Genomic DNA, 57,671 nt, shown 5'->3' with positions numbered 1-57,671 from the left:
AAACCAGAAGGATTTGATACAGATACGCGTGTGTGGGCCTTTAGAGGCAGTTATCAGTTTTAAGTGTTGTAATCTAGTGCAGCTATACCGTTACATGGTGAATGGTATGTATTAGAAAAGGAGAGTAATATGAATATAAAAAAGCAGACGGCAATGGCTATCTTTGCTGCATTGTTAGCGACTAACTCTGCACCATGGATTCCTATGGCCCTTGCTAATCCTGTTGTACCTGATCAAGGTAAATTAGGACCAAAAATAGAAGAAGCTCGTAATGGCATGACTGTCGTTAATATTAATACACCTAATGATAAAGGGTTATCACATAACCAATATAATGCATTCAATGTAGATGAAAAGGGACTTATTTTAAACAATGCGAATCGCCCTGTGAATACAGAGCTCGCAGGATATATTATGGGAAATCCTAACTTAGTAGGCTCTACAGCCAATACTATTTTGAATGAAGTAACTGGCACAAGCTCTACATCCATGAATGGTGCTCTTGAAGTAGCTGGGGATAAGGCACATGTTATCGTTGCAAACCCTAATGGTATTTCTGTTAATAATGGCACATTTATTAATGCAAGTAGCGCTACACTCACAACGGGTAATCCAATTATTAATAATGGTAGTGTTACAGGCTATAATGTTCAGCAAGGCGTTATTATAGTAGGTGAAAAAGGTCTTAATACATCTAAAACAGCACGTACAGATATGCTAGCTGAGGCTGTAAAACTCAATGGTAAAGTTTGGGCCCAAGATGTTCAAGCTGTAACGGGTAAGAATGATATTTCCGTAGATGCTACTGGTAAAGTTACGAATACTCATAAAACTGGTGAATCGAGTCAAGTCGGCCTTGATGTAGCGGCTATTGGTGGTATGTATGCTAATAGTATGTACTTGGTGGGAACTAATGAAGGATTTGGTGTTAATAATCAAGGTGTATTATCTGCACAAAATAAATTAACCATAGATAGTACTGGCAAGTTGCAAAATACAGGTACGATAGCTGCTACAGATGCCAATATTACAACTAAAAGTCTAGAGCAGATGAATAAGGGTAAACTTTATGTAGATACAGCAAAGATTACTACTGATTCTGTAATACAAACTGGTAATGCTACGACTAAAGAAGCACCTGTTATGATTGCTCAAAAAGATTTGTCTATAGCGACAAAATCTATTGTTAATACAGATGGTAGTGTAATCAAAGCAGAAGGTAAATTACAGCTTGGTAAAACGATGGATGAGAAAGGTACAGTGTCCGGTAAAATGGATAGTGTAGTAAATACTGCATCAACAATTGAGTTTGGTCAAGGTGGAGCTTTGCTTGCGAAATCTGTAGATAATAAAAATGGTGGTATTACCCTTAAGCGTGTAGCTGTAGAGGGCAAAGAGCATGTCAAAAACGAAGTAGCTCCATCCGGTAGCATTAAGCGTTATCAATTGTCTGAAGAACGAATTTATGGACATGATGATAAAATTCCAAAAGATAAAGTAGTAGTACACTCTTCTGAGAATCTCCAACTTTCTATAAATGGTAAACATCATGATAGTTGGACTAAATATGAATATGATCGTACACGTGAGGAAGATGCAGTAGATACATCTAATCCTGGACGAATCATTTCTGGTGGCAATTTACATGTGGATGTAGATCATATGGTGAATGAAGCTAGTCAAATTAGCGCTGTTGGAGATATTACGGGTACCGTAGGTCATTACGAACAAAGTAACCCGAAAGGTAATGAATATATTACGGAAGAAGGCACTGCTACAAGTTATAGTCGTCATCATAAAAAAGGGTGGGATACTACCAATATTCGTGAGGCTAAGTATAAGAATACTAAGGTAAACCCTAAAGATGTACCTGTTGCCGTATATGGCGGTCATGTAGAAAACAGTAAGAGTGATGCTACAGTAGATGCATCTTTGTTAAATAGTATGAGTCAGTTATCGACGAATCCTAATACTTCCTATGTGATTGAAACCGATCCAAACTTTACAAATCGTCGTAACTTCTTATCTTCTGATTACGTATTATCTCGCCTCAAATTAGACCCTATGAATATACAAAAACGATTGGGTGATGGGTATTATGAGCAACAGCTCGTTATGCAAGAGATTATGCGTCAAACTGGTAAAAGTAGACTGCAATCAGGTCTTTCCGCAGAAGAACAATATCGCCAGTTAATGGATGCAGGTATTAGTGTCACAAAATCTCAATCTATTGCATTAGGGCGAGGATTAACAGAGGCTGAGCAAAAAAATCTTAAAGAAGATGTAGTGCTCCTAGTGAGTAAGTCTGTTGTATTACCAAATGGCAAAACTGAAACTGTGCTAGTACCTACTTTATATTTAGCACCAACTACAAAACGAGTAGAAGGTGGTGCTAATTTACAAGCCCAATCTATTAACCTATCTGTTGATACTATGCATAATAGCGGTAGCATTGTAGCGGATAAGGATGTGACTCTTACTGGTAATTCCATTCACAATGATAATGGTCTTATTAAAGGTAACACGGCTACGGTTACAGCAAATGACGAAGTTCGTAATACACAAGGCACTATTATGGGCAATGATACAGTCTCTGTGTATGCTAAGAAAGACATCATTAACGAAGGTGGCACCATTACACAAACTAATGCAGCTGGCTCCACAAAGGTTGCTGCGGGGCGTGATGTAATCAATAAAGGTGTACAGTATGAGGCCGGTAATAGCAAGATTCAGTGGAACAGTAGCAACAACCGCCGTGAGACGATTACGGGTGTAGATCAAGGCCGTATTGGTGGTGCTGGTCAAACAACAGTAGTAGCAGGCCGAGATGTATCTATGGAGGCAGGTGTTATCACGTCAGATGTGAATACAACTGTTACGGCAGGTCGCAATGTAACGATGAAAGCAATGAATACTACCCACGAGCTTGAAGAACATCGTTTTGATAAAGGTAAATCTGGTGGTGGACACTCTCAAACGACTCAGTCTCATGATCTTGTTAAAGCTCAATCATCTGTTGGTAGTAGCATTGAAGGTAAAAATGTTTCTATTGTAGCCTCTGATGCCGTACAACTTGAAGGCAGTCAAGTATTAGCGGCAGACACAGTACAAGTATCTGGTAATACCGTTGCATTAAATACAGCGAAGGCAGATAGTACAGTCAATCACGTATACCTAGATAAAAAGAAAAGTTTAGTAAAACGTGAAAGTACCAATACGGTGGACGATGTAACTACTACGTCTGTAACAGGTTCTACGGTAAGTGGTAAAACTGTAACGATTACTAGTGCTCAAGATGTAACTGGTCAATCTGCTCAAATTATGGGCGAGAATGCTGTATCTGTTACGGCTGGTGGTAAGGTAGAGTTGGGCGCTGACAAATCTACTACAGATGGCTCTAGTGTGTATCGTCATAAAAAATCTGGCTTACTAGGTGGTGCAGGTATAGGCTTCACTATTGGTAAAGAAAAACATAATGTTGATGAAGCAAACCATGAAGAATCTACAGAGAGAAATACAATTGCTAGTACTAAAGGTGCTGTTACTATTAAAGCAAATGATACAGTACACATTACAAGTGCAGATATTGTTGCTAAAGAAGGTGCTGTGTTAGATGGCTCTGCGGTTACATTAGATGGTAACGTGGATCATAACCATATGACACATGATGAACGCTACAAAAAAACTGGTCTCACCGTATCCTTAGGTGGTGCAATAGCAAATACACTTACAAATACTACACGTACAATAAAACAAGCTGGTGGACGTGATGACAAGCGGTTAGCCGCACTTGAACTCAATGAAGCGCGTAAACAATTGCAAGATGGCTATATGGCGGTAGATAAAGCGGTTAAGGGCGTTAAACTTCGTGATGATGATGGTAAAGTATTAAAAGACACAAAAAATCATTCCCGACGTGGTCAAAAAAATATTGATGATGCTGTAAATCTCTCTGTAAGTATTGGGAGTACTTCTAGAAAACAAGGGCAAGTAGTAGATACAAATACATATCAAGGTGGCACTCTTGTTAGTGATGGTAATGTACATATCAAAGCTCGTGATGCTCAGCAAAGTGGTATTGGTTTAACTGGTGAAACAGTAGAGGCTAAAAAACTAGTATTAGATAGCGCTAGTGATATTAATCTTGAGGCTGGTAAGAATACTGTAGATGTTAATAATACCTATAAAAGTTATGGCTGGAGCGTGGGTGCTGGTATTAGCTTAACTGGCGGTGGACTCCTGGACATTAATGCAAGCGGTCATATGGCTCGTCAAAATGGAGACACCCATCAAGAAAGTTATGTACCTACTAAGATTAAAGCAGTTGAATTAGCACAACTCAAAGCAAAACGTGACACAAATATTATTGGTTCTACTGTATCTGGTAAAAAGGTAGAAGTAGATACAGGCCGTGATTTACATATTCAAAGCTTACAAGATGTAGATAACTTTAAAGAACATAGTAAGTCCGCTGGATTCTCTGTATCCTCGAAACCTAATTTCAAAGATCCAACTGGCAGTATCAATGCTAGTGTAGGTCGAATTGATAGCAAATGGAAAAGCGTAACAGAACAAGCTGGCATTTATGCTGGAGAAGAGGGCTACAACATTAATGTAGGTAATAATACTACATTAGAGGGTGCTGTAATAAAAAGTGATGCTCCAAAAGCTAAGAATAAGTTAACTACTAAATCTCTAGAGATGAAAGATATCCAAAACGAAGCTGAGTATACATATAGCAACAATGGTATCGGCTATAACTACCATGGTAGTAAAAAGAAACTCGAAGAGATGAAGACCAATGATAAAAAAGGTTATGATAAGATTTATAACAGTATCGGCCTAGTTCCAAACTTAGGTGTAGGCTCTAAAGGTAAAGCAAGCTCCACTACTCAATCTGCTATCTCTGATGGTATACTTACTGTAGATGGTAAAGAAATTGATACTAAAACCATCAATACGAATACCGAAAATACGTTGCATCAATTAGATAAGATTTTTGATAAAAAGAAAATTGAAGAACGTCAGGAGCTAGCACGCTTATTTGCTAAAAATGCTTTTGAAGAAGTACATCGTTTAAGTGATAAATATCATTGGAAAGAAGGTGGACCAGAGAAAGTAGCCTTGCATGCTGCAATTGGTGAAATTGCTGCACAATTGGCAGGCAATCCAAATGGTTCTGGGGCCGTGGCATCTGGTATTAATCAATTAGCTATTAAGAAAATTATTGATAAGGTAGGAAGAGAGCATCCTGACCAAGTGCAAATGTTGAGTACTGTATTAGGGGGCACTCTTAATAGTATAATAGGAAAATCTTATAATGTTGGAGCGACAATGGCTTCGTATGGCTCGAAATGGAATGATTTAGGAGAGGCTCATGAGGGACGCCGACCAGTTGATGTAATAGTTGCAGTAGATTCTTCTGGAATAACAGGACATGTATCAATAATAATTAAGTATGAGAAAGGAGGGGCTGAAGAAGGAAATTATGGCCGTTATGAAGGTGATAAGTTAGTAGATAGTAGTGGCGTAAGTATTGCAGCACCTAATGGATTTGGAACTATATATATAGATCAAAATTATGAATTTAAAAACTCTTCAGCTATAAAATACTATTATTTAAATTTAAATGCCGAAGCTGTCCAAAGTGCATTTAATAGAAACTTTAAAAATGCAAATTATGTTTTAGAAAAAGAAGGTGCTAATTATCAGTTTTATAGAATTCCTGGTCATCCGGATGATTATCAATTGATGAGTCATAACTGTGTAACTGTTTCTGTCGCTGCATTAGTTGACGGGAGTGGAAGTCATCCTACTTTAGATCGATTAAGGGGAGCAATCCTTCCTGCTGCAGTCGGAAATTTATTGGACCAAGATTATGAAAATAATCAGGGTCTTGTTTATAAGGTGGAGTAAATGGGATATAGGCGAAAACATCTTATTTGGGTTTTTATTATAGTTTGTATATTGGCTTTGGCATATGTATTGAGATTTAAATTTATATCTTATTATGAAGTATGGAGTCCAGATAAAGGTGTAGTTGTAGTTCTCAATGGTTCTAATGCAAACTTTTATAATGCTCAAGATATAAGTAAAAAAATTAATCTTGATTTATCTATGTTAAATATTAATAATGGGATCATCACGGATATTTTTTTTGCTAAAGATAGTTTGTTTGTTATTCAGAAAGTACAGAATGATAAGAACGTTGATTGGTATTTAACTAATATTTTTGCCGATAGGATAGAAAAGACTCTTATTTATACAGGCGAGAAATATCATATTTTTCAGGTTTGGAATAGTAATGAGAGCCTCATTCTTAATACATCTGAAGGTTATTATCGATTGAATTTGAAAAGTGGAGCAGTTTTTAAATTAGATAATCGAAGTGATATAAGTTATGAGTCCCTTGTTTATAGTGAATGGCCAGAAGAGGAGTTATTTACTAATCAAAGTTTTGGCATAGATTATTCCAAAAGTGAAATATATAATTTACTATCTAGACGCTTAAAAATCAATGGTATTGTAGATAATATAGCTGTAGTTCAAATTTTACCTAATACATCAAATGATGAGTTTGTTAGTTTAAATGCTCTTTTAGAGAGCTTAAGATTTAATATTAATGCAGCTAATTTTTCAACTTTCTATTTAAACTTAAAAGAAATAAAATTTTTAAAATTTGATTTATGTTCTGACGATAATCATAAGTGGTATATGAATATTAAATATCTAAATACTGATTATAATGAAAAAATATTAACTAACTTTCAAACTATAATTAATCATCAAGATAATATACTTTTGAAGTAATATAATTAAAATTTGATATTTTAATATTTACTTATAGAGATATCTTTTAGAAGGGGCATATTGAGTGAATATTTATTTTAATTAAGTTTTATAGTAATAAAGTAACGGAAAAAAATGTTGAAATTACACTTAGATATTATTAATGCATGAGTATTGTAAATAAGGAGAAATAATACTTTTAAAATTTTGAATGCTACAAATTAATAATTAATGTGTAATTATAATGTTGTTTTTTTAATAACAGATAGTTGAGTTTTACCAAGCAACTATCTGTTATTTTTTTATTGTTGCTTATATCGAATAATTCCTATTAAAATTACCAGAATTTTACAATTTTATGAGTGTTTTATGATAAAATAAAAGGTATGAATACTTCAACAACTAGGTCTATTACCTATAATGGCGACAGAATTGAATATGAGTTAACCATCAAGCGTGTGAAGAACATGAACATGCGCATTACCCGGGATGGTGTGATCCATGTGTCGGCGAATGGGTATGTGCCGGATTATAGGGTGGACAAGTTTGTCATCGAGAATATGCCCTTCATTGAGCGGGCTCGTTACAAGATTGATGCATTGAATGCCAAGCGCGTCGATGCATTGCAGTATGTGAATGGTGAAAGTTTATCCATCCTCGGCATTCCCGTTACGTTGCGCCTAGTTGAGCAGGATGGAAAGCCTCATATCGGCTTTGATGGGAAGACGATTCTTACCATGGTTGTGCCTCGTGGTACGCCCTATGAAGCGAAGCATAAATTAATGCAAAGTTATTGGCGTAATTTAGGGGAGAAGGTCTTTGTCCATTGGGCGAAGGTCGTGTATCAACGCTTTCAAAATTACAATATCGATGTGCCTATGCCAACCATAAAACAGCAGCGTATGAAGAGCCGTTGGGGTTCTTGTACGCCAGCAAAGCAGCTCATCAAGATGAACACTCGCTTATTAGAGGGGCCACAGGCGTATATTGAGTACGTCATGGTTCATGAGTTTGCTCATTTTAAATATTTAGACCATTCCAAGAACTTTCACAATCTAGTGGCACAGTTTTTGCCAGATTGGAAGGCTCGTAAGAAGTCATTGAACGTGTATTTTGCTCATCGCCCTTAAAGGAGGTGTACCATGCAGCCATTTGTACATTTACATAGTCATACAGAGTTTAGTTTGCTGGACGGCATCAGTCGTTTGCCTGACATGGTACGTCGTGCGAAGGAGTTAAATCAGCCAGCTCTTGCCATTACGGATCACGGCAATATGTACGCAGCCATTTATTTCTACAAAGAATGTGTGGCCCAAGGTGTTAAACCTATCATCGGTTGTGAAGTATATGTAACGGAAAATAATCGATTCGATCGTCCCGAAGGTCGTAGCCGTGAACGATTAAAACACCTTATCTTGTTGGCGGAGACCATGGAAGGGTATCGTAATCTTGTAAAAATCGTGTCTAAAGCATCGACGGAAGGTATGCTATATCGTCCTCGTGCAGACCGCGATTTATTGCGTCAATACAGCAAGGGCATAATCGCCCTCAGTGCGTGCATTCAAGGTGAAATCCCTCAGTATATTTTGCAAGATAATATGGAAGGCGCGAAGCGTGCCATCGAATGGTATATTGAGACGTACGGGAAGGATAATTTCTTCTTAGAAATCCAAAATCATGGCCTGCCAGAGGAGGCAAAGGCTCAAGAGGAGCTCATTAAGCTCAGTAAGGAATACGGTCTTGGCATCGTAGCGTCTAATGACTTTCACTATGTTTTAAAAGAGGATGCAGACGCGCAAGATATTAAGGTGTGTATTTCTACAGGCCGTCGTCGTGCCGAGGTAGACCGTTTAAAATTCCCTAATGATGAGTTCTATTTAAAATCTGGGGATGAGATGGCGCAGTTATTTTCGCATATTCCTGGGGCCATCGAAAATACTTTAAAAATTGCAGAGCGATGTAACGTAGAATTCAATTTCGACGAACATCATTTGCCACAATTTGATGTGCCAGAAGGGGAAACGTCTAAGACTTATTTACGTAAGGTTTGTGAACGAGAAATCCCACGCCTTTATGGTGAAACGTCTGAAGAGTTGCAAAAGCGTCTCGACTACGAGTTAGACGTTATCGGTACGATGGGCTTTGAGGATTACTTCCTCATCGTATGGGACTATGTACGCTATGCTCGTGAACACGATATCTTAGTAGGCCCAGGCCGTGGTTCGGCAGCAGGTTCTGTAGTAGCCTATCTACTTGGCATTACAGGCCTTGATCCATTGAAGTATGACTTGCTCTTTGAACGGTTCTTAAATCCAGAGCGGGTAAGCATGCCCGATATTGATATTGACTTCTGCTATGAAAAGCGCGGTCAAGCTATCGAATATGTAACGCGAAAATACGGCCAAGAGCGTGTATCTCAGATTATTACGTTCGGTACTGAAGCAGCTCGTGCCGTTATCCGCGACGTAGGTCGCGTGCTCGACTTACCACTGGCGGAGGTAAACCGCATTGCGAAGATGATTCCCAACGAACTGGGGATTACCTTAGATAAGGCTCTACAAGGCAAAGAGTTAAAAGCTTTATACGAAGCCGATTCAAACGTTAAAGAGTTATTTGACTTTGGTAAAAAGCTAGAAGGTATAGCGCGCAATTCGTCCACTCATGCGGCGGGTGTCGTAATTTCTGCGGACCCTCTCGATGACCACGTACCGGTACAAAATGCCAACGAAGAAGGCTTTGTAACACAGTACGACAAGGATAACATCGAGGAATTAGGCCTTTTAAAGATGGACTTTTTGGGCCTCCGTACCTTAACGGTTATGGGGGATGCCTTAAAGCTCATCAAGGCGAACCGCGGTATCGACCTCGATTTAGATGCCATTCCACTCGATGATAAGGCAGCTTGTGATATCCTCACAAAAGGCGACACCTCTGGTGTATTCCAGCTCGAGTCAGAAGGTATCACCAAGCTCGTTATGGACCTTAAGCCTGAGCATTTTGAAGACTTAATTCCATTGGTAGCCTTGTACCGTCCAGGCCCACTGGGCTCTGGCATGGTGGCGGACTTTATCGACCGCCGTCACGGTAAAAAAGAGGTTACCTATTTACATCCCATATTAGAACCTATATTAAAAGATACTTTTGGGGTAATCTTGTACCAAGAACAGGTTATGCAAATTGCATCCGCCATGGGCGGGTTCTCCCTTGGTCAAGCGGACTTGATGCGCCGCGCCATGGGTAAGAAAAAGGAATCTGTTCTAAAGGCGCAGCGCGAGTCCTTTATTCAAGGTTCCATTAACAATGGTATAGAAGAGTCCATTGCAAACGAAGTATTCGACTTGCTCGTATACTTCGCAGGCTATGGCTTTAATAAATCACATAGTGCGGCTTATGCGTACATCGCATACCAAACGGCGTATTTGAAGGCCCATTATTTCCCAGAATTCATGGCTGCTACCATGACGAGCTTCATGCAAAATATGCAAAAGTTAACATATTACATTAACTCTTGCAAGAAGCATAATGTTAAGGTATTGGGCCCAGATATTAACTATTCTGAGCGCAGCTTTGCCGTACAAGGTGATGCCATTCGCTTTGGCCTTGGGGGCATCAAGAACGTTGGTGATAATGCTATTGATCGCTTGATTCGTGAGCGCAATGAGCACGGCCTCTATACGGATATCGTAGATTTCTGTAAACGAGTGGACAATAAGGTTGTTAATAAACGACTTCTTGAAAGTCTCATTCGCTGCGGAGCTATGGATGGGTTCAAGGAAAACCGCAACCAATTATTGCACATGTATGAAAGTGCTCAAGCTGTTGGTGCTAAAGAGCAAAAAGATGCCGCTATGGGCACCATGAGTCTTTTTGGGGACGTAGAAGAATCCGTAGATTTTATTCCTGTACCGAATGTGGAAGATTTATCGGAAGACGATAAATTAAAGGATGAAAAGGAATATACCGGCTTTTACATTACAGGCCATCCATTGCAAGGCTATGCGAAGGAGTTAGAGGGCCTCTTTGAACTGGGCGCTCTCGTAGAAAATCCAGAGCAATACGATAGTCAAACTATAACCTTTGGCGGTTTGATTGAAAATAAGACGGACCGCATGACGAGACGAAATGAGGTTATGTCTATTCTTCGCATCGAAGATTATTCTGGTGCGGCTAATGTAGTAGCGTTCCCGAAGGTCTTTAGTCAAAGTCAACAGTTCCTTGCTGTTGATATGATCGTTAAGGTAAAAGGCCGCGTTGATGCGGATGAAAAGGGTGTGCAAATTATTGCAGACCGAATTATGCCGTTAAAGGTAAACTATAGTCAGGCTAAGCATGTGGCTATTCATATTTATAGCCAATATGACACGCCAGAAAATAGTGAGGCCTTGAAACGGGTGTTAACTAGCACCGCAGGCTCTGTGCCAACATCACTATATTTGCACCGTCAACGGAAGCGCATTAACTTGCCACCGAATATGTGCTTTGATCCTAGTGATGAATCCATCAAGGCTATTGAAGCTATATTAGGTGATGGCTCTGTAGAGGTGCAATAATATATGCATAAGTAGATATTAAGGCACGAATAAATATATTTACTACTTAATAACTTATGTTGCGTGAAGCACAGCTAGCTTTCACCAATATTACTACAATAAGAAATGAAAGATTTAATATAGAAATTGCTTTCATAGGAGGAAAGATGAAACGTACAAAAATCGTATGTACTGTAGGACCGGGAACGGATAAATTTGGTATTTTAGAAGATATGATGCGAGCGGGTATGAACGTGGCTCGTTTTAATTTCTCTCACGGATCTCATGAAGAGCAAGCAGAGCGCATGCAAATGGTGCGTGATGCGGCGATGATCGTTAATAAACCAATCGCGTTATTGCTCGATACAAAAGGTCCTGAGGTTCGCCTTGGCCTATTTAAAGAGGGCAAAGTATTCCTCGAAGCAGGTCAACAATTTACATTGACCACCGATGAAGTGGAAGGCACAAAAGAGCTGAGCTCCGTGAACCACAAAGGTCTTGTAGGCGACGTGTCCGTAGGGGATAAAATCCTATTGGCTGATGGTCTTGTAACACTTAACATCGATGCCATCGAAGGGAATAACATCATTACTACTGTTCAAAACAGTGGTGAAATCGGTAACCGTAAACGGGTGGCTGTGCCAGGTGTAGCGCTTAGCTTGCCTCCTGTATCTGAACAGGACGAAGCGGATTTACGCTTTGGCTGCCAACAAGGGGTAGACTTTGTGGCGGCCTCCTTCATGCAACGCGGCAAGGACATCGTTGCCATTCGTCGCATTCTTGAGTCTGAGAAAAAAGATATCAAGATTATCGCAAAAATTGAAAATGCTGAAGGCGTTAAAAATATTGATGAAATCTTAGAAGTAGCAGATGGCCTCATGGTGGCTCGCGGTGACCTCGGTGTAGAAATCCCTGCCGAAGAGGTACCAGTACTTCAAAAAATGATGATTGAAAAATGTAATGACTTGGGTAAACCAGTTATTACGGCAACTCAAATGCTAGAGTCTATGATTCAAAATCCACGTCCTACACGGGCTGAAGCAAGTGACGTAGCCAATGCCATCTTAGATGGTACGGATGCGATCATGTTGTCTGGTGAAACTGCAAATGGCGCTTACCCAGTAGAGGCGGTTACGACTATGACTCGCATTGCTGAGGTAACAGAACAAGCTGCTATTTACGATAGTAAAAACCGTGCTCGTCAAGATGTGGATATGACGACTACCAGTGCGGTATGTTTAGCAAGCGTGCGCATCGCTCAAAACCTTGGGGCTGCTGCTATTTTGACATGTACTGAATCTGGTCATACTGCAATTAGCACTGCTCGGCATCGTCCGGCTTGCAAAATTATTGCTGTAACACCGCATGAAGAAACAATTCGCCGCATGCAATTATGCTGGGGCGTAGAGGCTATTAAAGGTCATGAAATCGTTAACTCTGATGAAATGGTTAAACAAGCGATTACAGGTGCTCTTGGCACAGGTGCCATTGAGTCTGGTGACTTAGTTGTGGTAACGGCTGGCGTACCATCTGGCGCTACAGGTACTACAAATATGATTCGCGTTCATATTGCAGGCCAAGTACTCTTATCTGGTAATGGTATTTTGCGTAAATCCGTTACAGGCACTGTATTCATTGCTGCTAATCATAAGGGCAATTATGAAAGCTTCAAAGATGGCGACATCCTTGTTGTGGGTACAATGGAACCTGAATTGATGGCTATTGCTAAACGTGCAGGCGGCATTATCGCTGTTGAAGATGGTTATACCTCTGACAGTGCTATTGCAGGCATTACCTATGGCATTCCTGTAATTTTAGGCGCGAAAAACGCTCATGACGTACTCCTTGAAGGTCAAGAAGTAACTATCGATGGCGAACGAGGCAAGGTATTTGCAGGTATTGCAAATGCTCGATAATCTTTATTGAATGATAATTAAATATAAGGAGGGATAGTATGAATCCATATAATGTAACAGGGCCTACTGCAACTGAGGTTGCACAGGTTGAAAGTATCGTATCCCAACGACTAAAAGGCTCCTTCTTGTGGATGGTTGTAGGTTTACTTACTACTATTGGTGTTGGAGTGGCCGCGTTGGCAAATCCTGATTGGTTACGCTTTGCGTACCAAAACTTTAATATTATCCTACTCGTTGAATTAGGCGTAGTATTCCTATTTAGTGCTCGTGCGTATGCTGCTAATGTTATGACTTTAAAAGGCATGTTCTTCCTCTATAGTGCATTGAATGGCCTTACATTGACACTTATATCCTTGAGATATAATGTATTTGAAGTAGTAATCCCAGCGTTAATCGGCACGTTAGCGTTCTTCATTGGCTTTGCTATCGTAGGGGCTACTACAAAACGTAACTTATCATCCCTTACACCGTATGTAATGGCCGCTTTGTTCGGTATGATCATCGTATCCTTGGTGATGATGGGTGCTCGCTACTTTAACTGGACTGTACTCAGTGGCTTTAGCGACACTGTTAGCTTAGTTCTAGGTTATGTAGGGGTTGTAGTATTCTCCATCTTTACAGCTATCGATGTGAACCGCATTAAAAATAATGTGACACAAGTAGCGCTCTTGGAGGATGAAACCATTTTAGACCGCATTGAAATCACAGGTGCTTTGAGCCTATATTTAGATTTCATTAACTTATTCTTATCCTTATTGCGCATCTTTGGCAATAAGCGATAAAAGGAGATATCATGGACGATAGAGAATGGCAAACCTTTGTAACCGTTGTGGATGAAGGTAATATTACAAGGGCGGCAGAAAAATTATTTTTATCGCAACCGGCGTTGAGTTATCGGTTGCGCCATATGGAAAAAGCCTTGGGCCATTCTCTGTTGTTGCGGACTGCTGAAGGGATAGCCCTCACAGCACAAGGCGAAATTTTCTATGATTACTGTAAAAGAATGATGCAAGATCAAGAGGCCTTAGAAAATGCCATGAACTCAGCGTCTGGTAAGATTCAAGGGACCTTGAAAATTGCGTCATCTATTAACTTTGCAGACTATGAATTACCGGCCTTATTGAAATCCTTTCGGGAACAATACCCCGATGTTCATATTCAAGTAAAGACTGCTTTCAGCCATCAAGTAGTAAAAATGTTTAACACTGGTGATTGTATGGTTGCCTTTGCTCGTGGTGGCTATGATGTGTCCGGTAAGTCTGAATTACTATTAGAGGAACCGTATTGCTTAGTTTATAAAGAATTAGTACCACCTGAATCACTTGAGAAGGTGCCGTTCATTAAATATCAAACTGATGCATCCGTAGCTAATATCATTGAAACCTGGTGTGCCGAACATTTTGAAGAACCACCGAGTGTTGCGATGGATGTAAACTCTATGAGTACATGTCGTCACTTTGTGCGCGCCGGTCTTGGTTGGTCTATCTTAACTTATATGGGACTTGGATCTTGTAAGGATAGAGATATCTATGTGAGTCCATTGCGCAGTAAAGATGGTAAGTACATTAGTCGCGATACGAACATGGTGTACACAAAGGATGCGGAAAATCTAGTAGTAGTAAAGACCTTTATCGAGTATGTCCGCAATTACTACAAAGAACACACTGTTGTAGATGATAGTATTTTTAGAGAATATAAAGCATAAGAATCCTTGAGATAAAGTAAATCTATGAGATTGTATAACTGTTTATCCATGCTATTTCAGTATTGGACTTTTTCGATATAATATCTCATAATGAAAGTGTCTCGAAAGAGCAAGGCAGTACCATGTAAGTGCATGTATACCCCCTTTGGGGACGTATACATGCACTTTTTTCATTTGGAACTGTAAATCTATGCTCAAAATGCATAAAAAGTATGATTGGTAGATATAAAAGTTTTTATAACCCCTATAAAGGTAATCTATTATTCATAATTCTTTTTAGCATATATAATGAGTGTAGACAAAGACTCCTAGAGTTCAATAGATGATAGTCGCGTATCTCGAATCTTTAGGGGAGTGTTAGGATGATATACATGCCTATGTTTTTAAGAAAGGAATAAATATGGAAAAATTCTTAAAACTAGCACTTATCGTGCTAATTCCAATTATCCTCTGGTTTACAACTCCACCAGAAGGGCTCTCTGCGGAAGCGTGGCGCCTCTTAGGCTTCTACATTGCAGGTATCGTAGGTTTGATTTTAAAACCATACCCAATTCAAATTATTTTATTAGCTGTATTATCTGCTTCTGCATTATTCTTAGACAATGCAAAAGATATCTTGGTAGGTTATGGCTCCACAGCATTGTGGATGATCATCGCTGCGTTCTCCTTGAGTGTTGCCTTTGGTAAAACTGGTCTTGGTCACCGCGTTGCATACCATTTGATTAATGCATTTGGTTCTACTGTATTACGTCTTGGCTATGTAACAGCACTTCTTGATTTAGTATTATCCCCAGCGACACCTTCTAACACAGCACGTGCGGCTGGTATTGTATATCCAATCAATTTATCCATCGCTGAATCCATCGGTTCTTATCCTGGTGATACTGCAAAACGCGGTGGTTCCTTCATCTTGATGAATGGCTATTTCGTAACAAAAATTACATCCTTCATGTTCTTAACAGCTATGGCTCCTAACGTGTTGGCCTTGGACTTTGTTACTAAAATCACTGGTCTAAACATGACTTGGGCTGAATGGGCTTTGGCTTTAGCTCTTCCTGGTCTTGTAATGTTGATCTTCGTTCCACTTGTAGGTTACTGGATCGACCGTCCTGAAGCAGTAAAAATTGACAATAAGAAATTGGCTGCTGACGGTCTTGCTAAATTAGGACCTATGAAAATGTCTGAAAAAGTCTTGGCTGTTGTATTTATTCTTGCTCTAATCGGTTGGGCATTGCCTTCCATCGGTTTTGATTTGAGCCCAACAGCAGTAGCATTAGTTGCTATGACTGTTGTGTTCTTTGCTGGTATCATCACTTGGGATGACATGGTTCAAACTAAAGCTGTTTGGAATACATTCATCTGGTTCGGTGCTATCCTTGGTTTATCCACTGCTTTAACAAAAGCTAAATTCTTCGCTTGGCTTGCAGCATATATGCAAGCAAACTTGGCCCTCGATGTGTCTCCACTCGTAGTTGTATTAATTCTTTCTGCTATTAGTGTTGTCATTCGTTACTTATTCGCTTCCAGTACTGCCTATATTGCATCTATGCTTCCAGTATTCTTGACTGTAGGTATGGCAGCTGGTGTTAACCCTGTTATGTTTGGTTTAGTATTGCTTGCAACAAATGCGTTTGGTGGTCTTGTAACTCACTACGGTGCATCTCCTGGTCCAATCATCTACTCTGCAGGTTACAATAACTTGAAAGATTGGTGGACTGCTGGTGCAATCTTAGCAGTATTGAGTTGGATTCTACTCTTTGTAGTAGGTATCCCTTGGTGGACTTTCATCGGTATGATTTAATCACCATATAATTTTATAATCAACATGGTTTTAACGGCACGGACCAGACATTCGCGACACGTCTGGTCTTTGCCATTTGATATATTTTTTAGTGAAAGGATGCAACATGGCACAATTAGTAAAAGCTGCACAAGCTGGCTTCGACGAAAAAAATGATGCACTAGTAACGGTTGAACCGATTGCTAGCGGTATCGAAATTGAATTAACATCCAAAGTTATCCGTCAATACGGCGACCAAATTAAATCCGTTGTTTTAAACACAGTTAAAGAAGCTGGTTTTGACGGCGTAAAAGTAATCGTACAAGATAAAAATGCTTGGGATTACACAATTAAAGCTCGCGTATTAGGCGCATTGGAAAGGGGGAGCAAAGCATAATGGCTAACGATAAAACATTCCCAGAAGTTAAAACAAATCCATTAACAGAGGCTGCTAAAAAACGTTTGTCTCGTTCCATGATGTTCGTACCTGGTAATACACCTAAAATGATTAACAGTGCTGATATTCACGGTTCTGACTCCATCATGATCGACATCGAAGACTCCGTTCCTGTAACAGAAAAAGATACAGCTCGTCTTTTAACTGCAGAAGCTTTGAAATCTCGTAAATTCCGTGCAGAAACAGTTGTTCGTATCAACCATCCTACACAAACTCCTTACGGCTATGACGACCTTGATGTAATCGTTCCAGCTAAACCTGATATGATTCGTTTACCTAAAACTGAAGATGTGTCTGAAGTTGAAATCGTAGCGAAGAAAATTGAAGAAGTAGAAAAAGCTAATGGCTGGCCAGAAGGTACTATCAATATTATCGTAGCTATCGAATCAGTTCGTGGCTTGTACAATGTTCGTGAAATTTGCCACGGTCCTCGCGTAGTAGCTATCGCTCTTGGCGCTGAAGACTACCGTGCTGACCTTCGTACAGGTAAACATAAACCAGCTGTTGAATTGTTATTCGCTCGTCAAACAATTCTTCATGCCGCACGTGAAGCAGGTATCCGCGTAATTGACACTGTATTCTCCGATGTGAAAGACCCTCAAGGTTTCCGCGAAGAAGTTGAATTCATTAAAGCTTTGGGCTTTGATGGTAAATCTTGTATCCACCCAAGCCAAATTAAAATTATCCACGAAGTATTCACTCCTGACGAAAAAGAAATCGCTCATTCCGTTAAGGTATTGAACAGCTATGCAGATGCATTACGCAACAATAAAGGCGTAATCTCTGTAGATGGCAAAATGATCGATGGTCCTATCGTAGTACGTGCACAACGCGTAGTTGATAAAGCACGTGCAGCAGGCATTAAAGTTGAATTAGAGGAAGGAGCAGAATACGATGTTAAATAAAGTAGGTCGCGATATCCCAACAAATATCCCAGCACTAGAAGGTCGCGAAGTATATCAAGGTGAATTCGCTATTGAACCTAAAGCTCATCGCGCAGGTAAACCTGTACACATGAGTCGTGTTGGTGCTAATAAAGTACTTGCTTCTATTGATGAAGCTATCGAAAAAGCTGGCGTAAAAGATGGTATGACATTGTCCTTCCATCATCACTTGCGCAATGGCGACTATGTAATGAAAATGGTTATGGAACGCGTTCAAGCGAAAGGCATTAAAGACATTACAATCGCGTCTTCTTCCTTGTCCCCATGCCATGAATTCTTAGTAGAAATGATTCAAGATGGTACTGTAACAGCTATTGAAACATCTGGCTTGCGCGATCGTCTTGGTAAATTCTTAACACAAAACCCAGGCGTATTGAAACGCCCTGTAGTGATTCGTTCTCACGGTGGCCGTGCACGTGCTATCGAATCTGGCGAAGTTCATATCGACGTAGCTTTCATGGGCGCTCCTACAGCTGACCCACGTGGTAATGCTACTGGTCGTATGGGTAAATCCGCATGTGGTGCACTTGGCTATGCTAAAGTTGACTCCCACTATGCAGATACAACAGTTATTATCACAGATAACTTAGTTGACTACGTACACAACTATGCAATCCCTCAAACTGACGTAGATTATGTTGTTGAGGTTGAAAGCATTGGTGATCCAGAAGGTATCGCTTCTGGTGCAGTAGGCTTCACTAAAAACCCTATCCAAATCAAAATTGCTGAATTAGCTGGTGAATTCCTTGACCAAGCTGGCATTATTAAAGATGGTTTCGTATTCCAATTGGGCGCTGGTGGTGCTCCATTGACTGTAGCGAAATTCATTGCTGAAAAACTTCGCAAACGCGGAGAAGTAGGTGGCTTCGCTATCGGTGGTGCTACTGGTATCTTGACTGGCATGCTTGAAGAAGGTTTGATTCGTGCAATTTACGATACTCAAACTTTCGATACAACTGCAGCAGCATCTTTAGATAAAAACCCTGCACACATTGAAATGTCTGCTTCCATGTACGCTAACCCATGGACTGACTGCACTACAAACTACCTAGACGTAGTATTCCTTGGTGCTACTGAAATCGACCTTGATTTCAACGTAAACGTAATGACTGACTCCAACGGTGTATTGATGGGCGCCTCTGGCGGTCACTCCGATACAGCAGCAGGTGCTAAATGCACAGTTATTACTTGCCCATTGATCCGTGGCCGCTTGCCAATGATCCGTGATAAAGTAGCAACTGTAATTACACCAGGCTCCTCTGTTGACGTACTCGTTACTGAATACGGTATCGCAATCAACCCAGCTCGTACTGATTTGATTGAACGCTTCAAAGATAGCAACTTGCCTATCTTCACAATTGAAGAATTACAACAATTAGCATTTGATTTAGTAGGTAAACCACAAGATATCCCTGTATCTGATAAAGACGAAGATATCATCGCAATCGTAGAATACCGCGATGGCTCCATCCTTGACGTGGTTCGTAAACCTCTATAATTAAGTAGTGCTGAGAGTTCGAGGGAAACCGTAACAGGTAGGCCATCGGCTCATCATCCTATGCTGATTAGATAATATAAAGACCCTCTCCATAGTTCTCGGACTTATGGAGAGGGTCTTTTTGTAGTTATAAATGATTTAGTGTTAATTTTAGATACAGGGTCAAAACTTAATGAGATAAAAATGGTACATAGATATAGTTATACTTTTACTATAAGAAGATTGGAGATCTTTAGGAGGTAGTTTCTATGTATCGTTGTATTGCTAAGTTAGAGATTGACCTAGAGGGGCTAAGTGAGTTTTATAGTGATGTAAGCGAATATGAAACACTAAATATGTACCAAATAATATCTGCTTGGTTACAGGATGATTTAGATGGACCTAATCCTGAAAAAACGGTGTTCGGTGTATCAGAATATGCTTTAAACTGGATGTCTGTATTGCCTGGAGATATTTCTTATCGTAACCTATTTGATATGGGGAGTTGTAAGGTTGGTAATCGTTATGAAAGTATTGATTATTTATATGCAAAATTTCTACAAACATTAGAGAATAGTAAACAGCTTGAACCTGAATATGAATCCCTATGTTTAAATCATATAAACGTGATGTCACAGTATATAGAAATTACTCTAACCTGTAGTCAAAATATAGACTTTATATTATTTATAAAACATTGGTTACGTAATTGTAGTACTTATAAACATCCGATATACTATAGGATAAAGGATGCATTTTATATTACGCTTTAACTATAGGAGAGAGCATATGAGCCAAGTTTTTAAACAAGATTTAACAGATACTTCAGTCCGACCAGGTGGTATTTTTTTCGTTGAGTTATTAATGCCAGCGCAGTGTGATATACCTGACCGCGATACAATGGTAGAGGTATTCACAAAGCATTTAGGCCCTGTTGATTGCTTTAGTTATGGCGCTGAATCTGCTGGTTTTGCACCTCAGAATTATAAGGTTCATTATGAAGATAACGATGCCGATATTCCACCGACCTTGATGGTGACGAATTGTGAGAAAATCGACAAACCTGTGCTCGATGATTTTGAGCGTAGTCAGGTTTGGGATTGTCCAAATGTAGATGAGTTGCTTGATGAGTGCCAATATAGAGTATTTGCTACCGATATGTTAGCGTCTGGTTTAGAGCCTAAAGAACGGGCTGATATGTTAGTAAAATATGTAGATGCATTACTAGAATTATATCCCTCTTGTAAAGCCGTTGTATTTGGACCATCTCGTAAGTTCTTAAGTCGAGAATCGATTGAAAATCATCCTGATAAAGAGGTGACTCGTTTCATGTATTATGCTGTAAATGTGCGTTATTTTAGTATTCAAGGTACCAATGATATGATGGTAGATTCTGTGGGTATGAGTACATTATTTTTACCTGATTTACAGTATCACTTTCACGGTGTAGATCCTAATCATGTAGTATTTCATGCTTATAATGTGTTGGATTATATTTTCGAACATGGTAATATAATAGGTGATGGGGAAACCATTGCGGGGTTACAAAATGGCGAGATGAATCAGGATATTCAGTGGAAGGTTCAATACGAGGATTCTTTAATCCAGCCCGTTCGAGAGGTTCTAGATATTAATATGGGTGAATACGCATCTGGAACTCGGTAGTTGTTAATCAATGAAAGGTGTGAGCATTATGAGTGATCAACGTGTTTTTGATATGGAACTTGTGAAAGTTGAGAGTTTGGAGAAAGCTGTTAGGACGCCATTTTATCAAACTGATTCCACAGGTGGTTCAGTATGGGTTATTAAACCTGGTCAAATCTTACCAAAACATTATCATCATCACTCTGATGATATATGGGTTATATTGCAAGGCAAGGGTGTATTTTATCCAACGCCTAATACAGAGGTGCCTTTTACAAAGGGGCAAGTTATAGTATCTAAAAAGGGTGAATGTCATGGTGCAAAAAATACTGGAACGGAAGATATTGTCTTTGTGAGTATCGTTGCTCCAGTGCCTGCTGATTATGATCCTGTTAAGACTAATTAATATGAAAGCACTTTATAGTATTTGGCTATCTTATGATAGAGATATATTTATACTATAAAGTGCTTTTTTATTTTATATAGTCATTCCTAGAGAATATATCTTTTTTCATTTAATATGCCATTATTTAGGTTCCACTATTCCTATTTAGCATCTCTATATTCTATATAATTCCATTGACAGAGGACTTTTGTTTTCTTAAGATAATAAGGTATGTAATATCTTAAGTAGTAGAAAGGAATTATATGAGCTCATCTACACCAGAGCCTCAAAGTGGGGCCATTGATTTCAAAGACTTTACGAAGCGGCGCATGCTACACGTAGTCTTACCATTATTTATTGTTTCTATTATTGCCTTTTTGGACCGTGTAAACATTGCTTATGCAGGCTTGACCATGAAGGAGAATTTACCTTGGTTAACGCCAGAGGTATTCGGTATGGGGGCAGGCATTTTCTTTATTGGCTATGTTTTATTTGAAGTGCCAGCATCGTTAATCGCTGCTCGTTGTAATGCTATGCATTGGGTAGCGCGTATCATGTTTAGTTGGGGCCTTGTTTGTATTCTTATGACGACGATGACCACAGAGTTGGAGTTTTATATTTATCGCTTCTTACTCGGTCTATGCGAAGCCTCTTTATATCCTGTAATTTATTCATTACTCATTCCAAATTGGTTCTTGCCGAAGGAGCGTGCAAAAGCGATTTCCTTGATGTTAACATCTTTATTGTTCTCTAACATCATCGGTGGCCCATTGGCAGGTATCTTGTTAGATACAACCTTCTTTGGTTTACATGGTTGGCGTACACTCTTTATTGTTGAAGCCATTCCTGCTGTAATCTTTGCTTTCATTTTCGCATTCTGGATGAAAGAACGTCCAGATCATGCATCTTGGGTAACTGATGCAGAAAAAGCGTATATTAAGGCTGAACTTGAAAAAGAAGAGCAACAAAAGCAAGCTGTAAAGAAATATACGACATGGCAAGCCTTAAAGGATCCAAAGGTATTGCGTTTAGCGTTAATTTACTTCTTATGGGTCATTGGCTTCTGGGGCTTTAGCTTCTGGATGCCTCAAGTTCTTAAAAGCTTATCCGGTTGGCCACCAAGTGTTGTGGCATGGTCTATTGCGATTCCAATGTCTGCTGCATTACTTGTACAAGTATATTGTGGTTATTCCTCTGAAAAGCGCAATGAAAAACGTTGGCATGTGGCAACTACATTGTTCATTGGTACTATTGGCTTTTTAGCGACACCACATAGCCCATCTCCAGAACTTAGCTTGTTGTTTATCTGCTTAACTGCTGTAGGTGTGTACGGCGGTATGGGTGTATGGTGGACAATGCCAACAACCTTCTTATCCGGTGCTGCTGCGGCGGGTGCGATGGGACTCATTAACTCCTCTGGTAACATGGGGGGCTGGGTAGGTCCTTACATGCTTGGTTTCATCAATGGTCACACAGGTAGCTTTGCTTACGGCTACTATGTAATGGGGGCTTGTATGTTCCTTGCTGGTCTATTAATTTTGACACTTCCAAAATCTATGGAGCATAAAGAGGATTAAGTAGAGTTATATTATAGATAACTTCATAGGAAAATATTTAACGAATGCTTCAATGGTGTGATTTTGGGTACTATTCAATTTTATGTTACAATTTACAAAATAGTATTATTTAAACTTGAGGAGACAGAATATTGAAAGAGTGTAGACCTAAGTTTGATGAAATTACATCATTTGATGAATTTAAAAAATATTATTGGTATCGTGATGAACTTTCACAAATATGTAAATCATTAGGATTAGAATATAGGGGAATAAAACAAGAACTCAATCATATTATTGAGCAGTACTTTAAAGGCAATTTAATTAAAAAATCATCAATAAAAAATAGAAAAAAACAAGTGGAAAATATTACTTTAGATACACCATTACTTGAATGTAATTTTTCTTTTAATACGAAGTTTAGAGAATATTTTTCTGATTTAACAGGTGTTTCACGATTTAAATTTAATGCTGATATGGCTACTGCTTGGAGAAAAGTAAAAAGTGAAAAAAATATAAGCTTTACTATTGGAGATTTGCTGAAAGTATATTATGGTGAATCAGATTATGCAAAGTATGACAATTCGGTTTGTCAATGGAATCAATTTTTTAAGGATTTTTGTGCAGACGAATGTAGTGGCAATTATTCGAATAAATTAAAAGTAGCATCTATTATTTGGAAAGAAGTTAGAGATTCAAAAAATGAAAAAATCTATTCAAAGGATCTTTTAAGTGAATATGCATATAAATTAGAAGCGTATCGCAAGTAGAAGCAACTTGTCATTGCAGAGACGTATGGGAAAACTAGTGATTAAATCTATAATAGAATAATGATAAAAGCACCTTATATCCTATGAAAAGAGTCATTTGTGATGACTTTTGTAGGTATATAAGGTGCTTTTATTTATTCTTGATTTCTTTATTGAGTTTATTTTGTTACATCAGGCACTTTCCCAGGATTCATATCGAGATTTAGATCTGTGGATTTGAATGGGTGTGGGTTTGCCTCTGGTGGTTGTACTTTGAGTTCTGGGTGCAACCATTGTAGTTGTTTTAGTTCCCAGTCGTACTTGGCACCATCATTTTGTAGTTGGCGAATATCCTTAAAGACATCATCGAATTGGTCGCTATGTTTATTAGCCATCCCTTCTAGGATGTATAGACGACCAGCCACACTATTGACGGAAGCTCCATCATGGTCTTCATCGACGCGCCATTGTAATTCTGAGATTTGTATTTGCTGGAAGATTATGACAATGACCAGCACGATAATAACGCCCCACATGGGTGTTTCTTTAGCTTTCAAAAGGGCCCGCAATTTAGATGCGAGCCCAGATGGTTTAATCATTATTGACGATCCTCGAGTTGTAATCCAGGTAATGGCAATTTGGAATTTACAAAGTCTAACCACAAGCGAGAAGCGTGGGAAAGGTAATGACCTTTTTTCCAAATAACGTAAAGTGTATGAATGATTTCTGGTACGAGTGGACGTACAACGACCTTCGAACCAACCTCAGTGTTTTCACCAACCTCAGGGCAGAGGCGAGATGGCAACAATGCGATAGCAAGGTCTGCACTAACTGTTTGCAACATGAGATCACGTTGGCTTGTTTCGAATACGATATGAGGTTGGAAACCAGTATGTTTACAAGCTTTGATGATTTCGTCATGCAAGTTAAAGTCGTCTTTGTGCAATACGAAGGATTCATCAGCTAGCATTTCTAAACGAATTTCTTTTTCTTTCGCTAGAGGGCTAGATTTTGGAACGATAACAGAAAGTGGGTCACTAGTGAGGTAGAAGGACTCAAATTCTTTAGGATTTGGTTTCGTACAAATGATACCAATATCAATTAAGCCTTCTTGAACACTAATCTCAACTTTTTTAGAACCTTGTTCATAAAGTTCTAGTTCGATTTGTGGATATACTTTTTTGAACTCCCCTAAAAGCTGTGCAAAGATAGGTGCATCGGTAATTGGTGGAATACCAATTCGGATGGAACCTTGCTCCAAACGAAACTCGTTTTCAAAATCGGTTTTAAGATGTTCAAACATAAATACTACGCGTTTTGCGTGGGTTAAGAAGATGGTACCCCCATCAGTAAGTTCTACAGATTTAGCATTACGCATGAAGAGAACAACACCAAGTTCGTCTTCTAAAGCCTTAATAGTACGGCTGATAGCGGATTGGGAGATGTGCAAATTCCGCGCAGCTTTACTAAAGCTTTTTTGATCAGCTACTTCAACGAAGTATTTCAAATGATGAAAATCCATAATTAACCCCCTAAAAATAAAACTTGGTTATAGGAAGTGACCTAAACTAAATGAGAATAGTTATTACTATAACGCAATTAGCTATTACTTTATGTAAAGCATGGATAGCAATATTGGCAAAGCGACAGTCACTGTATGTGTTGCGTTGATAGGGCCCAGCACGTTATAATGTGCTTATAGGGCTATATCAAGTTATGATATTAGGAATTATGGTTGTGCCCACTACAAAAGTATGTTCACACATAATGCCATATTATATATAACATATATATTATTGCATTATTTTTTCATGTGCGCAAGTTTGTAATGGTTGTTATTCCTAAACATAATGATAGATTAAGCAAGTGTTCTATTTTTGCTAAATGCTTAAGGAGGCAATAATCACATGAGTCGTAAATTTAAAACTATGGACGGCAACCAAGCGGCTGCTCACGTTTCTTATGGTTTTACAGAAGTTGCTGCGATTTACCCAATCACTCCATCTTCCCCAATGCCAGAACACATTGACGAATGGGCTGCGTCTGGTCGTAAAAACATTTTCGGCAACACTGTTCAAGTTGTAGAAATGCAATCTGAAGCAGGTGCTGCTGCCGCAACTCACGGTTCTTTACAAGCTGGTGCATTAACAACAACTTTCACATCTTCCCAAGGTTTGTTATTGATGCTTCCTAACTTATATAAAGTAGCAGGTGAATTACTTCCAGGTGTATTCCAAGTAGCTGCTCGTGCATTGGCTGCACATGCTTTGGCTATCTTCGGTGACCACCAAGACGTAATGGCTGCTCGTGCAGCTGGCTGCGCTATGCTTGCTGAATCCTCTGTACAAGAAGTAATGGACTTGTCCGCTGTAGCTCACTTGACAGCTATTAAAACTCGTGTACCTTTCATTAACTTCTTCGACGGTTTCCGTACATCCCACGAAATTCAAAAAATCGAAATCTGGGACTATGAAGATTTAAAACCATTGGTTGACATGGACGCTGTTAAAGCTTTCCGTAAAAACGCTTTAAACCCAGATGCTCCTGTAACTCGTGGTACTGCAGAAAACCCTGACGTTTACTTCCAACATCGTGAAGCATCCAACAAATTCTACTTGAACGTTCCTGACGTTGTAGAACACTACATGAACGAAGTTAACAAATTGGCTGGTACTAACTACCAATTGTTCAACTACCATGGTGCTCCTGATGCAACTGACGTAATCGTAACTATGGGTTCCTCCGCTCAAGTAGTTCAATCCACTGTTGACTACTTAAACAAATTGGGCCGTAAAGTTGGTTTCATCAACGTTCACTTGTTCCGTCCATTCGCAACAGATCGTTTGTTGAAAGCTCTTCCTCAAACAGTAGAACGCATTGCAGTTCTTGACCGTACTAAAGAACCAGGCGCTTTGGCTGAACCATTGTTCTTGGACGTACAAGCTGCTGTAATCGACGGTGGCCGTAACGTAAAAGTTATCGCTGGTCGTTATGGTTTGAGCTCCAAAGACGTTATCCCTGCAGACATCGTAGCTGTATTCGATAACTTGGCTGCTGAAAACGGCAAGAAATTCTTCACATTGGGTATCAATGATGATGTTACATTCTTGTCCTTAGATCGTGCTGAAGGCGTAGAAGTTGAAACTCCTGGTTTGACTGAATGTAAATTCTGGGGCTTCGGTTCTGACGGTACTGTAGGTGCGAATAAATCCGCTATCAAAATCATCGGTGACCACACTGACATGTATGCTCAAGCATACTTCGACTACGACTCCAAAAAGTCTGGTGGCGTAACAATGTCTCACCTTCGTTTTGGTAAAAACCCAATCAACTTGCCTTACTTGATTACTGAACCTCAATTCGTAGCATGTCACCGTCAATCCTACGTACATGAATACGACTTGATCCGCGGCATCAAAAAAGGTGGTACATTCTTATTGAACTGTACTTGGTCTCCTGAAGAATTGAACGAACATTTACCTGCTAAATTACGTCGTCAAATCGCAGAAAAAGAATTGAACTTCTACATCATCAACGCTGCGAAAATCGCTTCCGAAATCGGTTTGGGCGGTCGTATCAACATGGTAACTCAAGCTGCATTCTTCAAATTGACTGAAATCATCCCTGTAGATGACGCTGTTAAATACCTTAAAGAATCCGTAGTAACTTCTTACGGTAAAAAAGGTCAAAATATCGTTGACATGAACAACGCTGCTATCGATCAAGGCGTTAACGCTTTGGTTAAAGTAGATGTTCCTGCTGACTGGAAAAACGCTGTTGATGAAGGCGGTCACGCAGTTAAACCTGGTTGCGAATCTTGCCCATCCTTCGTTCAAAACATTGCACAACCAATCAATGCACAAGCTGGTTATGATCTTCCTGTATCCACATTCGCTGGTTACGAAGACGGTACATTACCTGCTGGTACTGCTAAATACGAAAAACGCGGTCCTGCATTGTTCGTTCCAAAATGGTTACCAGAAAACTGTATCCAATGTAATCAATGTTCCTTCGTATGTCCACATGCTACAATTCGTCCAATCTTGGCAACTGAAGCAGAAGTGGCTGCAGCTCCAGAACATTTCGATACAATCCCTGCATTGGGCGCTAAAGACCTTCAATTCCGTATCGCAGTATCCCCATTAGATTGCTTGGGTTGCGGTAACTGTGTTGATATCTGTCCAGCTCCTAAAGGCAAAGCTATCGTAATGACTTCCATCGATTCCGAAATCGAACAAGCTGAAGCATGGAACTATGGTGTTAACCTTCCTGTAAAAGAAAACCCTATGAAGAAGGAAACTGTTAAAGGTTCCCAATTCGAACAACCATTGTTCGAGTTCTCCGGTGCTTGCGCAGGTTGTGGTGAAACTCCTTACGCTAAATTGTTAACTCAATTGTTCGGCGATCGCATGATGATTGCCAATGCAACTGGTTGTTCCTCCATCTGGGGTGCTTCCATGCCTGCATCTCCATACACAACTAACCAACAAGGTCAAGGTCCTTCCTGGGCAAACTCCTTGTTCGAAGACAATGCTGAGTATGGTTATGGTATGTTCATCGGCGTTAAGAAAATCCGTCAACAATTAGTTGAAGTAGCTTCTAAAGCTGTAGAAACTGCTACAGGCGAATTGAAAGCAGCTTTGGAACAATGGATCGAATTCGCTAACCTTGGTGCAGCAACTCGTCAACGTTCCGAACGTTTAGTAGCAGCTATCGAAGCTGAAGGTGCTACAACTCCAGAATTGAAAGAAATTCTTGAGAAAAAACAATTCTTGATCAAACGTTCCCACTGGATCTTCGGTGGTGACGGCTGGGCATACGATATCGGCTTCGGCGGTGTTGACCATGTATTAGCTTCTGGCGAAGACATCAACATCTTCGTATTCGATACTGAAGTATACTCCAACACTGGTGGTCAAGCTTCCAAATCCACTAATATCGCAGCAGTTGCTCAATTCGCAGCTTCTGGTAAACGTACTAAGAAAAAAGACCTTGGCATGATGGCTATGTCTTATGGTTATGTATACGTAGCACAAGTAGCTATGGGTGCAGATAAAAACCAATTGATGAAAGCTGTTGCAGAAGCTGAAGCATATCCAGGTCCTTCCTTGATCATCGCTTACAGCCCATGTATCAACCACGGTATCAAAGCTGGTATGGGTAAAGCTCAAGAAGAACAACGTAAAGCAGTTGCAGCTGGTTACTGGAATCTTTACAGATACAACCCTCAACTTAAAGAAGAAGGTAAAAATCCATTCTCCTTGGATTCCAAAGAACCAACTGAAAACTTCCAAGACTTCCTTAAAGGTGAAGTTCGTTACGCTTCCTTGGCTAAAGCAGCTCCAGATGTTGCAGAAGAATTGTTCGCTAAAACTGAACAAGACGCTAAAGATCGTCGCTTAAGCTATGTTCGCTTACAAAAAGGTTTCGAAGACGTAAAATAATTCGTTATTTAACGACTAAGAACTGATAAGAGGCACCCTCTCGAGGGTGCCTCTTTTGTATATAAAATTATATCTTCCATATGTTTGAGTCTATCTTACATTAATAGGGGCACGTCATGAATCTGTTATTCCTATGTTACTAATGCTTTTACCATAGGTAATATATTAGGAATTTGATATAATATTAGATAGTTATGCAGTTATACGTAAGTATATTGCATTGTTACATTGATAGATAACTAGGTAATTTTAATCGTAATATAGAGGTGCTTATGGCTAAGGATAACCAACAGATCACAACAGATGATATGCAACAAACAATATATAAAGAGTTAGGCTATAAATCCTATCCATTTCCATTTACAACACCTGCGTATTTAGAAGCGTATGGTACACTTGTAGGTCTTAATACTCCGCCTGCAAAGACAGCTCGTGTCCTTGAATTAGGTGCTACCTATGGTGGAAATATTATTTCTCAAGCTGTACATAATCCAGAAGCGACCTTTGTAGGTATAGAGCTTTCTCAAGATCAAGTAGAGAAGGGAAACAAAATTATTAGTGATGCTAAGTTGGATAATGTATCTCTAATTCAAGGGGATATTATGAACTTTGATGAGACCTTAGGAACCTTTGATTATATTATTGCCCATGGTTTTTACTCTTGGATTAGCGATGAAATGAAGGATAAGTTGCTTGATATTATATCCCATCATTTGGCTGATAATGGCATTGCATATGTATCCTATAATACATACCCAGGTTGGCATACGATGGAAGAGGTGCGTCAGCTCATGCTATTTGCTAATCGTGATCATGATGAATTAACACATAAAGAAAAGGTATTGCGCGGTAAGACTGTGGGCAGCTTAGTAGGTTCTCAAATTCTTAATTATGACAACCTTAAGGAACGTAATAGTAAATTCTTAGGCGCTTTGCGTTCTGTTATGCAAAAGGATGATTATTATGTAGGTCATGACCATTTAGAGCCTCATAATGATCCATGTTACTTCTATCAATTCAATGATCATTTGAAAGCTCACAATCTTACATATGTATGTGATGCAGATTTGACATTATCCATGGTTCGTACCTATGATGAAAGCATCGCCGATAAGCTTGAAAAATTGGCTCCTAATAGCCAAGCGGATCAAGAACAATATTTAGACTTTATGCTTGATACAACATTCCGCAAGTCTATTATTTGCAAAGAACGTGCTGCAAAGGATATTAACTATGATGTAGCTAATCCAGATAAGGTGAATACAGTACCTGTACGGACTATCGTAAATAGTTTTGTATTCCAAATCCTCTTTGATGAAGAAGCATTAGAAATGTTTGAAAATGACCTTGTACGAGATACATTCAAAGCGCTTATTAAAGATGGTGGCACTTTCAATATGATTGAAGCTCTTGCCATTTTAAAAGCTGCTCATGATGCTGCTAATGCCTCTGAAGATGATTTAGAACCAGCTGTATGTAGTTTGTATAAAGCTATCGTTGAACATATGGTACGGGGGGGTATTCGCTTCTATAAAACATTCCCTGATAAACAGGAATATATGGAAGGCTTATCCTATGTACCAGCACGTTTTACAAATTTTGTGAAAGCTATTGCTGACGGTGGTAGTGAATATATTTATGGCGCAAACATGTTCAATGATGCCATTGGTGATATTTCCGAAGAGGATTTATTGTTTATGGAATTGTTGAATAAACCTAAAGCTAAATCTACATTGATCAAGAAGATAAAGGATTCTCTCTTTAGCGCTGACAAGGCCCAAACTGGTAAGCATCAAAATGCCATGGCGGAAGCCTTCTATAATGAATTAACTAAGCGTATGGAGCAATTAGGCTTTATTAGAAGTAAGAAAACTGATGGTCTTTCTTAATCTATCGCTAGAATTCTAAGAATATATTTTGAGGTTCATATAATCTTCAGAATAAACATAAAACCCATTATACTTATAACATTTATGTGTATTAAGTAGTAATGGGTTTTTATTTTATATAATTTAATTTAATCTTTTTTTAATAATTATTACATTTAGTTATTTAATATTGCTGAATAAGTATAGTAAATCGATAAAATTAATGAGAAATAAATGAACCATATATGAAAAGTATGGTATACTATGTATGGGTATTTTTGTGAACATCATCCTGTGTGTTGTGGATGATATTATATATTGTATTAGTTACAATGTTGTTTTTATTGTATTATTTGTAAAAGGAGTCTTTTATGGCATCTAAGAAGGCCGTTCTAGTATATATACTAGAAATCCTGAAAAGTGAAACGGATGCTAATCATACTTTATCTCAAGAAGAGATTCGCAGTATATTAGCCGAGCGGTACGAGGTATCCGTCGATCGGAAGACCTTAGGCCGTCATTTAAATGATTTATATGAATCTGGTGATTTTGGTATTCAATGTGAAGAGTCTGCCGTAGGAGCGGATGGTACTATTCGCCGTACTGATTTCTATATGATTCATACCTTTGAAGATTCAGAATTGAGATTATTAATTGACGGTATATTGGCGTCTCGTCATATTACCGCATCTCAACGTAAGGATTTAATTAGTCGTGTTGCTAAATTGGGTAGCTCTCATTTCAAGCCCCATGGTATTGATATTGAAAGTGCTACGGGTTACCTTCATAGAAGTCAGGACTTATTCCTTAATATTGATCTCATAGAGGAAGCAATACAAAAGGGGAGAAAAATTTCCTTGGCTTATTGCCAACCTGACGTGGATAAACGATTACATATCAATCTCGGTCCAGATAATAAGGAGCGAAAGTATGTATTCAATCCATTCCAACTAGTTATGAATCGGGGACACTATTACCTAGTTGGGAACCATGAAAATTATGATGACATGTCTACATTGCGTGTCGATCGAATTGCACATATTACGGTGCTGAGCGAACGTAGAAAACCTTTACGGGAGATAAAGGGTTATAACCAACAACGCACCTTTAATGTATCACAATATGTAAAAGAACATATTTACATGTTCGGCGGTGAATCCGTTACCGTAAGTTTTAAGGCAAAGCGGTCTATTGTAAACCAAATTTTAGATTGGTTCGATGGCAATGTGGAATTCACCAACGTCACATCTGATGATGTTGTATGTCGTGTACGTGTAAATCATGATGCCTTTAAGTATTGGGCACTTCAATATATGCAAAGTGTGAAAGTACTTTCACCAACATCCTTGGTAGCAGAAGTGAAAGAAGCTATTAAGGAAGGCTTAGCACAATACTCATAATAAAAGAGCTAGTTGATCGTTGAATCAACTAGCTCTTTTTTTATGTATGTTATTTTAAACGTCCGATTTCTAATTTATAGAACATGCATTTTTTCTGCTTCGCGATAGTCCTTAAGAACTGGACGAGGAGGTAATTTACCCATGATACTCACTACATAGATAGCGATGGAAGAGAAGAGGAAGCCTGGTACGATTTCGTAAAGGCCGAGGAATCCAAATTGTTTCCAAATAAGAACGGTTAAACCACCTACGACGATACCTGCGATACAGCCATGACGTGTCATACGTTTCCAGAATAAGGAGAACAAGATAGCTGGACCAAAGGCAGCACCAAAACCTGCCCAAGCATAGGCAACCATGGTTAAGATGTAGCTATCTGGATCCATTGCCATATAGATGGCTATTAATGCAACTAGTAGTACTACGATACGACTTACTAGTACTAGCTCCTTATCACTCGCTTTAGGATGAATGATATTCGCATAGAAGTCATTAGAAATGGCAGAGGCTGTTACTAATAACTGGGCAGATGCGGTACTCATGATAGCTGCGAGTACGGCAGACCAGATGAGACCTGCTACAAATGGTGTAAAGAGGCGTTCTGTCATGATGAGGAATACAGTTTCTGCATCAGTGCCTACTAATACATCAGGCAACATATATACGTGACCGATGAGGCCTACAGCGATGGCTGCCATAAGGGATAAGATAACCCAAACCATGGCGATATTTGTAGATTTCTTAAGCTCTTTCGCATCGGAGATAGCCATGAATCTTACGAGGATATGAGGTTGACCGAAGTAGCCAAGACCCCAACCAAGAGAAGAGATTAAGCCGATAGCCCATGTGAACCAGTCGGATGGATCACCAAATAGGCTAAGTCCTTGAGGAAACTCGTGTTGAATGAGTTGGAATGTTTCAATAGGACCACCCATAAACATGGCAGCTGTAATTGGTACCGCTAAGATAGCGAAGAACATCAATGCCCCTTGGATACAATCTGTCCAAGATACGGCGAGGAAGCCGCCGAGGAATGTGTAGAATACGACGATACCCGCTGTAATAAATAGAGATACAGTGTAATCAAGACCAAAGATGGTGTTGAACAGTTTGCCACCTGCTACGAACCCTGATGATGTATAAATCAAGAAGAAAATCAAGATAAATAGGGCGGAGATAACGGCTACCGAATGAGATTGATCGTGGAAACGATTTTTCAAATAGTCCGGTAAAGTTAAACTGTCACTAGCTACCTCAGTATGGTTACGCAAGCGTCTAGAAACAAACTTCCAGTTTGCCCATGTGCCTAATGTGAGACCTACGGCAATCCATACACCAGAAATCCCTGTAGTATACGCTAGGCCAGGCACACCCATGAGCATCCAACCACTCATATCTGATGCTTCTGCACTAAGTGCTGTGATCCATGGTCCTAGTTGTCGGCCACCGAGAATGTAATCACCGATGCTGTTAGATTTCCTGTAATAGTAGACCCCGATATACATCATGAGTCCTAGGTATAAGGCAAAGGCGATGATAATCATTAAGTTGTCTTGTGTCATGCCTATATAAGACCTCCTTAGGTTGTAGTTCTATTCTATAGTATTATAAATAATTCCTATTGTACCATATATTAGCGCTTTAGAGTGTAAAAATTTCGTGATATTACGTAGTTTCTATGCAAATTTTGAAGATTGGTTTTCTACATATGCATTAGACGTTGGACTAATAAATCGTTTATACTAATAAGCCCAATGGCATATGAAATATGTTAAAATATAAGAATGGAAAAACGATATTTCGTGTTTTGTATACGAAATTTCGTCATTGATAGTCGTAATTATGGTCTTGTATGTATATTTCTGGAACGTGAAAGGAGGTACCTATGGAACAACAGCCAGCTTCAAAACAAGCTATTGCATCACAGTTGGTCGAGATGAAGCAACAAGCTATGATGAAACAACAGGCATTACGGATGTTGGAAACCTACTTTGGGTATACCTCCTTTAGACCGGCTCAAGAGGCGCCCGTTGCATCCTTGTTACGTAACGAAGATGTAATTGGCATCATGCCGACGGGGGCTGGCAAGTCTATCTGTTTCCAAATTCCTGCTCTTTGCAAGCCGGGCCTTACTATCGTGTTTTCGCCGCTCATTTCTCTTATGAAAGACCAAGTAGATGGTCTATTAGTGCAGAACATTCCGGCGGCACTCATTAATAGTACCCTTACCCAAGCGGAGTTTAATAAGACTATGTATGAAGTACGCAGTGGTAAAATTAAGCTGTTATATATTGCACCAGAGAGATTAGGTTCTAATTTCTTCTGTAATGTTCTGCGAGCATTGCCTATAGCCCAAGTCATCGTTGATGAGGCTCACTGTATTTCTGAGTGGGGCCATGACTTTAGACCGTCCTATCGTCTCATTGGTGAGTGGCTTAACTCTTTGCCGAAGAGACCTATCGTAGGTGCTTTCACAGCAACGGCGACGAAATATGTAGAAAATGATATAAAAAAACTATTAGGTTTAGATAATGCGAATGTATATGTAACGGGCTTTGACAGACCTAATTTATCCTTCTCTGTCATCCGTACACCAAAGCGCATGGATTACGTAGTCCATTATGTGCGTCAACACGCTAACGAAAATGGTATTATCTACTGTGCAACGCGCAAGGATGTAGATCGGGTGTATGAAAATCTAACCCGTGCAGGCATTAAGGTAGGTCATTATCACGGTGGGCTCAGCGATGAGGTGCGCCGTGAGATGCAAAACGCCTATGCGGATGATAAACTACAGGTTATGGTGGCTACCAATGCCTTTGGCATGGGTATTGATAAGAGCAATGTGCGCTATGTGTTGCATTACCAAATGCCGCGAAACATGGAGTCCTACTATCAAGAGGCGGGCCGTGCAGGTCGCGATGGAGCCCCTGCAGAATGTATTTTGCTCTACAGCGGGCAGGATGTACAGGTTCACAAGTATTTAATTGAACAGTCCATCGAAACGCCTGAGAGACAAGAGGTGGAACTTCGCAAGTTACAATCCATGATTGACTATTGTTTCTGCAGTAATTGTTTGCGTAAATATATGCTTAACTATTTTGGTGAAAGCACCGTTTGGACCACATGTGACAATTGTAGCTCCTGTAAAGGTTCTGCCGATAAGGTAAATGTAACGAAAGAGGCGAAGGCCATCTTCCGTGCCATTATGGGGACTGATGAGCGCTACGGCGCATCTATGATTACCTCTATCGTGCGCGGTGAGCGAACTGATCGCATCATGCGCGCAGGACACGATGCATTGCCTGTTTTTGGTCTATTGAGTAATGTAGACGAGAAATCGATTAAGGGCCTTATTCAACAATTTGTGGCCTCTGGCTACTTGCGTAGCTCTACAGGTAAATATCCAGTACTATCTTTGACGGCTGGTGCTGAAGAAGTCCTTGCTGGGCATAAAGAGGTAGAGGAAATCAGACAACATGTGTCTGTACCGTCTTGCACTAGTAGGTCTACATCTACTGTGGCGCGAGGAAAATCTAATTCCAGTGCAGGTGGCTTATTTGAACACTTGCGACAACATCGTAAGCGTTTAGCTGAAGAGGCCGGTCTTCGACCATATCTTATCTTCCCTGATACAGTGCTGATTGACTTAGCTAATTTACGACCAACCACATTAGGCGAGTTTGGCAATGTTAAGGGCGTAGGGGAAGCAAAATTGAAAAAATATGGCCTCAGTTTTTTACAGGCCATTGCAGAATATAAGGGATAATAAATTTTACTGTATATATGGTAGTGCTATGTATTTTTTAGTATGATAGTACTATATATTGTAAGACAGAATGTTAGTGTTATTCGACTTAGTATACATAGATTTAGGGGGATATATGAGTCTAGCAGATACACAATACCTCGGTATTATTGAAAATATTTTAGAACATGGTACATATGGTCAAAATCGTACGGGCATTGCGACCTATAAATTACCTCATCAAATTATGCAATTCGACTTGCAAGAGGAATTTCCCATTTTGACTACAAAATTTGTAGCTTTCAAAACAGCGGTAAAAGAATTGTTGTGGATTTGGCAAATGCAATCTAACGATGTACGTAAATTACAAGAAATGAACGTACGCGTATGGGATGAGTGGATGCGTGAAGACGGCACCATTGGTAAGGCCTATGGTTACCAAATTGCAAAGTATAAACAATTAGACAATCTCATCAAGACTATCAAGGAAGATCCTGATAGCCGTCGTATGATTGTAACCTTATGGAATATTGAGGATTTAGATGATATGGCGTTACAACCATGTGCATATGAAACATTATGGGATGTAGCTGATGGCCATTTGAATTGCATGCTCATTCAACGCAGTGGAGATATGGGCCTAGGCGTTCCATTTAACACGGCTCAATATGCAGCATTACAATGCATGATTGCGCAGGTAACAGGTCTTAAACCTGGTAAATTTACCCATGTTATTAACAATGCTCATGTCTATGAAAACCACGTAGAAGCATTGCGTGAACAATTAGCACGCCGAGATCAAGCGTTGCCGGCGCCAAAAATTGTAGTAAATCCAGACGTGAAAGATTTCTACGATTTCACACCGGAGGACGTTACATTAGATGGCTATGAACATCTGGGTAAATTGTCCATGACTGTTGCTGTATAGCATTGTATTCATGACCATTGCTAAATAGTATTACATTTATGACTGTTGCCATATAGTATGAATCGAAAGAGGGCAGTATGTTAGCATTAATCGTAGCCGTAGCACATAATCGTGTGATTGGTAAAGATAATACCTTGATTTGGCACTTGCCGAATGATTTGAAATTCTTTAAAGAGAAAACTACAGGTCATGTCATCATTATGGGCCGTAAGACCTTTGAAAGCTTACCGTTCTTGTTGCCAAATCGTGAGCACTGGGTGATTACCCGTGACAAAGGCTTTGATGCGCCTGAAGGGGTTAGGATTTTCCATAGCCCTGAGTCGGCTGCAGAAGCGGCGCGTGCTCTTGATGCGGCCTTTGTCATCGGTGGTGCCCAAGTATATGAGGCTTTCTTGCCTTACGTAGATACGATGTACATCACAGAAGTAGACCATGAATTTGAAGGGGATGCATTTTTCCCAGAGTTCCCAGAGGATACTTTCACCATTGAATCCGTTGTAGACGGCATTGTGGATGAAAAGAACAAATATCCTCATCGTTTTGTAACCTATCGCAGAAAGGCATCTAAATGAGTGAAAGAATGTTTGCCATTATCGGCAGTGAATTAAATGTTAAGCCAAAGCAGGTGCAAGCTGCCGTAGAATTATTGGACGAAGGCAATACGGTGCCATTTATTGCGCGTTACCGTAAAGAGGTGACAGGCGAATTACAAGATGAGCAATTGCGCACCATTGAAGAACGCATTAAATACTTGCGCAATTTGGAAACACGTCGTCAAGAAATCATTGCCTCTATTACAGAGCAAGAAAAGATGACTGACGAGTTGATGAAAGCCTTAGAGGCTGCCACAAAGCTTCAAGAATTAGAAGATTTGTATTTACCGTATCGTCCTAAGAAACGTACGCGCGCTATGATTGCCCGTGAACGTGGCTTAGAGCCGTTGGCAGAAATGATCCTTAACGATACAGTTACCTCTGGTGATCCATTAGAGATTGCAAAAGAATATGTAACAGAAGAGGTGCCAACCCCAGAAGATGCTATTCAAGGTGCGTCTGATATCGTAGCGGAAATCGTTAGTGATAGTGCTGACTTCCGTGCGTACTTGCGTAAAAAGATGTGGAACGAAGGCTTTATTCAAGCTGAGTTAACCGGTGATGAAGAGGTACAGCAACAGTTCTTGCAATATGCAGAATATGCCGAGCCTGTTCGTCAAATGCCGTCTCACCGCATCTTGGCGGTTAATCGCGGTGAAAAATTAGGTGCGCTGAAATTAGCTCTTACTGTGCCTGGTGATACCTATGTAGCGTACATGGTACAAAAGTTGGAGAAAAATCCAAAGTCTATCTTCGCAGACTATAAAGCAGCGGCCGTAGCAGATGCATATAAACGTTTAATTTTCCCTGCTCTAGAGCGCGATATCCGCAATGAGTTGACGGAAAATGCGGATGAACAAGCTATCAAGGTGTTCGGTGTAAACCTTAAGAACCTATTGTTACAACCACCTTTGGCAGGCCATGTTATTATGGGCCTTGACCCTGGCTATCGTACAGGCTGTAAGATGGCTATCATCGACCAACAAGGTAATGTGCTAGATTACGGTGCCTACTATTTAACTAATAGTGAAAAGCTTCGCAAGGAAGCGCAAAAAGTGTTGGCTGATAAAATCCGCAAGTTCAAAGTTACCCTATTATCCATTGGTAATGGTACTGCATCCTACGAAACAGAGCAGTTTGCATCTACCATGATTGAAGAGGAAAAATTAGATTGCCACTACATCATCACCAATGAAGCAGGTGCATCTGTATATTCTGCTTCTAAATTGGCTATCGATGAATTACCAGATTTAGACGTAACAATTCGCGGCGCCGTATCCATTGCGCGCCGTGTACAAGATCCATTGGCTGAATCTGTTAAAATTGATCCTAAATCTATCGGTGTAGGTCAATATCAACATGACGTCAATCAAAAACAATTGACTCATACCTTAGATCAAGTAGTTGAAACTGTAGTAAACCACGTTGGGGTAGAGCTCAACACAGCATCTCCAGCTATCTTGCAACATATTGCAGGTATCTCTAGTACGGTGGCTAAAAACATCGTTGCATACCGTCAAGAGAATGGCGTATTTAAAAGTCGTAAGGAATTGCTAAAAGTACCGCGTTTAGGTCCTGCAGCGTTCACACAATGTGCTGGTTTCCTTCGCTTGCAACACGGTAAAAATCCACTAGATAATACATCTGTCCATCCTGAGTCCTATGAATTGGCAGAACGCATTATTGGTGAATTGGGCTTTACCTTAAAAGATTTGCAAGATAAGGCGCAACTAGAAGCGTTACAAGTGAAATTACCGCTCGTTGATGCGGAGAAAATGGCCGCTAAACTTGATGCGGGTGTACCAACTGTACGAGATATTCTAGCTGCTTTGGCAAAACCAGGTCGTGACCCTCGTGAAGATTTACCGGCACCGCTTACGAGAAAACATGTAGTAAGCCTTGAAGATATCAAGGTCGGCACTGTGGTAAAAGGTACGGTTCACAACGTAGTTGACTTTGGTGCCTTCGTAGACTTTGGCCTTAAAACTAATGGTCTATTACATCGCAGTGAATTATGTAATAGCCGTCAACATCCATCCGATGTATTAGCTGTAGGCGATATCATCGAAGCTCAAATTATTTCTGTTGATGTAAAACGTAATCGTATCGGTTTATCTGTAAAAGCATTGCAACCAGAAAAGCCAAAGAATAACGATAATAACCGCAATAGAAATAATAATGGTCAACGTCGAAACAACGATCGTAATAATAACCGTAACAATGGTGGTCGTCAAAATAATAGAAATAATGACAACCATAAGTAAAAACTATTATTGACTAAAAGTCATCATATAGAAAACCGCATCCTCTATGGTGTTAGAGGGTGCGGTTTTTCTATATAGCTTAAAACTATGTATATTAATGCAGAAGTGATATATCGAAAATGATATATCTGATTGAAATATTTAGATATAAGGCGTATGATGAAATCACAGAGGAAATCTTCCTCAATCTATATTCCTACATAGGAGGTAATGCTATGAGCTTGAACCTTAAAGAACGATATGGACTTTTAATTAATAACGAATGGGTAGCAGCATCTGACGGTGCTGAATTCAATGTATATAACCCTGCTAATGGCGAACAACTTGCTATTTGTGCAGAGGCTACGAAGGACGACGTTGATAAAGCGGTAGACGCTGCAACAGAAGCTTTCAAAACTTGGAAACAAGTATCCCAAGTAGAGCGCGCTGATTACTTGTTAAAAATTGCTGACGCTATCGATGCTCACAAAGAGTACTTGGCACAAGTTGAAACTTATGACAATGGTAAACCAATTCGTGAAACTTTGAATGTAGATATTCCACTTGGAGCTGACCATTTCCGTTACTTCGCTGGCGTACTTCGCTCCGAAGAAGGCTCTGCTCAAGTATTTGACGAAAATACATTGAGCCTCATCGTGCGTGAACCAATTGGCGTTGTAGGTCAAGTGGTGCCTTGGAACTTCCCATTCCTAATGGCAGCTTGGAAATTGGCACCAGCTCTTGCAGCAGGTTGTACGGTTGTAATTAAACCTTCTAGCCATACATCCCTTAGCCTTTTAGTATTAGGCGATATTTTGAAAGATATCTTGCCAGCAGGCGTTGTAAATATCGTAACTGGTAAAGGCTCTAAATCTGGTCAATATATCCTTGATCATCCAGGCTTCAGCAAACTTGCTTTCACAGGCTCTACAGAAGTAGGTCTTGATGTATATAAAGCAGCATCTGAACGCTTGATTCCTGCTACATTAGAATTAGGTGGTAAATCTGCGAATATCTTCTTTGAAGATGCGAACTGGAAACAAGCTCTGGATGGGGCAATGCTCGGTATCCTCTTCAACCAAGGTCAAGTATGCTGCGCAGGTTCCCGTATCTTCGTACAAGATACAATTTACGATAAATTCGTAGCTGAACTTTCCGCATTATTTGATAAAGTAAAAGTTGGTTTGCCTTGGGAAGAATCTACACAACTTGGTTCTTTGATTTACGAAGCTCAAGTTGAGAAAGTACTTAGCTATGTAGAACTTGCTAAAGAGGAAGGTGCTCGTATTGCCGCTGGTGGTGTACGTGTTACTGATGGCGAACTTGGTAAAGGTTGCTTCATTAGACCTACACTTATCGTAGACGCTACAAATGATATGCGCGTGGCTCGCGAAGAAATCTTCGGCCCTGTAGCGGTTGTTATTAAATTCCACAGCGAAGAAGAAGTGATCGAACAAGCTAATGACAGCTTATACGGTCTTGGCGGTGGCGTATTCACGCAAAACCTTAACCGTGCCATCCGCGTAGCTCGTGCAATCGAAACAGGTCGTATGTGGGTTAATACATATAACTCCATCCCAGCAGGTGCACCATTCGGTGGCTACAAACAATCTGGTATCGGCCGTGAAACTCATAAAGTTATCCTTGAACACTACACTCAAATGAAAAACATCATTATCAACTTGAGTGATAAACCATCTGGTTTCTACGACTTAGATTAATAAAATACAAATCTCCTATAAACTATAACAATGAGGCACCTCTTTGGAGGTGCCTTTTTTGTACTTAACAAGCCTATTATCTGTGAAAATATACGGTATGTTATAATTTAGATTATGTAAATGTGTATTGTAAAAGAGCGTAGAGAGATAATGAGCAAATTTGAAATGTTAGGATATTTTTTTGTTTTTGTATCTATGTCGTTATCTATGGGATTATATAAACTTGAGATTCGTAATCATCCAATTGATAAAAAACATGAATATATAAAAAAACATAGGATTTTTGGTGATTTAACAAAGTATTTATCCATAATTTCTATAATAAGTTTAGTGATATTAAATTTTAAAATCTTAATAGATAAAGATTATAACTTTATAGTGAATTATGGCAGTATTTGGTTGTTTTTCTTCTTTTTCACAATGCTTACAGGGTTTTGCCAGAAGCGAGACAGCATATATTTTAAACGGAGTCTTATTGCTATAGTTTCTGTGTTGTTTGGTATGATCGTGTTTGCCTATGCATTTAGGCAGGTACTATTTTAAATAGGAAATATGCCAATTCGGATTCTAAGAATATAAGTATTGTTTTGAGAGGGCGATTATGAATTTTAGGAGCGTACTTAAATGGATTGGTTATATTGTTGGCATAGTTGTAGTGCTTTATATCCTCATATTGGGCGTATTGATATATTTCTTGGCAAGTGGAGACTTTAAAAATAGTCTGATTTATTTGAGTGAACTTCAGGAGAATGGATTATATTATGGCAACGAAAACCGTAAGATTGCTGATAATGTAGTTGCTGTTCATGAGGTGGATAATAAACTTTATTATATAACTTTAGACGGTATTGGTATTTTTGATGAAAATGTAAGTTTGCTAGATGCTTGGAATAAAGATATTAATAAATATAACACTTTCATTCCTCGAATAGATGCTAAAGAAACACAATTTAATGTAAGGCTTGATGAGTTATATCCTAATATTTCTAGTCTTGATGAAAGTGATAGAGATATATGGAATGAGATCTTTTTTGATAGCGAGAAACGATATACAGGTTCACACGCTGGACATCCTATAAAGCTACCTTTCTATGTATCGTATAGAAAGGAAGACTTGATTAAGCATAATGATATAGTAGATCTTTCTACAGGGGCTATTATTGGAGTGTATGGTAGTGAGCATATTTTAAGAAATAATGCTTATTATAATTTTGAATTCGGAAAATTGACTAAAATTGATTTCTCTCAGAAAGCTATATATAGCTATTATTCTGATAATCTCGATATAGGTCGGTTTAGCAAGAATAATTCAGGTGATGAGAGATATGAATCTTATGCACGAAATGAGCTAGATACAGTAAGAACGAAAGACTTAGAGGTATTACCTAACTTATTGAATCAACGATTTACAGTGTTTAATTCCTTTAATGAGTTTTCTGATTTTGATAAAGATACCTTTGAAGCATTAGCTATTAATGCGATTCAAAATAGGAAGGCGCTACAATTAGGGCCATTAGAAAATCAAACCCTAAGGCAATACTTAAGTAAATAGAGTAAATGCATAGTGAAGAATATTTGTACTAGATAAAAATAAGGAGTATCAAATTAATGAATCCTATTCCCATCAAAAAATTATATAATCCCCAATATGATCTGTTATCTATTAGTGATAAGGAGGAATTGTTATATCAAATTGGAGAAATATATAATCTAGAATTAATATCCTTTAAAGACTTTGCTGCATTTAGACAATCCACATATACGGCAGTATATCGTTCACATGATGGTATAGAATTTGTATTTGTTCCTGGAGATACTGTTACGTTAGGGTTTGATTTTAAAAATAAACCATTTCAGGATATTTTTAATGATGAAAATTTAGCGGAGCTTGCCTATCCATTTGTCGAGGGATATGAAGAGGAAATCTTTAGTGAAGACGATGTTCAAACTAAGATTAGCGAAATACTAGAAGATGAAGAGGTACTATCCAACATAGAAACATATTTTAAACATAATTTTACTCAAGAAGATGAGTTTGTAATCCATCCACTATTGGTACAAAAAGAGTATAGTGAAACTTGTTGGACACCTATTTCTGATGAGGAACTCAGACAAAATAAAGAGTGGCAACAGATGATAGAAAAAGCCAAAAGTACAGGGCTTTCTGAAACAATGATTCATAATACCATATGTTTATATCAAACAGACGATAACCATTGGCATGGTAAACTTTATGAAGAAACTACATTTAAGAAATTGTTACAGAACATAAAAAATCATGGGTACTCTTTACCGACACGAAGAGAGTGGGAGTATTTAGCTGGCAAGGGGTGTAGGACCATTTTTCCATGGGGGAACAATATAGATTTTTCTATGAACTTAAAACATATGGAATGGATGGGTAATGATGGAGAGTATACATTAGAAAAGGAAAACTTTTTTGGCTTGATTATAGGCGATGATCCGTATTGTAGAGAAATCGTATATGATGAAGATAAATTTTCCTATAAAGGTGGAGATGGTGGCCGCAATATATGTGGAGGCTTAGGCGTTATTTGGGGCTATTTACCTGTTTCACCATACTTTCAAGATAGTGAAATGGTAATTGGCGATAATATAAATGGAGGATATGATTTCTTTAGACGAGTTATAAGGATTAATGACAATATGAAATGATGTTGCATATAATAATTCTAAAATATCAAATGATAACGTCGTCTCATACGTAAAAGAGGTACCCTAGACGGTACCTCTTTTATTAATATTGGGATAAACGGAATATTTTTCTATATTCTTCCGGTGCATCAGATCCATCAGAAGGTTTTATGATGACTCTAATATATATATCTTTTTTGAAATCTGGATATGTTGCAGCATATTCTTTGCAGAATTGATCCATACGATTGTAAAAGTTTATTACATCTTGATTTTGTATAGCTGAATAAGGGATAGGCATTTCAATATACAAGGTGGATGTATCATATGTAGCATAGGATAATTCCTCTGCTGTTAGATAGTTTTTCATTAATGGAAATGCTGTTATCAGCGGAATGTTGGTTATCAGTATTCGATCAACTTGTGGTACAACAGGTGCAGAGGTGTGCAAGACTTCAGATATTTCAATTGGTATTTGGGGATACTTATCAAAGGTGACTTGCCATGTATTGTTCCTTTGTGACTCCAAGTGATATGTTAGGTTAGGATAATTCTTACTTATATATTGTTGAACTTCCTCTTGGCTGTAATGTGAGAGAAGATGACAACCCGTTGTTAGTATGAGTGAGATGATAATGAGCGGCAATAATACGAATCGTTTTAGGGCAAATAGTTTCATTGTATATTCCTTTTGTACTTCTTTAAACGTTTTGTAAATCGTAATTGCTTAATAGGCATTGCTTAATTATTGGCGGAATTTTGAAGTATATTATTTTAATTATATTATACCTAAAATATATTTTTACTCATATAGTTGATTAATTCCATACAACTCTCCAATAAACTATAACAAAGAGAGGCCTTTTTTCTACTTAACAAGTCTATTATCTGTGAAAGTATACGGGATGTTATAATTGTAGTAGTACGAAATCGTGTTGTTTTGAGAGGGCCGTATAAACCATGATTCACTTAGATTATCTATTAATTATAGGAATATTACTTAGTGTTTTACTCTTTCTTTTAGTTGGAGTCTTTTACTATAGTAAATTTAAACTTTTAAAGGGACTCAATATTTGGTTGTTAATAATAATTAGCGCTCTTTTGAGTTATTTATTATATCCTTTATATGAATTGACAGATTATAGAGAAGAATTTACGTCAGTAGTTATTATCGCTGCGATAATTATTAAAGTAATTATCAATTTATCTATATTTATGATAGTTGATAAAATAACAACGAAATGGATTTCTAAATTATTATTAATTATATGGGTTGTTCTTGTTGAATGCTTGTATATGCCTATTCATTTATCATACATTGTTTTCCTTTGTGCATCAGGTGGAATCGTTTTAATAGAACAGTTAAGGGAGAGAAGAAAGTCTATTTAGTTTAGATTCGTAATTACTCTTATAGCGCTCACCTTCGAAATATGATATACTATTCTAACGCGCATAATTCGTGCGCGATAGGAGGAAACACATTTAGATGTTAGAAAAATTTGAACAATTAATGATTAGCGAACCTGTTCTAAGAGCGTTAAACGATATGGGCTTTGAAGAGCCTACGCCAATTCAACAGGAAGCTATCCCAGTTGCCATGAGCGGTAAAGACATGATCGGTCAAGCTCAAACAGGTACTGGTAAGACAGCAGCATTTGGCTTGCCTGTATTGGAACGCGTAGACGGAAATGAGCGTCACGTTCAAGTAGTTATTTTATCCCCTACACGAGAATTAGCTATCCAAGTAGCTGAAGAGCTTAACAAAATGGCTCAATACACGAATATCACAGCACTACCTATCTATGGTGGTCAAGATATTAATCGTCAGTTCCGTGCCTTGAAAAAAAATCCACAAATCATCGTTGCCACACCAGGCCGATTGATGGACCATATGGATCGTGGTTCTATCCACTTTGACCATGTGAAAGTTGTGGTATTGGACGAAGCCGACGAAATGTTAAACATGGGCTTTGTTGATGATATCAATAAAATCTTGGGTGCTATCCCAGAAGACCATCAAACATTGTTGTTCTCCGCAACTATGCCTAAAGCTATCCAACAATTAGCTGAAACATATTTGACAGAGCCAACATTGATTCGTATGAAACCGACTCAAGTTACGATGGACTTAATTGAACAATATTATATCGAAGTGCAAGACCGTCAAAAATTCGATGTTCTTTGTCGCTTGTTCGATATTCAAACACCTGAACTTGCTATTATCTTCACACGTACAAAACGTCGTGTTGATGAAGTAACTGAAGGTCTTAAAAAACGTGGTTACATGGCGGAAGGCATTCATGGCGATTTGTCTCAACAAAAACGGGACAGCGTAATTCGTCAATTCCGTGAAGGCACCATCGATATTCTCGTGGCTACTGATGTGGCAGCTCGTGGTCTTGATATTTCTGGCGTATCTCACGTATATAACTATGATATGCCTCAAGATCCTGAAAGCTACACACACCGCGTAGGTCGTACAGGCCGTGCCGGTAAAGCTGGTCAAGCTTTCACGTTCGTTATCCCTCGTGAGATGGAGCATTTACATGCTATCGAGCGTTTAACAAAACGTAAAATTGCACGACGTCGTGCACCTTCCTTAGGTGAAGTTCTTGAAGGTCAACAACGTTTGGCTATTGAAAGCCTCGTTGAAATGACAGATAATTTAGAAGCGTTAGCGCCATTCAAATCTAGTGCAGAAGAATTGTTAAATGATACAGACTCTGTAACATTGTTGGCAGCAGCTCTTAAATTGTTAACAAAAGAACCAGATACAACACCTGTAAATATTACAGAAGAAAAACCATTGCGCGTACGCCGTCGTCGTGAAGGTGGTCGTGGTGACCGTCGCCGTGGTGACCGTCGTAGAGATGGTGATCGTCGCCGTGACGGAGATCGTCGTCGCGATGACCGACCTCGTCGTAACCGTGATGATCGTAGAAGTGATCGTCGTGATGACCGCCGTAGAGATGATCGTAGATCTGATCGTCCACGTGGCGATAGAAAACCTCGTCATCAAGGTGAAGGTTTCAAACCTTACTTTAAAGACTAATAGAATGTGGATTGCTTTCGAGCAATCCACATTTTTTATTACTTAATAGTTAGTACTATCTATCTTGATAAGTGTTGAGAATTCTGCTATAATAGATAATAATTATTTCTTGTGAATGGCCGATAATGGTCGATGCCTTATAGATTTCCAAGTGGAGAAAGGTAGAGTAGAGTATTATGGATATCGCACAAATTCTGCGTAGCCAAGGGTTCAAAGTAACCCCACAACGTATTGCGATTTATGATGCCTTGCGTGGTCATCATGATCATCCAACAGCAGAAATGTTGTATCATACGTTGCGCCCTGAACATCCAAGCATGAGCTTGGCAACCGTGTACAAGACGATGGAGATTTTTGAAAAAATCGGTCTTGTAAAAATTTTAGAAGTAGGTGATGAGCGCGCTCATTACGATTGGGACACACAAGCTCATTCCCATATCCGTTGCATCCGTTGTAATAAGGTAGAGGATATGATGGGCATTGATTTACAAGCTATCAAAACAATTGCTGATCAAGGTAGCGAGTATCAAATTACAGGTCAACATATTACCTTTGAAGGTGTATGCCCTGAGTGTGCTAAAAAAGAAAGTCATTAATACATAACCCCTGTCGCGAAGGGCTCCTTCACGGTAGGGGTTATATTAGTTATATATGTCTTATATTCATTAGGCTTTTGGAATAGATGTAAGCGTAATAGAATAGTTCTTAGAATTAAGTATGTTAGAATTATAAAATTATAGAATTATAGAATTATATAAATATAAAGGAGTAGTATGTTTGTCATCGGCAGTCATTTATCAATTAGCAAAGGTTATTTAAATATGGGGAAGGAAGCTACTAAAATTGGTGGCAATACATTCCAATACTTTACACGCAATCCTCGTGGCGGTGGTATGCGAGCTCTCGACTTAGAGGATATGAACAGCCTTGGTGCATATATGAAAGAACATAACTTTGGTACTTTATTAGCTCATGCACCATATACATATAACCCATGTGCTGCAAAGGAAGATTTGCGCGCCTTTGCTAAACAATCCATGAAAGAAGACTTGGAGCGCATGGAATATTTACCGGGTCAAATGTATAACTTTCACCCAGGTAGCCATGTGAAGCAAGGTGTGGATCAAGGCATCGAATATATCGTAGAATGTTTGAACGAAATTTTGTTCCCTGGCATGAAAACAACCGTTCTATTGGAAGTAATGGCTGGTAAGGGCACAGAAATTGGTTCTCGTTTTGAAGAGATTGCACGCATCATCGATGGTGTTAAACTTAAAGAGTATATGGGCGTATGCGTTGATACGTGCCATATCCACGAAGGTGGTTACGATATTGTCAATAATCTAGATGGTGTTATTGACGAGTTTGATCGTATTGTAGGATTAGACCGTTTGAAAGCGATTCACTTGAACGACTCTAAAAATCCGATGGGCGCTCATAAAGATCGCCATGAAAAAATTGGGGAAGGTCATATCGGTATCGATGCCATCGCTCGCATTGTGACACATCCTAAATTGACGAACTTGCCGTTCTATTTGGAAACGCCAAATGAATTAGACGGCTATGCGAAAGAGATTGCTATGTTGCGCTCTATCGTAGAGAATCAATAATTAAGCTAAAATGCAGTCTTAGTTATATAATTATTTATATAACTACATTCAGATAAGGTATAGGGAGAGCTGGAAAGGGGGATAAAATGCGTTTTTTACATACTGCTGATTGGCATTTAGGACGTATTTTTTATGGTCAGTATTTAACAGATGACCAAGCTCATGTGTTGGAGAATCAGTTCTTTTCTATTTTGAAAGATGAAAAAATCGACGGCATATTGTTAGCCGGTGACGTATTTGATAGAGCCGTGCCACCTATTGAAGCCATTGAATTATGGGATTCCATCATTACTCGTCTCGCTATGGACTATAAGGTACCACTCTTTGTAGTTAGCGGTAATCACGATGGTGCAGAACGCCTTGAGGTGGGCCGCTCTATGTTGAGTCAATCAGGAATCCATATTTGGGGTTCCCCTCATCATGCATTACAACCATTTGAGTTTGAAGGCGCTGACAGTAAGGTCGCTATTTGCCCAATGCCCTTTAGCGAGCCTCGTCGCATAGGTGATGCATTAGGACTAGGCTCTGCTAATAATTCTTTGGAAACGATTCAAAGTGTAGAGAATGCCATAGATGCAGACACTAAGACTAAAGCAAAATCTAAGCGTTCTAAATCTAAAAAAGCATCTGTAGATGTTATTGAGGATTCTTTGTTTGCTAGTGTTGATATGTCAAATATGGTAGATGAGATGCCTCGCGATATAGATACTACTGATGCAATAAAGCAAAGCTTAAACCGAAATACTGAGGCTAGTCTAAATCTACATAATTACGATCAAATGTATCAGGCTTGGAGTAACTACTTGTATAAACAAGTACCAAAGGGTATGCGTAGCATTGCCATTAGCCATGCTTTTGTAATGGGCGGTGAAGTAGGTGGTTCTGAGCGCACATTGTCTGTCGGTGGTAGTGAACAAGTAAGTCCACAAGTCTTTAAGGACTTTCACTATACAGCCCTTGGACATCTGCATGGCCCGCAACGGATGGGGGCAGACTATATTCGCTATAGCGGATCGCCTTTAAAATATTCCTTTGATGAGCATACGCAGAAGAAGTCTTTTACCATCATAGATATGGATAAAAAAGGTAACGTAGATATTAGCACCATTCCTGTAGAGGCGAAACGTGACGTAGTGATTTTAGAAGGTTATTTTGAAGACCTGTTAAACAATAAGGAATTACAGGCTAAGCATAAAGATGATTATGTGCAAGCCCGTTTGCTAGATACGATGCCTATTATGGATGGGATGGCTAAATTGCGCCAAGTGTATCATCGCTGTATGACCATTGATTTAGTTGGTCGAGTAGCAACGCCTATGGCAGATATGGATGAAGCTGTATTTAAAGAGTTAAACGAACGTGAATTGTTTAACCAATTTGCCGAAACTGTATGGAAAGAACCATTAACAGAGCGAGAACAACAATACATCAACTCTGTATGGGACCGAATTCTAAAGGAGGACTAAATGAAGCCTATATCTTTAACTATAGAAGCCTTTGGTCCATACCGCGACTCGGTTACCTTGGACTTTAACGAGCTTCAAGACCATTCTATGTTCCTCATCTCTGGTCCTACGGGGGCAGGTAAAACATCTATACTAGATGCCATGGTGTATGCCTTATATGGTGAGCCTAGTGGAGAGGTGCGTAAAACAGATGCAATTCGCAGTGACTTTGCAGAACCTGATCGTATGACGCGGGTAGATTTTTCCTTTGCTATCGGTGATGCTCAGTACCGTGTTGAAAGACTGCCAAAGCAAATGGTTGCAAAGAAACGTGGTACAGGTATGCGTGAGCAGAATGCTAGTGCTACTGTTTACGAAATGAAAGATAGGGAGTGGAAAGTTATCGCTACCTCTGCAGCGGCTATTCGCGATACAGTTCAACGAATCATAGGCTTTCGTAAGGATCAATTCTTACAGGTGGTTCTTTTACCGCAAGGGGAGTTCCGAAAATTACTAGTAGCCTCCACTAGTGAACGGGAGGAGTTATTACATACACTCTTTAGAACCGAGTTGTACCGAAGATTACAAGATGCTCTAAAAGCTTCTTATGATGACGCAAAAGCAGGGATTGAAGAAAATCTAACAAAACAGAATGCATTGCTGCAATCCATTCCACATGACGAAGACATACCCGTACTAACCATTGAACATGTACGAGATCTGTTGAAACATAGAGAGCCACACCGAGATGCTCTTGTTATTGACCGTGATAAAGCTGTAACTGTAGTGGAGCAGTTCAATACGTTGCGAAATGAGTGGGCCTTATATAACCAAGCACAACAATCTCTTGCAGAGGCTATCTCTAAATTAGACCTCGTGAAAGCCAGAGAAGCGGAGCGTGCTAGCTTACGTGAAAAGGTTCAGTTCCTTACTTCTTTAACGCCAAGCTTTGAGTTATATAAACAGTTTACTGATAAGCAGTCGGTGTTAAAAACCTTGGAAACGTCACTTTCAGAGGCTGAAAAAAATGTAGACAGTGCAACTCAATATGAGTCTAAATGTATAGAGGCTCATGCAGTATTAGAAGCTCAAGCTGAAACTATGCAAGCTAAGCGAACTACGCTTGCCCAAATGGAACAGCAATCAGAAAAGTTTAATGAGTTAGCACTGCTAAATAAGGAACTGAGCACATTAAAGAGTAACTTACTGACAAAGGACCGTGAGAAAAGCGAAGCTGCGTTACAGGCACAGCATAAGACAGTAGCTGATTTAGAGGCTAAGTTAGTTGCGGACAGGCAGCAGTTACAAGGTAATAGCAAAGCGTTAGACTCTATTTCTCGTATCCAAGAACAGTTAAGTCATTTGCAACGATATTCTGAATTGGTTGCTGAGAAACAGAAGGTTCAAAATGATATCGATGCTAAAGATAAGGCATTAGCTACGCTTGATGAATTCGTAAAGAATTCAAAGGTGCAGCTTGAACGGTTAGAACATTTGATGGCAGAAGGGCGTGCCTTTGAACTCGTTCATTTAGTCGTAGATAACGAACCTTGTCCAGTATGCGGCTCTACAGAGCATCCACAGTTGGCAGCCAAGCCTGAGTTATATCCCACAAAAGAGGAGATAGAAGAGGCTCGTGCCGTGCGTGATCTTGAGTTACAAAAGCAAGCTAGTGAAATTGGTCAGAAAGAAACGTTAGCTCTTCGTTTACATGAGTTAGATGAACAAGTTGAAGATCAAGTCTCTAAACTCAAAACATGGATTGATAATTTTTCAGAAGATGCATTTGATTCAATTCAACAAGGCTTAGTATCTCAAATGGAGCAGCTTTCAACCTTGCGTAGCGACACTGAACAGCTGAGCAACACTATAGCTAACACTGAGGGTGACCTCAGTGCGGCTAAAGATATACTAGCGAAATTGGAGATGGCTCATAAGGAACTACTTGATAATTTGCATAATTTAGAGGTTCAGATTAGTACGGTACAGGCTAAGATTGATGCTCTTTCTGAAAGCTTGCCAACTACGGATGTAGTTGCATGGCATAAAGAGATAGAATCATTGGCGGCTGAGCTTACAGACTACGATGAACAGGTGAAAGTTTGTAAAGCAAATCTAGATTCTGCAAGAGAAGTGCTCAATGCTAAACGGGGACGTCTAGAAACCTTTTCTGCCCAAGTGCAGGAAGAAACAAAAAATCTTGATGTACTCAATAAAGACTATGTAGAATCATTGCAATCGATTTCTTTGAGTGAAGATGATTTTATAGATGCGTTGGATGATTATAAGGATTTAGATACGTTTAGAACTGAGTTACATGCATTGGACGAGGCTTTCAATAAAGCTCAAGCTGTATATGATGCGGCATTGAAACATGCTCAATCTGTAGTGGAGCCAAGTGATATGGTTTCCAATGAAGTATATGATGCGGCAGTAGAGCAGCGTGATAATTTGGTGGGTTCTCTTGCGGCTTGGGATAAAGAAACGAAACATATTGAAACAACACTGGCTTCCCTAGAAACACTTGAAGAGGCTATGGGCGAAGCCCGTGAGGAAGTCACTTTCTTAAGTCGCCTAAATGACTTGGCAAATGGCGGTGAACAAGGGTTCAAAAATGTAACCTTTGAGCGCTACGTATTGGGAGCTATTTTAGATGAAGTTGTATATGCAGCTAATTTACGTCTTCAAACGATGAGCCGTAATCGCTATTCCTTGGAACGTTCTGACTATACTGGTGGTGGACGAGGCAAACAAGGCCTAGATTTGGCAGTTATGGATGCTTTCACAGGTCAATCAAGACCAGCGAACACCTTGTCTGGTGGTGAAACATTCTTGGCTTCTATGGCCCTTGCCTTAGGTCTTGCGGATGTCATCCAAAGTTATGCAGGTGGTATTCATATGGATACGATGTTTATCGACGAAGGCTTTGGTACACTTGATCCTGATACATTGGAACTCGCCATGGAAACACTGGTGAAATTACAATCATCAGGTCGTCTTATCGGCATGATTTCCCATGTACCTGAATTAAAGACTCGTATACCGGCCCACTTAGAGGTCACACGTGGTGACGATGGTAGTACGGCAAAATTTGTTATTAACTAGCTATAGAATTGTCAAATGTGATACTATTAAAAGAGGAGAATTCCTACAAAAACATACTGGAATTAATTAAGGAGGTCCTATGAAGTTTTCATTTGCTCATAATAATATAAATGTTAAGGATCTTGATAAGAGTTTAGCATTCTATAAAGAGGCCTTGTTACTTGAGGAATCTCGCCGTTTGGAAGATCCAAGTGGTGCTTTCACTCTTGTATATTTAAAAAGTCCATATACAGCGCATGAACTAGAACTTACATGGTTGCGCGACTGGGATCGCCCTTATAATTTAGGGGACAATGAATTCCATTTAGCGTTTTATGTAGATGACTACGAAGCAGCTCTTAAAAAGCATAAAGAGATGGGCGTTGTAGCTTACGAAAATGCTGATATGGGTATTTACTTCATTGCTGATCCAGACGGGTATTGGACAGAAATCATTCCAGCAGGTAAATACTAATGGAATATATGTTAACTCGTTTAGAGTGGCTGGTTGGTCCTGATAAAATCAAAACCTTAAAAGATACATCTGTGGCTCTCTTTGGTGTCGGTGGCGTTGGTGGTGGTGCCCTTGAGGCACTAGTTCGAGTTGGTGTGGGACGCATCGTTCTTATCGATGGCGACTCTATTGCACCAAGTAACTTAAACCGCCAAATGATTACGACTCATGACACAATTGGAGAGCGTAAGGTAGAGGTAGCAAAGGCACGAGCACTTTCTATTAATCCCGATGTAGTGATAGAAACTCATGATATTATGTATACTGAGGAAAACTACCCTGGATTTATTCAAAGCTTGAACGTTGATTATGTAATCGATGCCATCGATATGGTAACGGCAAAACTTAATATTATTGAGGTGTGTCAACGTGAAAGCATCCCTGTTATTTCTTGTATGGGCGGCGGCAATTGCTTTTACCCTGAAAAACTTATGATTGCTGATATCAATAAGTCTCATACTTGTCCTTTGGCGCGCGTTATGCGTCGAGAACTCAAAAAACGGGGTATAAAAAAACAATTAGTTTTATTTTCTACAGAAAAACCGACAAAACCACAGTTCCGAGGCGAAGCAACAAGCCCTGGTACATGTAGTTTTGTGCCACCAGTGGCAGGTTTTATATTAGCAGCACATGTGTTGCGTACAATTTTGGAGGTACCTGAACAATGAAAAAAGCAAAAATCCATATGGCTGACGGCGGCGATATCGTAATTGAATTATTTGATAAAGAAGCTCCTGGCACAGTACAAAACTTTATTGATTTGATCAACAAAGGTTTCTATAATGGTCTTCGTTTTCACCGTGTAATCCCTGGCTTCGTAGCTCAAGGTGGTTGCCCTAATGGTAATGGTACAGGTGGCCCTGGTTACACAATTAAAGATGAATTGATTGGCAACCCACATAAACATGAACGTGGTGCATTATCTATGGCTCACCGTGGTCCTAATACTGGCGGTAGCCAATTCTTTATCGTATACGAACCACAACCTCACTTGGATGGTGTACACACTGTATTCGGTAAAGTAATCGAAGGTATGGACGTAGTTGATGGTATTCATCAAGGTGCCATCATGGAAACTGTTGAAGTAATCGAAGGTTAATCTCATGAATGATGTATCTATTAAACATCCAGAATGGCTATATATTGATGTAAATGGTAAAACATCATATGGGTATGACCAAGAATGGTTCACTGATGAGTGGCAACGCTTGTCTGGTTGTGGTCCCACATCAGCATCACAAGTATTGGGTTATTCGCTGTTTAGGGATGGCTTATTAGATCTGGAAACCACATCCGATCAAACGCTTGCTTTAGAACGGATGAACTTAGTTTGGAAATATGTAAAGCCACGCTTTGGTGGTGGTGTTTATAAGACTCAATGGATGGAACGTGGTCTTACTCGTTTACTGGAGGATAAAGGCCTATCTTATGATGTACATATGTTGAATGTATCTCCGTTCTGCGCATCTCGTGTAGAGGTGGAGGCTGCAGCTCAGTTTATTCGTGATGCATTGGCGCAAGATGTGCCTGTAGCATTTTTGAATCGTCATAAGGGTAAAGAAAAAGCTCTTTATACATGGCATTGGGTTCCAATTCATAAGATATTTATGGATGGCGATGATATTCGCTGTGGCATCTTTGATGAAGGTGAAATCCGTGATTTCTCGTTAGCAAATTGGATGGAAGACACTATTTTAGGTGGTGGCTTCTGTTATATTAGTCGTAAAGATTAAGAAACAGAGCAATTAATATAATATACATACGCATCGCAATCATCTGCGGTGCGTATTGTAGTATAAAAGTAGGAGGTACTACATGAGTCAATGGATTACAGAGGAACAAACTCCTCATTTACGTCTTAGCGCTGAAGCAGAAGAGGTATTATACTCTGGTGAATCTGAGTTCCAAAAAATTGAAGTGTTTAAATCTAAAGAGTACGGTACGATGCTTGCATTAGATGGTGTATTCCAAACGTCTGAGCGTGAAGAGTTCATCTACCATGAAATGATGAGTCATGTTCCATTGTTTTTACATCCAAATCCTGAACGTGTATTGATCATCGGTGGCGGTGATGGTGGCGTAGCTAGAGAATGTGTACGCCATGATTGTGTAAAAGAAGTTACTATGGTTGAAATCGATGGTAAGGTTGTAGAGCTTGCTAAACAATATTTACCAACTATTGCTAAAGCTATGATTGAAAACCATCCTAAATTAACTGTAAAAATTGGTGATGGTATCGGATTTATGGCAGAAGCAGAAGATTACTATGATGTAATTATTGTAGACTGCTCCGATCCAATCGGTCCTGGTAAAGGTTTATTTACTGAAGAGTTCTATAAGAATACATTAAAAGCTCTTAAAAAGGATGGCTTATTTGTACAACAAACAGAATCTCCTATGTTGCATCAACCGCTCGTAGAGAAAGTATTTGGTTATGTAAATAATCACTTCCCAATTGCGCGTTTGTATACTGCATTTATTCCAATTTATCCTGCAGGTATGCATTGCTTCACATTGGGTTCCAAAACATTTGACCCATTAACATGGACACCAAATCGTGAACAAAACTTTGAAACTAAGTACTATAATGCTGAAATTCAAAAGGCTGCTTTTGCTTTGCCAAATTTTGTAAAAAACTATTTGCCAACTAAGTAAATAATATGTATAATAGGGGAGCACCATTCGTAAGGTATAACTTATGGATGTGCTTCCTTATTTTTCTGAGGAGAAAGAGTTTATATTAGGGATAACATACTTTTTTATTTTATTTGTAAAAGTTAAATGAAATTGAGAAAAAGGTGTTGACACAAATCTCTAGAACAGATATAATTCTCTTTGTTACGAAGACAACGTCTTCGATACCTACAAGGTGGTGGGTATGGTGAAGCGGTTAACACGGCGGATTGTGGCTCCGTTACGCGTGGGTTCGATCCCCACTACTCACCCCATAACCTACACATCATAATCATTGTAGGGGTGTCGCCAAGTGGTAAGGCAACGGACTTTGACTCCGTTATGCGCTGGTTCGATCCCAGCCACCCCTGCCAACATGACTCACTAGCTCAGTTGGCAGAGCACCTGACTTTTAATCAGGGTGTCCCGCGTTCGAGTCGCGGGTGAGTCACCAAATTAAAACTCACAAACTTCGGTTTGTGAGTTTTCTATCTCTATTCATAGAGTATTTGGTTATGATTGTATGTATAAAATCAATCAAAAATAAGTTGAAAAAATCTTTGAAAAAGAGGTTGACGATTTAAGATTAGATTGATATACTATACAAGTCGTTAGGGCAACAACCTAACGTAACAGATCTTTGAAAACTGAACAATGATAGGTAATCAATCAATACGATTGAACATATGCCAGAGTGCGGGTTTTGACATAGTCAAAACCAACCATAATTCAAAGTTACTTAAATGTAACGACAACAAATAA

General features: G+C 39.3%; 43 protein-coding genes and 3 tRNA genes (1 of these 46 running past the window's edge). 42 read left to right on the top strand and 4 right to left on the bottom strand.

Going from position 1 to position 57,671, the window contains the following annotated elements:
- The 17 genes from ACSV5T_RS02810 to ACSV5T_RS02730 form a co-directional block, all read left to right on the top strand.
- A protein-coding gene (locus ACSV5T_RS02810) for a ShlB/FhaC/HecB family hemolysin secretion/activation protein (protein ID WP_438320272.1) crosses the window boundary here: on the top strand, positions 1 to 63 show its 3' portion. The gene continues 1,635 nt to the left of window position 1, outside the view; 63 of the gene's 1,698 nt are visible here — the last part of the coding sequence; its start codon lies beyond the left edge, outside the window; it ends in the stop codon at positions 61 to 63.
- Between the two features lie 66 nt (positions 64 to 129).
- Positions 130 to 5,916, top strand: coding sequence for a two-partner secretion domain-containing protein (locus ACSV5T_RS02805; protein WP_438320271.1), 5,787 nt, complete (start codon positions 130 to 132; stop codon positions 5,914 to 5,916).
- A complete protein-coding gene (locus tag ACSV5T_RS02800) occupies positions 5,917 to 6,810 on the top strand; it encodes a hypothetical protein (protein WP_438320270.1) in 894 nt (297 codons plus the stop codon).
- A 341-nt stretch (positions 6,811 to 7,151) separates the two neighbouring features.
- Entirely contained in the window at positions 7,152 to 7,919 is a 768-nt protein-coding gene (locus ACSV5T_RS02795) for a M48 family metallopeptidase (RefSeq protein ID WP_438320269.1), read from the top strand.
- 12 nt (positions 7,920 to 7,931) lie between these two features.
- Complete coding sequence (locus ACSV5T_RS02790) at positions 7,932 to 11,339, top strand: DNA polymerase III subunit alpha (RefSeq protein ID WP_438320267.1); 3,408 nt, start codon at positions 7,932 to 7,934, stop codon at positions 11,337 to 11,339.
- A 146-nt stretch (positions 11,340 to 11,485) separates the two neighbouring features.
- The gene (gene pyk / locus ACSV5T_RS02785) at positions 11,486 to 13,234 is read left to right on the top strand and encodes a pyruvate kinase (protein WP_438320266.1); all 1,749 of its coding nucleotides are present in this window, start codon (positions 11,486 to 11,488) and stop codon (positions 13,232 to 13,234) included.
- Positions 13,235 to 13,272: 38 nt separating this feature from the next.
- Positions 13,273 to 14,016: a Bax inhibitor-1/YccA family protein gene (locus tag ACSV5T_RS02780; RefSeq protein ID WP_438320264.1), complete on the top strand. Its 744-nt coding sequence runs from the start codon at positions 13,273 to 13,275 to the stop codon at positions 14,014 to 14,016.
- 11 nt (positions 14,017 to 14,027) lie between these two features.
- The gene (locus ACSV5T_RS02775; RefSeq protein ID WP_438320262.1) at positions 14,028 to 14,939 is read left to right on the top strand and encodes a LysR family transcriptional regulator; all 912 of its coding nucleotides are present in this window, start codon (positions 14,028 to 14,030) and stop codon (positions 14,937 to 14,939) included.
- 400 nt (positions 14,940 to 15,339) lie between these two features.
- Positions 15,340 to 16,740, top strand: coding sequence for a DASS family sodium-coupled anion symporter (locus tag ACSV5T_RS02770; RefSeq protein WP_438320261.1), 1,401 nt, complete (start codon positions 15,340 to 15,342; stop codon positions 16,738 to 16,740).
- Between the two features lie 106 nt (positions 16,741 to 16,846).
- On the top strand, positions 16,847 to 17,116 hold the full coding sequence (gene citD / locus ACSV5T_RS02765; RefSeq protein ID WP_009351290.1) for a citrate lyase acyl carrier protein: 270 nt from the start codon (positions 16,847 to 16,849) through the stop codon (positions 17,114 to 17,116).
- The gene (locus ACSV5T_RS02760) at positions 17,116 to 18,081 is read left to right on the top strand and encodes an HpcH/HpaI aldolase/citrate lyase family protein (RefSeq protein ID WP_438320258.1); all 966 of its coding nucleotides are present in this window, start codon (positions 17,116 to 17,118) and stop codon (positions 18,079 to 18,081) included. The genes citD and ACSV5T_RS02760 overlap by 1 nt, the downstream gene beginning before the upstream one ends.
- Positions 18,071 to 19,618, top strand: coding sequence for a citrate lyase subunit alpha (gene citF, locus ACSV5T_RS02755; RefSeq protein WP_438320256.1), 1,548 nt, complete (start codon positions 18,071 to 18,073; stop codon positions 19,616 to 19,618). Before ACSV5T_RS02760 ends, citF begins: the two co-directional genes overlap by 11 nt.
- A gap of 248 nt (positions 19,619 to 19,866) precedes the next feature.
- Positions 19,867 to 20,370: a hypothetical protein gene (locus ACSV5T_RS02750; protein WP_438320254.1), complete on the top strand. Its 504-nt coding sequence runs from the start codon at positions 19,867 to 19,869 to the stop codon at positions 20,368 to 20,370.
- Between the two features lie 16 nt (positions 20,371 to 20,386).
- Positions 20,387 to 21,262, top strand: a complete 876-nt coding sequence (locus ACSV5T_RS02745; protein ID WP_438320252.1) for a DUF4261 domain-containing protein — start codon at positions 20,387 to 20,389, stop codon at positions 21,260 to 21,262.
- A 28-nt stretch (positions 21,263 to 21,290) separates the two neighbouring features.
- Entirely contained in the window at positions 21,291 to 21,647 is a 357-nt protein-coding gene (locus ACSV5T_RS02740; RefSeq protein WP_257847371.1) for a cupin domain-containing protein, read from the top strand.
- Between the two features lie 242 nt (positions 21,648 to 21,889).
- Positions 21,890 to 23,203 (top strand): MFS transporter, encoded by a 1,314-nt coding sequence (locus ACSV5T_RS02735; RefSeq protein WP_438320250.1) that lies wholly within the window; start codon positions 21,890 to 21,892, stop codon positions 23,201 to 23,203.
- Positions 23,204 to 23,334: 131 nt separating this feature from the next.
- Positions 23,335 to 23,952, top strand: coding sequence for an SAP domain-containing protein (locus ACSV5T_RS02730; RefSeq protein ID WP_302498696.1), 618 nt, complete (start codon positions 23,335 to 23,337; stop codon positions 23,950 to 23,952).
- 158 nt (positions 23,953 to 24,110) lie between these two features.
- On the opposite strand, the gene ACSV5T_RS02725 is transcribed toward ACSV5T_RS02730, so the two are convergent.
- Both ACSV5T_RS02725 and ACSV5T_RS02720 read right to left on the bottom strand, forming a co-directional pair.
- The gene (locus tag ACSV5T_RS02725; RefSeq protein WP_298698005.1) at positions 24,111 to 24,530 is read right to left on the bottom strand and encodes a hypothetical protein; all 420 of its coding nucleotides are present in this window, start codon (positions 24,528 to 24,530) and stop codon (positions 24,111 to 24,113) included.
- Positions 24,530 to 25,453, bottom strand: a complete 924-nt coding sequence (locus ACSV5T_RS02720; RefSeq protein ID WP_105089649.1) for a LysR family transcriptional regulator — start codon at positions 25,451 to 25,453, stop codon at positions 24,530 to 24,532. The genes ACSV5T_RS02725 and ACSV5T_RS02720 overlap by 1 nt, the downstream gene beginning before the upstream one ends.
- Positions 25,454 to 25,838: 385 nt before the next feature.
- Between ACSV5T_RS02720 and nifJ the strand changes: the two genes are divergently transcribed.
- From nifJ to ACSV5T_RS02705, 3 genes are all read left to right on the top strand, one after another.
- Complete coding sequence (gene nifJ / locus ACSV5T_RS02715; RefSeq protein ID WP_438320247.1) at positions 25,839 to 29,375, top strand: pyruvate:ferredoxin (flavodoxin) oxidoreductase; 3,537 nt, start codon at positions 25,839 to 25,841, stop codon at positions 29,373 to 29,375.
- A 272-nt stretch (positions 29,376 to 29,647) separates the two neighbouring features.
- Positions 29,648 to 31,264 carry a methyltransferase regulatory domain-containing protein gene (locus tag ACSV5T_RS02710; RefSeq protein WP_438320245.1) on the top strand — a complete coding sequence of 539 codons (1,617 nt, stop codon included), beginning with the start codon at positions 29,648 to 29,650 and terminating at the stop codon, positions 31,262 to 31,264.
- Positions 31,265 to 31,614: 350 nt separating this feature from the next.
- Positions 31,615 to 32,643: a helix-turn-helix transcriptional regulator gene (locus ACSV5T_RS02705; RefSeq protein WP_195186645.1), complete on the top strand. Its 1,029-nt coding sequence runs from the start codon at positions 31,615 to 31,617 to the stop codon at positions 32,641 to 32,643.
- A 74-nt stretch (positions 32,644 to 32,717) separates the two neighbouring features.
- Here ACSV5T_RS02705 and putP read toward each other — a convergent pair whose 3' ends face one another.
- Positions 32,718 to 34,205 (bottom strand): sodium/proline symporter PutP, encoded by a 1,488-nt coding sequence (putP, locus tag ACSV5T_RS02700; RefSeq protein WP_295824810.1) that lies wholly within the window; start codon positions 34,203 to 34,205, stop codon positions 32,718 to 32,720.
- 323 nt (positions 34,206 to 34,528) lie between these two features.
- Between putP and recQ the strand changes: the two genes are divergently transcribed.
- The 8 genes from recQ (at position 34,529) to ACSV5T_RS02660 (ending at position 44,552) form a co-directional block, all read left to right on the top strand.
- Complete coding sequence (recQ, locus tag ACSV5T_RS02695) at positions 34,529 to 36,412, top strand: DNA helicase RecQ (RefSeq protein ID WP_438320243.1); 1,884 nt, start codon at positions 34,529 to 34,531, stop codon at positions 36,410 to 36,412.
- A gap of 115 nt (positions 36,413 to 36,527) precedes the next feature.
- The gene (locus ACSV5T_RS02690) at positions 36,528 to 37,319 is read left to right on the top strand and encodes a thymidylate synthase (RefSeq protein ID WP_295869116.1); all 792 of its coding nucleotides are present in this window, start codon (positions 36,528 to 36,530) and stop codon (positions 37,317 to 37,319) included.
- Positions 37,320 to 37,396: 77 nt separating this feature from the next.
- Positions 37,397 to 37,891, top strand: coding sequence for a dihydrofolate reductase (locus ACSV5T_RS02685; protein ID WP_438320241.1), 495 nt, complete (start codon positions 37,397 to 37,399; stop codon positions 37,889 to 37,891).
- Positions 37,888 to 40,176 (top strand): Tex family protein, encoded by a 2,289-nt coding sequence (locus ACSV5T_RS02680; protein WP_438320240.1) that lies wholly within the window; start codon positions 37,888 to 37,890, stop codon positions 40,174 to 40,176. The genes ACSV5T_RS02685 and ACSV5T_RS02680 overlap by 4 nt, the downstream gene beginning before the upstream one ends.
- Positions 40,177 to 40,391: 215 nt before the next feature.
- On the top strand, positions 40,392 to 41,876 hold the full coding sequence (locus ACSV5T_RS02675; RefSeq protein WP_438320239.1) for an aldehyde dehydrogenase family protein: 1,485 nt from the start codon (positions 40,392 to 40,394) through the stop codon (positions 41,874 to 41,876).
- A gap of 150 nt (positions 41,877 to 42,026) precedes the next feature.
- Positions 42,027 to 42,419, top strand: coding sequence for a hypothetical protein (locus tag ACSV5T_RS02670; protein ID WP_287499857.1), 393 nt, complete (start codon positions 42,027 to 42,029; stop codon positions 42,417 to 42,419).
- A 58-nt stretch (positions 42,420 to 42,477) separates the two neighbouring features.
- The gene (locus ACSV5T_RS02665; protein ID WP_287499858.1) at positions 42,478 to 43,428 is read left to right on the top strand and encodes a hypothetical protein; all 951 of its coding nucleotides are present in this window, start codon (positions 42,478 to 42,480) and stop codon (positions 43,426 to 43,428) included.
- Positions 43,429 to 43,484: 56 nt separating this feature from the next.
- On the top strand, positions 43,485 to 44,552 hold the full coding sequence (locus ACSV5T_RS02660) for a hypothetical protein (protein WP_438320237.1): 1,068 nt from the start codon (positions 43,485 to 43,487) through the stop codon (positions 44,550 to 44,552).
- An 82-nt stretch (positions 44,553 to 44,634) separates the two neighbouring features.
- On the opposite strand, the gene ACSV5T_RS02655 is transcribed toward ACSV5T_RS02660, so the two are convergent.
- Positions 44,635 to 45,210 (bottom strand): hypothetical protein, encoded by a 576-nt coding sequence (locus ACSV5T_RS02655; protein WP_438320236.1) that lies wholly within the window; start codon positions 45,208 to 45,210, stop codon positions 44,635 to 44,637.
- A 281-nt stretch (positions 45,211 to 45,491) separates the two neighbouring features.
- Here ACSV5T_RS02655 and ACSV5T_RS02650 point away from each other — a divergent pair, with 281 nt between their 5' ends.
- From ACSV5T_RS02650 to ACSV5T_RS02585, 14 genes are all read left to right on the top strand, one after another.
- Positions 45,492 to 45,920: a phosphatase gene (locus tag ACSV5T_RS02650; protein ID WP_438320235.1), complete on the top strand. Its 429-nt coding sequence runs from the start codon at positions 45,492 to 45,494 to the stop codon at positions 45,918 to 45,920.
- 97 nt (positions 45,921 to 46,017) lie between these two features.
- On the top strand, positions 46,018 to 47,583 hold the full coding sequence (locus tag ACSV5T_RS02645; protein ID WP_438320234.1) for a DEAD/DEAH box helicase: 1,566 nt from the start codon (positions 46,018 to 46,020) through the stop codon (positions 47,581 to 47,583).
- Between the two features lie 176 nt (positions 47,584 to 47,759).
- Entirely contained in the window at positions 47,760 to 48,179 is a 420-nt protein-coding gene (locus ACSV5T_RS02640; RefSeq protein ID WP_005385669.1) for a Fur family transcriptional regulator, read from the top strand.
- 177 nt (positions 48,180 to 48,356) lie between these two features.
- Complete coding sequence (locus ACSV5T_RS02635) at positions 48,357 to 49,193, top strand: deoxyribonuclease IV (protein WP_005385676.1); 837 nt, start codon at positions 48,357 to 48,359, stop codon at positions 49,191 to 49,193.
- An 86-nt stretch (positions 49,194 to 49,279) separates the two neighbouring features.
- Positions 49,280 to 50,659 carry an exonuclease SbcCD subunit D gene (locus ACSV5T_RS02630; protein ID WP_438320232.1) on the top strand — a complete coding sequence of 460 codons (1,380 nt, stop codon included), beginning with the start codon at positions 49,280 to 49,282 and terminating at the stop codon, positions 50,657 to 50,659.
- A complete protein-coding gene (locus ACSV5T_RS02625) occupies positions 50,660 to 53,743 on the top strand; it encodes an AAA family ATPase (RefSeq protein WP_438320230.1) in 3,084 nt (1,027 codons plus the stop codon). It begins immediately after the preceding gene.
- A gap of 79 nt (positions 53,744 to 53,822) precedes the next feature.
- Positions 53,823 to 54,197 (top strand): VOC family protein, encoded by a 375-nt coding sequence (locus tag ACSV5T_RS02620; RefSeq protein ID WP_004695332.1) that lies wholly within the window; start codon positions 53,823 to 53,825, stop codon positions 54,195 to 54,197.
- Positions 54,197 to 54,904 carry a tRNA threonylcarbamoyladenosine dehydratase gene (locus tag ACSV5T_RS02615; RefSeq protein WP_438320228.1) on the top strand — a complete coding sequence of 236 codons (708 nt, stop codon included), beginning with the start codon at positions 54,197 to 54,199 and terminating at the stop codon, positions 54,902 to 54,904. Before ACSV5T_RS02620 ends, ACSV5T_RS02615 begins: the two co-directional genes overlap by 1 nt.
- Positions 54,901 to 55,335, top strand: coding sequence for a peptidylprolyl isomerase (locus ACSV5T_RS02610; RefSeq protein ID WP_005385683.1), 435 nt, complete (start codon positions 54,901 to 54,903; stop codon positions 55,333 to 55,335). The genes ACSV5T_RS02615 and ACSV5T_RS02610 overlap by 4 nt, the downstream gene beginning before the upstream one ends.
- Before the next feature lie 4 nt (positions 55,336 to 55,339).
- Positions 55,340 to 55,969, top strand: a complete 630-nt coding sequence (locus ACSV5T_RS02605) for a hypothetical protein (RefSeq protein ID WP_438320227.1) — start codon at positions 55,340 to 55,342, stop codon at positions 55,967 to 55,969.
- Between the two features lie 82 nt (positions 55,970 to 56,051).
- Entirely contained in the window at positions 56,052 to 56,891 is an 840-nt protein-coding gene (speE, locus tag ACSV5T_RS02600) for a polyamine aminopropyltransferase (protein WP_438320225.1), read from the top strand.
- Positions 56,892 to 57,108: 217 nt separating this feature from the next.
- Positions 57,109 to 57,184: transfer RNA gene (locus ACSV5T_RS02595), tRNA-His, on the top strand.
- 24 nt (positions 57,185 to 57,208) lie between these two features.
- Positions 57,209 to 57,283, top strand: a tRNA-Gln gene (locus ACSV5T_RS02590).
- 4 nt (positions 57,284 to 57,287) lie between these two features.
- Positions 57,288 to 57,363, top strand: a tRNA-Lys gene (locus ACSV5T_RS02585).
- Positions 57,364 to 57,671 lie beyond the last annotated feature (308 nt).

The sequence above is a fragment of the Veillonella sp. ZSJB6 genome (genome assembly GCF_051549505.1).
Taxonomy (GTDB): Bacteria; Bacillota; Negativicutes; order Veillonellales; family Veillonellaceae; genus Veillonella.
Note: the sequence above shows the minus strand (reverse complement) of the source record. Positions and strands in the feature narration are given on the sequence as shown.

Coding starts and splice junctions, on each gene's coding strand:
- ACSV5T_RS02805 (WP_438320271.1), top strand. CDS start 130: ATGAATATAAAAAAGCAGACGGCAATGGCTATCTTTGCTGCATTGTTA.
- ACSV5T_RS02800 (WP_438320270.1), top strand. CDS start 5,917: ATGGGATATAGGCGAAAACATCTTATTTGGGTTTTTATTATAGTTTGT.
- ACSV5T_RS02790 (WP_438320267.1), top strand. CDS start 7,932: ATGCAGCCATTTGTACATTTACATAGTCATACAGAGTTTAGTTTGCTG.
- pyk (WP_438320266.1), top strand. CDS start 11,486: ATGAAACGTACAAAAATCGTATGTACTGTAGGACCGGGAACGGATAAA.
- ACSV5T_RS02780 (WP_438320264.1), top strand. CDS start 13,273: ATGAATCCATATAATGTAACAGGGCCTACTGCAACTGAGGTTGCACAG.
- ACSV5T_RS02775 (WP_438320262.1), top strand. CDS start 14,028: ATGGACGATAGAGAATGGCAAACCTTTGTAACCGTTGTGGATGAAGGT.
- ACSV5T_RS02770 (WP_438320261.1), top strand. CDS start 15,340: ATGGAAAAATTCTTAAAACTAGCACTTATCGTGCTAATTCCAATTATC.
- citD (WP_009351290.1), top strand. CDS start 16,847: ATGGCACAATTAGTAAAAGCTGCACAAGCTGGCTTCGACGAAAAAAAT.
- ACSV5T_RS02760 (WP_438320258.1), top strand. CDS start 17,116: ATGGCTAACGATAAAACATTCCCAGAAGTTAAAACAAATCCATTAACA.
- citF (WP_438320256.1), top strand. CDS start 18,071: ATGTTAAATAAAGTAGGTCGCGATATCCCAACAAATATCCCAGCACTA.
- ACSV5T_RS02750 (WP_438320254.1), top strand. CDS start 19,867: ATGTATCGTTGTATTGCTAAGTTAGAGATTGACCTAGAGGGGCTAAGT.
- ACSV5T_RS02745 (WP_438320252.1), top strand. CDS start 20,387: ATGAGCCAAGTTTTTAAACAAGATTTAACAGATACTTCAGTCCGACCA.
- ACSV5T_RS02740 (WP_257847371.1), top strand. CDS start 21,291: ATGAGTGATCAACGTGTTTTTGATATGGAACTTGTGAAAGTTGAGAGT.
- ACSV5T_RS02735 (WP_438320250.1), top strand. CDS start 21,890: ATGAGCTCATCTACACCAGAGCCTCAAAGTGGGGCCATTGATTTCAAA.
- ACSV5T_RS02725 (WP_298698005.1), bottom strand. CDS start 24,530: ATGATTAAACCATCTGGGCTCGCATCTAAATTGCGGGCCCTTTTGAAA.
- ACSV5T_RS02720 (WP_105089649.1), bottom strand. CDS start 25,453: ATGGATTTTCATCATTTGAAATACTTCGTTGAAGTAGCTGATCAAAAA.
- nifJ (WP_438320247.1), top strand. CDS start 25,839: ATGAGTCGTAAATTTAAAACTATGGACGGCAACCAAGCGGCTGCTCAC.
- ACSV5T_RS02710 (WP_438320245.1), top strand. CDS start 29,648: ATGGCTAAGGATAACCAACAGATCACAACAGATGATATGCAACAAACA.
- ACSV5T_RS02705 (WP_195186645.1), top strand. CDS start 31,615: ATGGCATCTAAGAAGGCCGTTCTAGTATATATACTAGAAATCCTGAAA.
- putP (WP_295824810.1), bottom strand. CDS start 34,205: ATGACACAAGACAACTTAATGATTATCATCGCCTTTGCCTTATACCTA.
- recQ (WP_438320243.1), top strand. CDS start 34,529: ATGGAACAACAGCCAGCTTCAAAACAAGCTATTGCATCACAGTTGGTC.
- ACSV5T_RS02690 (WP_295869116.1), top strand. CDS start 36,528: ATGAGTCTAGCAGATACACAATACCTCGGTATTATTGAAAATATTTTA.
- ACSV5T_RS02685 (WP_438320241.1), top strand. CDS start 37,397: ATGTTAGCATTAATCGTAGCCGTAGCACATAATCGTGTGATTGGTAAA.
- ACSV5T_RS02680 (WP_438320240.1), top strand. CDS start 37,888: ATGAGTGAAAGAATGTTTGCCATTATCGGCAGTGAATTAAATGTTAAG.
- ACSV5T_RS02675 (WP_438320239.1), top strand. CDS start 40,392: ATGAGCTTGAACCTTAAAGAACGATATGGACTTTTAATTAATAACGAA.
- ACSV5T_RS02670 (WP_287499857.1), top strand. CDS start 42,027: ATGAGCAAATTTGAAATGTTAGGATATTTTTTTGTTTTTGTATCTATG.
- ACSV5T_RS02665 (WP_287499858.1), top strand. CDS start 42,478: ATGAATTTTAGGAGCGTACTTAAATGGATTGGTTATATTGTTGGCATA.
- ACSV5T_RS02660 (WP_438320237.1), top strand. CDS start 43,485: ATGAATCCTATTCCCATCAAAAAATTATATAATCCCCAATATGATCTG.
- ACSV5T_RS02655 (WP_438320236.1), bottom strand. CDS start 45,210: ATGAAACTATTTGCCCTAAAACGATTCGTATTATTGCCGCTCATTATC.
- ACSV5T_RS02650 (WP_438320235.1), top strand. CDS start 45,492: ATGATTCACTTAGATTATCTATTAATTATAGGAATATTACTTAGTGTT.
- ACSV5T_RS02645 (WP_438320234.1), top strand. CDS start 46,018: ATGTTAGAAAAATTTGAACAATTAATGATTAGCGAACCTGTTCTAAGA.
- ACSV5T_RS02640 (WP_005385669.1), top strand. CDS start 47,760: ATGGATATCGCACAAATTCTGCGTAGCCAAGGGTTCAAAGTAACCCCA.
- ACSV5T_RS02635 (WP_005385676.1), top strand. CDS start 48,357: ATGTTTGTCATCGGCAGTCATTTATCAATTAGCAAAGGTTATTTAAAT.
- ACSV5T_RS02630 (WP_438320232.1), top strand. CDS start 49,280: ATGCGTTTTTTACATACTGCTGATTGGCATTTAGGACGTATTTTTTAT.
- ACSV5T_RS02625 (WP_438320230.1), top strand. CDS start 50,660: ATGAAGCCTATATCTTTAACTATAGAAGCCTTTGGTCCATACCGCGAC.
- ACSV5T_RS02620 (WP_004695332.1), top strand. CDS start 53,823: ATGAAGTTTTCATTTGCTCATAATAATATAAATGTTAAGGATCTTGAT.
- ACSV5T_RS02615 (WP_438320228.1), top strand. CDS start 54,197: ATGGAATATATGTTAACTCGTTTAGAGTGGCTGGTTGGTCCTGATAAA.
- ACSV5T_RS02610 (WP_005385683.1), top strand. CDS start 54,901: ATGAAAAAAGCAAAAATCCATATGGCTGACGGCGGCGATATCGTAATT.
- ACSV5T_RS02605 (WP_438320227.1), top strand. CDS start 55,340: ATGAATGATGTATCTATTAAACATCCAGAATGGCTATATATTGATGTA.
- speE (WP_438320225.1), top strand. CDS start 56,052: ATGAGTCAATGGATTACAGAGGAACAAACTCCTCATTTACGTCTTAGC.